The sequence below is a fragment of the Novosphingobium cyanobacteriorum genome (genome assembly GCF_029436685.1).
Classification (GTDB): domain Bacteria; phylum Pseudomonadota; class Alphaproteobacteria; order Sphingomonadales; family Sphingomonadaceae; genus Novosphingobium; species Novosphingobium cyanobacteriorum.
The window spans coordinates 1-57,671 of the sequence record NZ_JAROCY010000021.1 but is presented as its reverse complement, the minus strand read 5'-3'; the positions used below and the strand labels follow the sequence as shown (position 1 = coordinate 57,671).

Genomic DNA, 57,671 nt, shown 5'->3' with positions numbered 1-57,671 from the left:
CGGTCCACACGCGCGAGAGCGAGGAGGCGGCACCGGGGCTGTAGGCCTTGCCCAGCGCCTCGCGCACCGAATCCAGCACTTCGACCGAAGCGACCTGTTCAAGCAGGCCGAGGCCCATGGTGGTGACCGGATCGGAATCGTCGGTGGTGGGCCAGACCATGCGGACGATGGCCTGATCGGCCTCGCCCTTGTGCCGCAGCACCACAAGGCGGCGGTCGGCGGTGAAGCTGCGCCGGCGCTCGGCGACATAGGGGCGGAAATCGCTTTCGCGCAGGGGCAGTGCGCCGAAGGTCCTGGCGACGAGGGCAATGGCGGCGTCCTCGTCAAGATCGCCGACCATGGCGATTTCAAGCGCACCACGGGCAAGGCGATCGGCCAGATCGGCGCGCAGCCTGGCGAAGGTGAGCTTCTGGTAATCACCCGCAGGTTGCAGGGTGAAGCGCGGATCATTGTCTGACAGCACGCCCGGCTGGCCATTGGCCAGCGCCGATTGCGGGGTGGCGGTGAGACGCGCGAAGTAGTTGGTCATGTTCGCGCGAAAGGGCACCTCGGCTTCGGGCCGGTAGCCGGGATCGCTGATCGTGGCGGCGAGCAGATCGAGCTGCAGTTCAAGATCGCGCGGGGTGGTGGTGACTGTGCCGGTGAACAGATCACCGCTGGGGGCGAAGGGGTTGGAGACCGAGCGGCCCGCGAGGAGCGTCTGCAGATCGTCCTGCGAATGCTTGCCCAGCCCCCCGGCGGGCAGGGTGGAGGCCATCTCCATGGCCAGCGGATTTTCACGCGTATCGAGCATCTCCCCGCCATCGAGCGAATAGCGGATGGAAATGCGGTCCTTGTCGAGATCGGTGTGCTTGAGATTCAGCCGCACGCCATTGGCGAAGCGGACCATGCGGATGCCGAAGGCGGGCTCGCGGCTGTCAGCCACCACGGCGCCGGGCGGGCCGAAATCGGTGTAGGCAAAGGGGCCCTTCACCGGGGTGAAGCGGGTGGCGGTGGTGCGCGCGGCGGCGTTCCATGCCTTGCGCAGCGCGGCGGCGCCGCCTTCGGGCGCGGAGCGGCCCTGGAAGCGCAGCAGCGGGTCCTTGAGCGGCAGCGCCTCGGTCTTCAGCGCGGCGAGCACGCCCTGCGGGGTGATCTGCGCGGCAAAGGCGTTGAAGCGGGCAAGCCCGCTGGCGGGCGTGGTCGGCACCTGATCATCACGCACCAAAGCCAGCGCGGCGGCGACGAGCGCGCCGTTGCTGCGCGTGTCCTGTCCGGCGGCGGCGTTTTCCAGCGCGGTGCGCGTGTTCGCCACCTGCTCGGCGATCTCTTCCGCGGTGAAGCCATCGCGCAACGCCTGGCGCAGCGTGGCGGCGGCGGCGATCAGGCCATTGCGCCAGCCCTTGTCCTCCACATCGACCACAAGGTTGGTGGTGCGGCCGATGCGGAACACGTCACCCGTGCCGAAGCCGGCGCCGCGGAACGGCGGGGCCAACTGGCGGCTGATACGCTGGAAGCGGCGGTTGACCGCGCCATAGCCGATCTGGCGCAGCAGGTTAAGGCGGCGCTGGGCGATCGTGTCGGGCTCATGCAGCCAAGGGCCATGGCGCGAGGCGACGACGCGTTCGGACAGCGCGGGATCGATCCAGATGTCCACCTGCCCTTTAAGGCCCGGTTTCACCACGCCTTCATCGGGGCGCGGGCTTTCGGCGCGGGGCTGCCAGCCTGCGAACTTCGCGCGGATTGCGGCCTCGACGGTATCGGGATCGAAATCGCCGACGACCACCAGAGTCGCCTTTGCCGGCACGTATTCGCGCGCCCAGAACGCGCGAAGCGAGGCCGCGGTGGCGGCGTTGAGGCTTTCCACCGTGCCGATGGGCAGGCGGCGGGGATAGGTGGCATGGGGATAGAGGAAGGCGATCTGGTCCTTCAGGTTGTTGAGGTCCAGCCCCTGCCGGTCGCGCAGTTCCGACAGCACGACGCCGCGTTCGCGCGCCACGGCTTCGGGCGTGAAGCTGAGCTCGCCCGCGGTTTCGCGCATCAGCATCAGCGCGGTATCGAGCAGGGCGGGATCGTTGCGTGGCAGGTCCAGCTGGTAAAGCGTCTGTTCGAACGAAGTCTGCGCGTTGGTGTCAGCCCCGAAGGCAAGGCCGTTGCGTTCAAGCAGCCTGACCATCTCGCCTTCGGGAACATGGGTGCTGCCGTTGAAGGCCATGTGCTCCACGAAATGGGCATAGCCGCGCTCGGCCTCGGTCTCGTTCAGCGATCCGGCGGCGATGTCCATGCGCACCTGCGCGGTGCCCGCCGGCGTGGCGTTGCGCCGGATGATGAAGCGCATGCCGTTGTCCAGCTTGCCAAAGCGGAAGGCGGGATCGGGTGCGAGATCGCTGCGCTGGAAGGCCCAGTCGACGGCAGGAGGAGCGGATGCGCGCGGCGGCTGCACGTGGGCGGTGCAGGCGGCAAGAGACAGGGCGGCGATGAAGGGCAGGATACGGCGCATGGTCAGCCGCCTTGTGCCCGCGCGCGCTGCAGGGCGCAACGGCCCTGCCTGCCATTGACCGGATCGGTTCGAAGATCGCTTGCCCGGCTGTCCATCATGGCTATGGTTTGCGGCAATGGATCGCTGCCGAAAGAGGCGGCAGGGGGCGGAGTTTGCCGGGATGGGCGATTTTTCGGGCGGTGCGGGCAATGAAAGCTATACCGGCACGGCAGATCAGGACTTCATCTCCGGCGGGGCTGGCGCCGACACGCTGAAGGGCCTGGCAGGCGACGACTACATTGCTTCGGATGACCGGGCGCCCAACTTCGGCGTCTATTATGGCCGGGCCATCTCGATCGATACCGGAGCCGAGCAGGACACGATCCAGGCGGGCGACGGCGACGACCACATCTATGCCGGATATGGCGACAACGTGGATGGGGGTGGCAACACCGTTTATGGCGATTACCTGTCGATCAGCTTCATGGGCGCCAGTGCGGGCATCACGGTTGATTTTTCGCTGGCGTCGCAAGTCATCGGTGGCGGCACGATCAAGGGCATCGAGAACCTGACCTGGGTGCAGGGCAGCAACTTTGCCGACACGATCTATGCCCGCGACAACGGCACCGGCTATGCCGAATTCAACAAGGTCTATGGCATGGGCGGCAATGACCGCCTCTATGCCGGGTACTACACCAGCGTGATCGACGGGGGTGACGGCGACGATTACATCGACGCGACGGCGAGCCAGTATCTGAGCGAAGTGCATGGCGGCGCGGGCAAGGACACGATCCTGCTGAACAGCGGACAGGGCTGGCCCGTGTTTGGCGAGGATGGCGACGACACGATCACCGCCGGAGGCGAGATCCACGGCGGCAACGGCAACGACACCATCCACGTGAACACCAGCAACTACCCCGGATATGTCTTTGGGGATGCGGGCGACGACGTGATCGAGGCGAGCGAAGCCTCGGTCTCCTATATCTATGGCGGCGACGGCAAGGACACGATCACGGGCGGTGCCTATCGCGATCTGCTCGCCACCGGGAATGGGCCGGCCTGGATCCAGAAGGAAATCTACGACGATACCGACGCGGACAAGGACACGGTGGATGGGGCCGGCGGCAACGATCTGATCGCGGCGGGCATCGGCGACGATGTGGATGGCGGCACGGGCGATGATACCCTGCGCCTGTCGCTGGCCGGGTCTGCCGTGGGCGTGACGGTGACCACCAGTGACATCCTGTCCGGCGTCGGCACGGTGCTGGGCGGGACGATCCGCAATGTGGAGCACCTCCAGTGGCTGGGCGGCTCCAACTATGCCGACAGCTTCGTGGTGCGTGGCACCAACCTGCCCACCACGATCGATGGCGGCGCGGGGGCAGACAGGTTTTCCAGCAACGGGCTTGAAGTGATCCTGCTGGGCGGGGAGGGCAACGACAGGCTTTCCAGCACCGCGGCAGGCGGTTTCTTCGATGGCGGGGCGGGCAAGGATTCGGCGGATTTCAGCCGGGCCAAGGCGGGCGTCACCGTGACCATGGTGGATGGCTATGGCGGGGGCTTCATCGGCGGCAACGCACAGTTGCAGAACGTGGAGAAGGTCACCGGATCGGCCTTTGCCGATACGATGCAGGGTGACAGCCTGGCCAACACCCTGCTGGGCGGAGGCGGCGATGACCAGCTGAACGGCGGAGACGGCAAGGATACCCTTGATGGCGGAGCCGGGGCCGACACCCTGACCGGAGGCCTGGGCAACGACACCTATGTGGTGACCGATGCCCTTGACACGATCGTGGAGGCGGCGGGCGAGGGTGCCGATCTGGTGAAGGCTTCGGTGTCCTATACACTGGCGGCCAATGTCGAGAACCTGACCCTGACCAGCATGGCCGCGATCGATGGTACGGGCAATGCCCAGCGCAACGTGCTGATCGGCAATGGCGCGGCCAACACGCTGTTGGGCTTGGGCGGCAATGACGTGCTGGTGGGCGGCGGCGGGGCCGACCATCTCGACGGCGGGGATGGCAGCGACGTCTATGTGGTGGCGAGCGCGGCGGAATTTGCCGGCGCGGTGATTGCCGACACGGGCGCAGGCGGGATCGACGAACTGCGCTATGCCGCCAGGACGGCTGGCACTTTCACCCTCGTGGCGGGCGGTTCCGGGATCGATGCGGTGGTGATCGGCACGGGCAGCGGTGCAGTGGCCGACCGCACCGGCACTGCGGCCATCAACGTGGACGCATCGGGCTTTGGCAAGGCGATCCGGCTTTATGGCAATGCCGGGGCCAACGTGCTGACCGGCACCGACCTGGCGGACATCATCGACGGCGGCGCGGGCGCCGACGCCATGAAGGGCGGCGCGGGCAGCGACAGCTATAGCGTGGATAACGCGGGAGATGTGGTGACCGAGCTTTCCGGCGGGGGCACCGACACCGTTTTGGCCACGATCGATTACACGCTGGGCGACAACGTGGAGAATCTGACGCTCGATGGATTGGCGCTGAAGGGCACCGGAAACGGCCTGGCCAACACGATCACCGGCAATGGCCTGGCCAATCTGCTGGATGGCGGCGATGGCAACGACACGCTGCTGGGTGGCGACGGAGCCGACAGGCTGACCGGGGGCGCCGGGGCCGACCGCATGGAAGGCGGCAATGGCGATGACACCTATATCACCGCCGGAACGGGCGACACGCTGGTGGAAAACGCCGCCGCCGGCTTTGATCGCGCCTTCGGCGGGGACAGCTTCACGCTGGGCGACAATATCGAAGTCGGATCGCTGACCGGAGCCAATGCGGCCTCGCTCACCGGATCAGGCACCGACAATGTTTTGGGCGGCAACAGCGCGAACAACACCATCAGCGGCGGCGGCGGGGCAGACAGCCTGCTTGGCCATGCCGGCGCGGACACGCTGAACGGCGGAGACGGCGACGATTTCCTGTTCGGCGGGCAGGGGATCGACACGATGACCGGGGGCGCGGGCAAGGACCAGTTCGTGATCTCCACGGGGTTCGGCCAGAACGCGGACAAGATCACCGACTTCGTTTCCGGCACCGACAAGATCATGGTGGTGAACGACTATGTCTCCGGATACCTGCTGGCGGGGGGGCTTGCCTTCGGCACCAGCGCCAGGGACGAGGACGATATCGCCATCTATGACAGGGGCAGCGGCCAGCTGTGGGTGGATTACGACGCCAACGGGCCGCAGGCGAAGGTGCTGCTGGCCACGTTCACCCCGGGCACGAACATCGTGGCGAGCGATTTCCTGCTGATCGATACGCCTTCGTTCAACTACCAGATCGCGCAGTTGGAGAACGTGCTGGTGCTCTGAATCCAAAGTCAGATCATGTAACTAACTGACGTAAATAGAACTTCGCCAATGCAGCCGGTGGCGGGGCAGGCTGCCGATTAACCGAAGCCTAAACGCCATTTCGCGCATGTGCCTATGTGCACGGTAGGACAGCTAGAGGCAGTACGCTGCTATCGACACCCTTGCCGGGGATTATGTCCGGTGTGTCAAGAGGGTCGACACCGATGCTTTCGTGGTATGAAAAAGAACTGCCAATAAGGCAGAAACTGTTTGCCGTATTCGGCTTCATGGCCGCGCTTACCTGCCTGTGCCTGGCCACGGTGATCGGCCAGCATTTCTATATCGAATCCGCCATGGGGGCCGGAGTGGACCAGTCGACGCGCGATGCGGTCGATACTGCGCTCAACTGGTCGATTGGCGTCTATGTGGCTTGTTCCGGCGCGGGCCTGTTTGCCGCCTATTTGTGTTCGCGCTCCATCGCCGATCCCTATGTCGAGACGGTGGTGCGCATGGAAGCGCTGGCGGACGGCGATCTCGACAGCCCGGTGCGGTTCACCGACTACAAGGATTGCGTGGGCCGGATGACCAAGGCCATGGCGGTGTTTGCCGAGAACGCCAAGCGGGTGGAAACCTCGACCAAGGCCGAGCAGGAAGTTGTGGGCGCGCTGCGAGCCGCACTGGGCCGGCTGGCGGAAAACGATCTGAGCCAGGATATCAGCCAGCCGTTTCCGCCCGAATACGAACAGCTGCGCAGCGACTTCAACCGTGCGATCGGGGGACTGCGCGTCGCCATCGCGCAGGTGGTGGAAACCGCGATGCAGATCCGCGTGAGCGCCGACGAGATTCGCCATGCGAGCGAGGACCTGGCCGGGCGCACCGAGCAGCAGGCGGGCTCGATCGAGCAGTCGACCGTCGCGCTGGGCCGGGTGAACACCGGCGTGCACGAGAATGCGGGCAGCGCCAAGGACGCCAGCGAAACCGTGCGCCGCGTGCATGGCGAGGCCAGCGAAGGCGGCGCGGTGGTGAAGCGTGCGGTCGAGGCGATGAGCGCGATCCATCAGTCTTCGCAGGAAATCTCGCAGATCGTCGGCGTGATCGACGGCATCGCCTTCCAGACCAACCTGCTGGCGCTGAACGCCGGGGTTGAGGCTGCCCGCGCGGGCGAGGCGGGCAAGGGCTTTGCCGTGGTGGCCACCGAAGTGCGCGCGCTGGCGCAGCGCAGCGCCGATGCCGCACAGGAAATCAAGACTCTGATCAGCACCAGCACCGGGCAGGTGGACGCCGGCGTGGAACTGGTGGCCAAGACGGGCGAGGCGCTGAAGCATATCGTGGACCGCATCGCCACGGTGGAAACCAGCGTGCTCGACATTTCGACCAAGGCAAGCCAGCAGGCGGAAAACCTGCAGGATGTGAACGCCGCGATCGGATCGATCGAACGCAACACCCAGCAGAACGCCGCGATGGTGGAAGAAACTGCCGCTTCCGCACACGGTCTTTCCGAACAGGGGCAGCGGCTGGCGGAGCTGGTTCAGGTGTTCAGGACCGGGCACAATCCGGGGAACATGCAGGCACCGGCAAGGTCGGTTGCAGCGAACGCCGCGTCCACGCCTGCGCCGATCGCCACGCGCAGCGCGCCGCGCACCGGACATGTTCCGGCCAAGGCTTCCCCGGCGATGCCTGCCGTTTCAGGCAACCTGGCCCTGGCTGTGGACGACTGGTCGGAGTTCTGAACAGAAGCTCAGGCCCTGGTGGCCATTCCCATGCAAGAAGGGCCCGGAAGCGATGCGCTTCCGGGCCCTTTTCTTTGGCAGACGAGGCTGCTTACTTCTTGCTGCGCAGCTTGCGGTGCGCGCCGAGGTCCAGCACTTCGGAAGGACCGCCGTCGTTTTCCAGCAGGCCGAGGCGACGGGCCACTTCCTGATAGGCCTCTTCCTCGCCACCCAGATCGCGGCGGAAGCGGTCCTTGTCGAGCTTTTCGCCGGTGACCATGTCCCACAGGCGGCAGCCATCGGGGCTGATCTCGTCGGCCAGGATCACCCGGCTGTAGTCGCCATCCCAGATGCGGCCGAATTCCAGCTTGAAGTCCACCAGGCGGATGTTGATCGCGGCGAACATGCCGACCATGAAGTCGTTGACGCGGATCGCCATGCTGGAGATGTCCTGCATCTCCTCGTTGGTGGCCCAGCCGAAGCAGGCGATGTGCTCTTCGGCGATCATCGGATCACCCAGCGCATCGTCCTTGTAGTAATATTCGATCAGCGTGTGCGGCAGCGGCTCGCCCTCTGGGATGCCGAGGCGCTTGCTGATCGAGCCGGCGGCCACGTTGCGCACCACCACCTCGATCGGGATGATCTCCACCTGGCGCACCAGCTGTTCGCGCATGTTCAGGCGGCGGATGAAGTGCGTGGGGATGCCGATGTGGGCGAGACGCGTGAACACGTACTCGCTGATGCGGTTGTTGATCACGCCCTTGCCGTTGATCGTGCCGCGCTTCTGCGCGTTGAAGGCGGTCGCGTCATCCTTGAAGTACTGGATGAGCGTGCCGGGCTCGGGGCCCTCGTAGAGGATCTTGGCCTTGCCTTCATAGATTTGGCGGCGACGGGACATGGGCGATTCTTCCTGTGCGGCTCCGCGTGCACGATAAGCGCCTCGCGGCAAATCAAAAACCCCGGCGGGACGAGGCGGGACAGAAGTCTGCCGCATCGCGGATGCCGGGGCTGCGGGGCCTGCCCATAAGCGAAATTGCCCGGGAGTGCAATTGCAGCATGACTTTTCGACAAAGTGGAACGTTCCGGACGATCTTATCCCTCTGATCAGAAATGTGGCAACAGGGGTACAAGGCCTTCATTGCCGCACACGAAGCGAAAGGATGATCCCACGATGAGCAAGGTCCTCGTTCTCTATTACTCGAGCTATGGCCATGTCGAAACCATGGCCCACGCCATTGCCGAAGGCGCACGCAGCGCCGGCGCGCAGGTGGACGTGAAGCGCGTGCCCGAAACCGCCCCGCTGGAAGTGGCGCAGAACGCGCACTTCAAGCTGGACCAGTCCGCCCCGGTCGCCACCGTGGCCGAGCTGGAAAACTATGACGCGATCATCGTCGGCACCGGCACCCGCTTTGGCCGGATGAGCAGCCAGATGGCCGCGTTCCTCGACCAGGCCGGCGGGCTGTGGGCGCGCGGTGCGCTGAACGGCAAGGTGGGCGCCGCCTTCACCAGCACCGCCACCCAGCACGGCGGGCAGGAAGTGACGCTGTTTTCGATCATCACCAACCTGCTGCACTTCGGCATGACGATCGTCGGGCTGGACTATGGCCACGCCGGGCAGATGCGCAATGACGAGGTTGTCGGCGGATCGCCCTATGGCGCCACCACAATCGCCAATGGCGACGGCAGCCGCCAGCCGAGCGAGACCGAGCTGGAAGGCGCGCGCTATCTGGGCAAGCGCGTGGCGGACACGGCCAGCAAGCTGTTCGGGTGACCGGTCTGTAAAAGGCATCGCGCCATGCGCATGGAGCGTGTGGCGCGGGCCATCCGGCTCGGCTAAGAGGCGCTCTCCGATCCCTGAGGAGACGCCGATGAGCCGGGCCGCGACGATTGCACTGCTGGAAGCCTATTACGCCGCGTTCAACGCGGGCGACTGGCAGGGCATGCTCGATTGCCTGGCCGACGACGTGGCGCACGACGTGAACCAGGGCGAGCGCGTGACCGGCAAGGCGAAATTCGCCGAGTTTCTCGGTCACATGGAGCGCTGCTACAAGGAGCGGCTGGAAGACATCGTGATCATGGCCAACGACGAAGGCACGCGCGCGGCGGCCGAATTCGTGGTCCACGGCGCCTACCTTGCCACCGATGAAGGCCTGCCCGAAGCCAACGGACAGACCTATGTGCTGCCGGCGGGCGCGTTCATCGCGGTGGACGGCGGCAAGATCACCCGGCTGACCATGTACTACAACCTGGCCGACTGGACGGCCCAAGTGGTCGGGTGAGAATCACCGTCCGGCCCTTGACCGGAGACGAGATTGCCGGCGCGCTGGACGATCTGGCGGCGCTGCGCATCGCGGTGTTCGCCGCGTTTCCCTATCTCTATGATGGCGATCCGGCCTACGAGGCCGAATACCTGACCGAATATGCCGCCGCGGCGGATGCGGTGCTGGTCGCCGCGTTCGATGGGCCAAGGATTGTCGGCGCCGCCACCGCCGCGCCGATGATGCACCAGAAGGCGGAATTCCGCGCGCCCTTCGAAGCGCGCGGGCTGGACACGGCGCGGCTGTTCTACTTTGGCGAAAGCGTGCTGCTGCCCGATTATCGCGGGCATGGCATCGGCCACGCCTTTTTTGATCATCGCGAGGCGCAGGCACGGGCCTGTGATGCCAATGCCGCCTGTTTTGCGGCGGTGGTGCGGCCTGCCGATCATCCCGCTCGGCCCGAAGGATACACGCCGCTGGATGCGTTCTGGACGCGCAGGGGCTATGCGCCGATTCCCGGCCTGCTGACCGAGCTGGCGTGGAAGGAATGGGGCGAGGCACAGGAGAGCCCGAAGCCGATGCAGTACTGGTTGAAGCAATGGTGAGCTTTCGCGTCGCGGCGGCGCAGTATCCGATCGAGCGGCTGGAAAGCTGGGACGCCTATGTTGCCAAGCTGACGCGCTGGGTGGGTGAAGCGGCCGATGCGGGCGCGAAGCTGGCGGTCTTTCCCGAATATGGCGCAATGGAGCTGGCCAGCCTTGATCCGGCAACGATGGGCGATCTGCAGGGCTCGATCGAGACGGTTTCGGCGCTGCTGCCGCAGGTGGATGCGCTCCATGCCGATCTGGCCGCGCGGACCGGGATGCACATCCTGGCCGCCAGCGCGCCGTGCAGGGCAGCGGATGGCCGCTTTCACAACGCCGCCCGCCTGTTTGCGCCAAATGGCAAGGCGGCCACACAGGACAAGCTGGTGATGACCCGGTTCGAGCGCGAGCAGTGGCATATCGCCGGCGGGGCCGGGCTGAAACTGTTCGAGACGGCGCTGGGCAAGCTCTCCATCGTCACCTGCTATGACAGCGAATTCCCCCTGCTGGCCCGCGCGGCGGTTGAGGCGGGGGCGGAAGTGCTGCTGGTGCCGAGCTGCACCGATACGCTGCACGGATACTGGCGGGTGCGCATCGGCGCGCAGGCGCGCGCGCTGGAAGGGCAATGCTATGCCGTGCATTCGCCCACCGTGGGCACGGCCGAATGGTCGCCAGCCGTGGACGAGAACCGCGGTGCGGCAGGGGTTTACGGGCCGCCCGACGCTCCAAGGAATGGGAGTTGGGGGATGCCGGAGGATGGCGTGCTGGCCGTGGGCGTGGAAGGGCAGGCCCAATGGGTCCTTGCCGAGATCGACACTGCCCACGTTGCGGCCCTGCGCGCCGATGGTGGCGTGCTGAATGCCGCGCACTGGGTTGAACAGCCCGGCGCGTTGCCGCTGCCGCCGGTCGAAGTGGTGGACCTGGGATGAAGCTTGACCCGTTCCTGCTGATCATGCTGGCCACCGTGGCGCTGGCCAGCGTGCTTCCCGCCAGCGGCGCGGGCGCGGTGGCGGTCGATTGGGTGACCACCCTGGCGATCACGCTGCTGTTCTTCCTCCACGGCGTGCGGCTGAAGCGCGAAACGCTGATCGCCGCGGCCAGTGACTGGAAGATCCACCTGCTGATCATGGCCTTCACCTTTGCCCTGTTCCCGCTGCTGGGGCTGGGCATGAAGGCGGCGGTGCCGGGGGCGCTGCCGCCCGCGCTGTGGATCGGCGTGATGTACCTGTGCGCGCTGCCTTCCACGGTGCAGAGCTCGATCGCCTTCACCTCGATCGCGCGGGGCAACGTGGCGGTGGCGGTCTGTGCTGCGGCGTTCTCCAACCTTGCCGGGGTGTTCGTCACGCCGTTCCTGTCCAGCGCATTGCTGGGCACGGCGGGGGGCGTTTCGACCGACCAGGTGGTGAAGATCGCCAGCCAGCTGCTGCTGCCCTTCGTGGTCGGCCACCTGATGCGTCCGCTGCTGGGTGCCTGGGCCGAACGGAACCGCAAGCTGTTGATGTTCACCGATCGCGGCACGGTGGTGCTGGCGGTCTATGCCTCGTTCAGCGCGGCTATCGTCGAAGGGCTTTGGCACAAGGTCGCACCGGGGCAGCTGGCTGTGCTGCTGGCGCTGTGCCTGCTGCTGCTGGCGCTGGTGCTGGGGATTACGATGGGCGTTGCCCGCGCGCTGGGTTATGCCCGGCCCGAGGAGATCGCCATCATGTTCGTGGGATCGAAGAAATCGCTGGCGAGCGGGGTGCCGATGGCCAAGATCATCTTCCCCCCGGCGGTGGCGGGCGCGGTGATCCTGCCGATCATGATCTTCCACCAGGCGCAGCTGATGGCCTGCGCCTCGATCGCGCGGCGCTATGCCGCCAGGGACGGGGATTGAAATGACCACGCGGCGGGCGGTTCTGGCAGGGGGCATGGCGATGGCGGCGATGGGTCTGGCTGGCGGCAGGGCGCGCGCGGCGGGGGCGGCGCGGCCGGTGAAGCCGCTGGTGCTGGGCCATCGCGGCTGCAGCGCGCTGCGCCCCGAACACACGCTGGCCAGCTATGCCAAGGCGATTGCCGACGGGGCCGATTTCATCGAGCCGGACCTCGTCGTCAGCAAGGACGGCGTGCTGGTGGTGCGGCACGAACCCAACATCGCCGAAACCACCGACGTGGCCGACCACAAGCAGTTCGCCGGGCGCAGGACGAAGAAGACCGTCGATGGCGAGGAGCAGGAAGGCTGGTTTGCCGAAGACTTCACCCTGGCCGAACTGAAGACGCTGCGGGCGAAGGAGCGGCTTGGCCCGCTGCGCCCGGAATCGGCCGGTTATGACGGGCAGTTCCAGCTGGTGACGTTCGAGGAAGTGGCCGACTTCGTTGCCGCCGAAGCCGCCGCGTGCGGGCGCACGATTGGCGTGATTCCCGAGATCAAGCATTCCACCTATTTCGCCGCCGCCGGCTTCAACATGGAGAAGCTGTTTGTCGAACGCGTGATGGCCAGCCCCTATCTGCGCCGTGCGCCGTTGGTGGTGCAGTCGTTCGAGATTTCCAACCTCAAGCTGCTGCGTGGCCTGCTGGGTGACTTGCCCAACCTGCAGCTGATGCAGCTGATCGACGAGGATCTGAAGGTTCCGGCGGACGAGGCCAAGGCCGGCGGCAAGACCCCCTATGCCGCGATGCTGACCGAAGAGGGCCTTGCCGGCATCGCCACCTATGCCGATTGGGTGGCGCCGTGGACTCGCCAGATCATCCCGCTGGGCGAGGATGGCAGGCTGGGCGCGGCGACCAGCGTGGTGGCCGATGCGCACCGTGCCGGGCTGCTGGTCGGCTGCTATACCTTCCGCCCCGAAAACCACTTCCTGCCCGCCGATTTTCGCAATGAAGCCGGGGACGCCGCGCGCAACCCCGATGGCAGCGTGGCCGAGATCCGGCGCTACCTTTCCGAAGGGCTGGACGGATTCTTCACCGACGATCCCGCGCTGGGCCGCCGCGCGGTGGATGGGGATGCGCCTGCCTGAGCGCAGGGTGTGGCGTTCCGCAAGCGGTTCCGCTAGGCACCGTGTGATTGCAACGGAAACCGGATTGCCGCCCCCATGGATGCTGCCGAGCAGGTACACCGCAAGTTCCTGGACGCCTTGGACAAGGGCACGCTGCGGCGGCGGAGCAACCTGGGGCTGAAGGACGTGGGCCTTGCGCCCGAACGCGCCGCCGCGCTGCTCCATTCGCAGATGCTCAGCCGCCAGCTCGACCGGCTGAGCCGCAAGCTGCAGGCGCGCGGCGAAGGCTTCTACACCATCGGGTCGAGCGGGCACGAAGGGAACGCCGTGCTGGCCGAGGCGCTGCGGACCGACGACATCGCCTTCCTCCACTATCGCGACGCCGCCTTCCAAATCCACCGCGCCGGCCGCGTGCCGGGCGAGACCCCGGCGTGGGACATGCTGTTGAGCTTTACCGCCAGCGCCGAGGACCCGATCAGTGGCGGCCGGCACAAGGTGCTGGGATCGAAGCGGCTGATGATCCCGCCACAGACCAGCACCATCGCCAGCCATGTGCCCAAGGCGGTGGGCGCGGCCTTTGCCATCGGCATCGCGCGGCGCATGGGCTGGGCAGAAACCACGCTGGCCAGGGACGGCGTGGTGCTGTGCAGCTTTGGCGATGCCAGCGCCAACCATTCCACCGCCGTGGGCGCGATCAACACCGCCTGCTGGGCGGCGTTCCAGGGCACGCCCATGCCCATCGTGTTCCTGTGCGAGGACAACGGCATCGGCATTTCCACCAGCACCCCGCCCGGCTGGATCGAGGCGAATTGGCAGGGCCGCGCCGGCCTGACCTACATCGCCTGCGACGGCAGCGACCTCGTCGAGAGCTACCGCGCCGCGCGTGAGGCGGAGGCCATCGCCCGCCGCCAGCGCAAGCCCGTGTTCCTGCACATGAAGACGGTGCGCCTCTATGGCCATGCCGGCAACGACATCCAGCTCGCCTATCTGCCCAAGGCGCGCATCGAAGCGGACGAGGCGCGCGATCCGCTGCTGGCCAGCGCGGCGCTGCTGATCGAGGAAGGGGTGATGACCGCCGCCGACGTGCGCGCGCAGTACGATGCGATCGAGGCCGGCCTGATGGCCCAGGTGGAACTCGCCATCGCCCGGCCCAAGCTGCCCGATGCCGCGGCGGTGATGGCCAGCATCGTGCCGCCCCGGCGTGAAGGCGCGGAACGCCCCGTGCCCGATGCCCCGGCGCGCGCCGCGCTCTTTGCCGACGATGCCGATGCGATGCAGAAGCCGCAGCACATGGCCAAGCTGATCAGCTGGGCGCTGGCAGACCTGCTGCTGCAATATCCCAACGCCATCGTCTGTGGCGAGGACGTGGGGCCCAAGGGCGGCGTCTATGCCGCCACGCAGAAGCTGCACGCGCGGTTCGGTTCGGCACGGGTGATCAACACGCTGCTGGATGAACAGGCGATCCTCGGCCTCGCCATCGGCGCGGCGCACAACAACCTGCTGCCGATCCCGGAAATCCAGTTCCTCGCCTATGTCCACAATGCCGAGGACCAGATCCGGGGCGAGGCGGCGACGCTCAGCTTCTTTTCCAACGGCCAGTTCACCAACCCGATGGTGGTGCGTATCGCCGGGCTGCCCTATCAGAAGGGGTTCGGCGGGCACTTCCACAATGACAACTCGCTCGCCGTCTTCCGCGATATTCCCGGCGTGGTGCTGGCGGTGCCGAGCAATGGCCGCGATGCGGTTGCCATGCTGCGCGAATGCGTGCGGCTGGCGCACGAGGAACAGCGCGTGGTGGTGTTCGTGGAACCCATCGCGCTTTACATGACGCGAGACCTGCATGAGCCGGGCGACGGCCTGTGGGCCAGCGTCTATCAGCCCCCCGGAACCGGCGAGATCCGTCTGGGCGAGATCGGCGTGGCGGGGGAGGGGACGGACCTTGCCATCGTCACCTATGGAAACGGCTTCCACCTCAGCCTGCAGGCGCAGAAGCTGCTGGCGGAGCAGGGCGTGGCGGTGCGGGTGATCGACCTGCGCTGGCTCGGCCCGGTAAACGACGATGCGGTGATCGCCGCCGTCGCCCCGTGCGCCCGCGTGCTGGTGGTGGACGAATGCCGCATCACCGGCGGCCAGAACGAGGCGCTGATGGCGCTGCTGGCCGAACGCGCGCCCGGCAAGGGTATCGCCCGCATGGCCGCGACCGACAGCTTCATTCCGCTGGCCCGCGCCGCCACCCACACCCTGCCCAGCCGCGACGGCATCGTGGCCAAGGTGCTGGAGATGGTGCGGTGACCCGCGAACGCATCGTCGTCGTCTGCCCCGGGCGCGGCACTTACAATGCGCCCGAGCTTGGCTATCTGGCGCGCCACCATGGCGGGTCCGAATGGCTGGCCCGGTTCGATGCCCTGCGCGCTGTCGGGGGCAAGCCTGCGCTGACCGCACTCGATGGCGCGGCGAAGTTCGACCCCGGGCTGCACCTGCGCGGCGATGTGGCCGCACCGCTGATCCACGCCTGTGCCTACCTCGATTTCCTCGCCATTGACCAGGACCGGTTCGAGATCGTGGCCGTCACCGGCAATTCGATGGGCTGGTACACCGCGCTCGCCTGCGCCGGGGCGGTCAGCGGCGAACACGGCTTTGCCATCGCCGATGCCATGGGCGTCAATTCGCAGGGGCATGAACCTGGCGGACAGGCGGTGCTGGTGCTGGCGGGGGAGGACTGGACCGTCGATCCCGCGCTTGAACGCGCCGTCCATGCCGCCATGGCGCGCCACGGCGTGCTGCCATCGATCCGCCTTGGCGGGATGCTGGTGGTTGCCGGGGCGGAAGCGGCGCTCGATGCGCTGGAGGCGGACCTGCCGCCATTGGCCCGCGCACCGTTGCGCCTTGCCGGGAATGGCCCGTTCCACACCCCGCTGATGCAGCAGAGCGCCGATGCCGCGCGGGCGCAATTGCCGGTGGACTGGTTCGCCCGCCCGCAGGTTCCGCTGATCGACGGGCGCGGGCAGGTGTGGCGGCGTTTCGAGACCGATCCCGCACAGCTGTGGGACTACACCTTCGGCCACCAGATCCTGCAACCCTATGATTTCACTGCCGCCATCCGCGTGGCCCTGCGCGAATTCGCGCCGGACCGGGTTGTGCTGCTGGGGCCGGGTGAGACGCTGGGCGGGGCCATTGCCCAAGTTGTCATCGCCACCAAATGGCTGGACATTTCGTCGCGTAACGACTTCACTGCAAGGCAGGGAGAGGATCCGTACCTGATCGGCATGGGCAGGCCCGTGCAAAGGGAAATCGTGATCCGATGAGTCAGAAGTCCGTGCTGTTCGTGTGCCTGGGGAACATCTGTCGTTCCCCGCTGGCAGAGGCTGCCCTGCGTGCCCAGGCGGTGGCCGCCGGGCTTGCGCTCACCATCGATTCCGCCGGCACCGGCAGCTGGCATGCAGGCAATCCGCCCGATCCGCGCGCCGTGGCCGAGGCGGCACGCCACGGCATCGACATCTCGTCCTACCGTGCGCGGCAGGTGCGCGAAGAGGATTTCACCAGGTTCGGCCAGATCTGGGCACTCGATCAGCAGAACCTGCGCGATCTGCGCAGCATGGCGCCGCGCCGCGTGCTGGCGCAGGTGGGCCTGCTGATGGACCTTGTTCCCGGACGCGAAGGGACTGCGGTGATCGATCCCTACTATGGCGACGAGGAGGATTTCGCCGCCGTGTGGGACGACGTGGACCAGGCCGCGCGATTGCTGGTGGACCGCCTGCAAAGGTGACGCACCTCCGCCATGGCGGAATCAATAGTTTTCAATTACGCGCGGCCTCGCAACAGAACGTGAGAGATTCGCGCGCAGGATCGCGCGCGTGGCATTCAGGAGGGGTTTGAATGACGATCAGCAGCGAAGCGCTGGACATGGCGGCACGGGTGGAGGCATTCGTGCGGGAAACGGTGTTTCCCTATGAAGGCGATCCGCGCCGCGACCACCACGGCGCGCCGACCGATGAACTCGTCATGGAACTGCGCGCGCTTGCGCGTGAGGCCGGGGTGCTCACCCCGCACATCCGCGCCGATGGCAGCCACTTCAACCAGCGCGAAACCGCGGTGATCCTGATCAAGTCGGGCCTGACCCCGCTGGGCATGCTGGCCTGCAACACCCAGGCGCCTGACGAAGGCAACATGTACCTGATCGGCCATGTCGGCAGCCCGGAACTCAAGGAGCGCTTCCTGAAGCCGCTCGTCTCGGGCGAGGCGCGTTCGGCCTTCTTCATGACCGAGCCGGCCGAACTCAATGGTGCGGGCGCCGACCCTTCGATGATGATCACCACCTGCCGCCGCGATGGCAACCACTGGGTGGTCAACGGCAAGAAGTGCTTCATCACCGGGGCCGAGGGCGCCAAGGTGGGCATCATCATGGCCAAGTCGGAAGACCCGGATACGCGGGGCGGCGCCTGCATGTTCCTGGTGGACCTGCCCGATCCGGCGATCACCATCACCGGCGTGCCCAACACGATCGACAGCTCGATGCCCGGCAGCCATGCCGAAATCAGCATCGACAACCTGCGCATTCCCGCAGACCAGATGCTGGGCGATGCCGGCGAAGGCTTCAAGTATGCGCAGATCCGCCTTTCCCCGGCGCGGTTGTCACACTGCATGCGCTGGCTGGGCGGCTGCATCCGTGCGCAGGAAATCGCCAGCGACTATGCCTGCAAGCGCATGGCCTTCGGCAAGCCGCTGATCGACCACGAGGGCGTCGGCTTCATGCTGGCGGAGAACCTGATTGACCTGAAGCAGGCCGAACTGATGATCGATTGGTGCGCTTCGGTTCTCGATACCGGCTCATTGGGCACGGTGGAGAGCAGCATGACCAAGGTCGCCGTGTCCGAAGCGCTGATGCGGGTGGCGGACAAGTGCGTGCAGGTGATGGGCGGCACGGGGGTGACCGACAAGACCATCGTTGAAACCATGTTCCGCGAAATCCGCGCCTTCCGCATCTATGACGGTCCGACCGAGGTCCACAAGTGGAGCCTTGCCAAGAAGATCCGCCGCGACTGGAGGCACGCCAATGCCTGAGACTGCAAAGGTGGACATTGCCGAAGCCAACAAGGGTGCGGGCAAGGTCCGCGTCGCCTTTGACGAGGCGGCGCTGGCCGGGTGGATGGCCGCGAACGTCGAAGGCTTTGCCGGGCCGCTCACCGTCGACCAGTTCAACGGCGGGCAATCCAACCCGACCTATCGCCTGAGCACGCCGGGCCAGCGCTATGTGCTGCGGCGCAAGCCGCCGGGGCAGCTGGTGAAGGGCGCGCACGACGTGCTGCGCGAAGCCCGCGTACAGCAGGGCCTGGCCGGCAGTGCCGTCCCCGTGGCGCGGATCTTTGCGGTGTGCGAGGACGAAGGGGTGATCGGCAGTCCGTTCTATGTAATGGACATGGTCGAAGGCCGGATCATCTGGGACGCGGCCTTTACCGAAGTGCCCAAGGCTGAGCGCGCCGCATATTTCGACGAGATGAACCGCGTGATCGCGGCGCTGCATTCGGTCGATCATGTCGCTGCGGGCCTCGGCGATTATGGCAAGCCGGGCAATTACTTCGCGCGCCAGATCGGCCGCTGGAGCCGCCAGTATCTGGAAGACGAGCTGGCGGGCCGGCTGCCCGACATGGACGCGCTGGTGGAATGGCTGCCCACCGCGATCCCCGAGGGTGACGAGACCACGATCGTCCACGGCGATTTCCGCTGCGACAACATGATCTTCCACCCCACCGAGCCGCGCGTGCTGGCGGTGCTGGACTGGGAGCTATCCACGCTGGGCCACCCGCTGGCGGACTTTGCCTATCACGCGATGATGTATCGCATGCCGGCCGATATCGTGGCGGGGCTGGGCGGGGCGGACCCGGTGCCGCTCGGCCTGCCGACCGAGGCAGAGTACATCGCCGCCTACTGCGCCCGCACGGGGCGGGACGGCATCCCCAACTGGGATTTCTACCTCGCGTTCAACTTCTTCCGCCTCGCAGCCATTTTCCATGGCATCAAGGGGCGTGTCGAGCGCGGCACGGCCACCAATGCGCAGGCCAGGGAACGTGCCCAGGCACTGCCCCGTATCGTTGCACTCGCGCGGGAAGCGATGGAGAAATGCCGATGACCAATGTCCTGCTCGCGATCGACAATGGCGTCGCCACGATCACGCTCAATCGCCCGGAACAGGGCAACGGCATCGACATGCCATTGGCCGAAGAACTGCTGGCTGCGAGCGAGGCGGTTTCGGCCGACCCCACGGTGCGTTGCGTGGTGCTGACCGGCGCGGGCCGGATGTTCTGCGTGGGGGGTGACATCGCCGCGTTCTCGGCCGCGGGCGATCAGGCGGGACAGTTCCTGAAGGCGCTGGCGGACAAGCTGCACGAATCCGTGCTGGTGCTGGCCGCCATGGCCAAGCCCTTGATAGTCGTGGTGAATGGCCCCGCCGCCGGTGCGGGCCTGAGCCTTGCCGCAGCGGGCGACGTCGTGCTGGCGAGCGAGGCGGCGCACTTCACCGCCGCCTATACCGCGATCGGCCTGACGCCCGACGGCGGCATGAGCTGGACCCTGCCGCGGCTGGTGGGAATGCGGGTGGCGCAGGAGATGATCCTGACCAACCGGCGGGTTTCCGCTGCCGAGGCGGTGACGCTCGGCCTCATCACCCGCGCGGTTGCGGCCGAAAGTCTGGCGGCGGAAGCTGCGGCGCTGGCGGCGAAGCTGTCCGATGCGCCCATGCGCGCACTGGGCGCCGCACGCTGGCTGCTGGCGGAAGGGCAGACGCACAGCCTGGCGGTGCATCTTGACCTGGAAAGCCAGACGATCGCCAGTGCGGGGGCCGGGCCTGAGGGCAAGGAAGGCGTGGCTGCGTTCCTGGGCAAGCGCAAGCCCGACTTCAGGGGCGTTTGAGGCGGTCTCAACCGCTCTCAAGGCGTTTCAGCCCCCTCTCAGTCGGTCTCAACTTACGCCGATTCCCGCTCTACCAGCGTAGGCGGGAACTGGACCGACTGCGTCTCCTCGCCCGCGATGCGGCGCATCAGCAGATCGACCAGCGCCCTTGCGCCGGCTTCGATATCCTGCCGCACGGTGGTGAGCGGCGGCGTGGCGATCCGCGCCAGCAGGATATCGTCGAAGCCGATCAGCGAAAGGTCACGCGGCACGGAAATGCCGTGTTCCGCAGCGGCGGCGGCGACGTTCATCGCCACGATATCGGACGCGGCAAAGGCCCCGTCCGGCCGGTTGCCGGCGGCGAAATAGGCGCTTGCGGCTTCGAAGGCGGGATCGGGGGTCAGCGGGATCGGGACGATCGAGGTGTTGCGGCGCACCTCGTCAGGCAGGGCGGAGAGAAAACCCGCCTGGCGCGCGGCAAATTCAGGGGCTTCGGGATTTCCGAACCATACCAGATGCCGCCGCCCCCGGGACAGCAGGTGCTGCGCCGCCAGAACGCCACCGGCGGCGTTGTCCGTCCCCACGCTGGTATAGGCATTGGTGGCATCGAAGGCGCCCCACACCACCATCGGGCGGTATCCGGCGGCAGTACGGTTGAGCACCGCGCCCTGATCGGACTGACCAATCACGATCACGCCGTCGGTACGGCCCGAACGGACGAAGTTTTCCAGCCAGTCCTCTCCACTGGGCAGTACGCGGCTGAGCAGCAGGTCATAGCCGCGGTCAGCCAGCATATCCGCCAGATAGCCCAGCATGGCGCTGAAAAAGGGATCCGACAGATGCTGGCCGCGTTCGTGGCCCAGTGGCAGCAGGACGGCGATGGCGCCGGTGCGGCCCAGCCGCAGGTTCTGCGCTGCCACGTTCAGCTTGAAATCGTATTGATCGGCCAGCGCGCGGATTCGATCCCGCGTCGACTGGTTCAGGGTGCCCTTGCCGGTCAACGCGCGCGACACGGTGGAAACCGAAACCCCCGCCATGCGCGCCAGGTCCGCAATGCTGCGCACCGTGGTCTTTTGCCCCTCCATCACCCCTGCAACCCTCTGCCTTTGCCCTATCCTGGCGTCGCCTTCTTCCCTGCAAGGCTTTGCGCTTTTGCGGGTGACGGATTGCCAATCAAAATGGACGTAACACGAAAATTGGTTGATGCACCAACAGGATGAACGAAAGCGGTTTTTATCGCAATCGGGTTCGGATCAAATGGCCATCCCGGCGCGGCCCGCCAGCTCATTGACGTATTGCCAGGCGACCCGGCCAGACCGCCCGCCGCGCCGCTTGGACCATTCCAGCGCATCGCCTTCATCGAAGGTCAGTCCGAAGTGCGTGGCATAGCCGGCGATGATCGCCAGGTAATCATCCTGCGAGCAGTTGTGGAAGCCGATCGACAGGCCAAAGCGATCGGCCAGCGCCAGCCGATCATCCACCGCATCGCGCGGGTTGATCGGATCATCCTGTTCCGCGGCGTGCCGTTCAACGATGGCGCGGCGATTGGAGGTAACGGCAAGGCGCACGTTGGCGGGCCGCGCCTCAACCCCGCCTTCCAGCCATGAGCGCAGCGCACGGGCGGCGGCGGCATCACCAGCGTCGAAGCCGAGATCATCGAGGAAGACGAGGAAACGCCGGTCGACCTGCCCGAGATCATGAAACAGATCGGCCAGCGCGGCATCGGGCGAGGCCTGTACCAGCGCGATCGAGCCGGGCCGTTCGGCCTGCGCCGCGCGCACCGCGGCGCGCAGCAGCGCCGATTTGCCCATGCCGCGCGATCCCCACAGCAGCATGTCATGCGCCGCGGCCCCGCGAGCCAGGCGGGCGACATTTTCAACCACCAGCGCCTTCTGCGCATCGATCCCCTGCATCAGGGGCAGCGCCGGCGCATCGAGCCGCGCGATTCCTCGCACCCGGCCGCCGGAAACGACATAGGCGGGATGCGCGCCCCAGTCTGCTTCGGCAGCGGCAGGCGGAGCGAGCCGTTCAAGCGCGGCGGCAAGGCGGGCGAGCGGATCAGTCTGGTCGGTCATGCGCCGGGCTGCAGCATGCGGGGCGGGGTGGTGTCAAGGAACGGGGCGCGGGATAGCCCTCTGGCCCGCCCTGCGGGCGATCCACGGCCCCGTTCGTGCTTTGCGAAAACGGGCAGGAACCGGCCCGCACAAACGTTTGCAAGAGGCCTGTTGTGGGGTATTAGGACGAACAACGGCGGCGATGTTGGACATCGTGCGTTGAAGCCTGGAACGCAGGCCGGAGGATGCGAGGACGTATGACGCAGGGGCGGTTGATCGGGGCGGTGGAGGCCGGGGGCACCAAGTTCGTGCTGGCGCTGGCGCGTGAGGACGGGACGATCCTGATGCGCGAGCGCATTGCCACCGAGACGCCGGCAACCTGTTTTCCGGCGATGGCTGCGTTCTTTGACGCGGCGCAGGACGCGCACGGGCGCATCGATGCGTTCGGCGTGGCGAGCTTTGGCCCGATCGACATCGATCCGGCATCGCCCGCCTATGGCACCTTTACCACCACGCCCAAGCCGGGCTGGGCCGGGGCGCGGTTTCATGACGTGCTGGGCCGCTTTGGCGCGCCGATCGTGGTGGACACCGATGTGAACGGCGCTGCGATGGGCGAATGGATGGCGGGGGCGGGGCAGGGGTGCGATACCGTGGCCTATACCACGGTGGGTACCGGCATCGGTACCGGCGTGGTCAACCGGGGCCGTTCGCTGCTGGGCTTTTCCCATTACGAGAGCGGGCACATCCTGCCGCCGCATGACCGCGCCGCCGATCCATTTGGGGGGGCGTGTCCCTACCACGGGGATTGCTTGGAAGGGCTGGCCTGCGGGCCTGCCATTGAGAAGCGCTGGGGCAGGAGCCTGGACCAGCTGGGCACGGCGGAAGTGGAACTGGTGGCGGGCTATATCGCGCATCTGGCGGCCACGCTGGTGCTGCTGCACATGCCCGACCGGCTGATCTTCGGCGGCGGGGTGATGAAGGCGCCGGGCCTGATCGAGGCGGTGCGGCGGCAGACCGAGGCGAAGCTGGGAGGGTATGTAAAACACCCGCGGCTCGATGCCGGGCTGGAGCGCTACATCGTGCTGCCGGGGTTGGGCGACGATGCCGGGATCACCGGGGCGATTGCGCTGGGCCAGAAGATCTTGGGGATCGGCGCGCTGCGGCAGGGATGACATCGAAGGCGATGGTCATGCGTTCGCCGTCCGCGAATGGGGCGGTGCCGTGCCACATGGTGGAAGGGAACAGCGCCAGCGTGCCGGGCGCAGGCTCCACCGCGCCATAGGATGACAGCGCCAGGCCGAGTTCGGGCGGGGGCGTGCCGAACTGCAGATGCCCGGCGGGCGCGGGGCCGCGCTGCCGCTCTGGCGGCACGGTGACGTAGAGCGCGGAGCTGATCCAGCCCATCGGATGGGTATGCGCGGCGTGAAAGCCGTTCGGGCGCAGCCGCACCGACCAGCTGCCCGCAAACAGGAACTGTTCGCGCGGGGCGGCGAGCAGGGGATGCTGCGGATCGGGCGGGGGCAGCGCGGCGATGTAGCGGTTCGCGACCGCTTCGATGGCTATGCGGGTCTTGCGGATCACCGGGTCCAGGCGGAGGAGCAGCGGGCGTTCGGTCTGGGTGCCGCCGCGCACCGACTGTTCATGCCACGGCGCCTGCGCGGTGTGGAGCGTGCGCAGCAGGGTGGCAAGGTCGGCGAGGTCGGCAGCGGTGAGGCCGACGTCATAGGCGCACACGAAGGCCATGTCGCGATCCAGCCAGTGTGCCTGTGCATCGCCGAGCAGCCGCCATGCCAGCGAGAGGTAGGGCCAGAACACGCCCATTGTCGGCTGCCCGCGATGGCGCAGCGCCACGTCGCGTGCGCGTTGCACCTGCCCGCCGCGCAGGAAATGCCGCACGCGGGCAAGATCGAGGCCGGTGTCCTGCTCGTCCTCAAGCAGATCGAACAGGGCAGGGTCGTTTGCGCCTTCGCCGGATTCGCTGCGCCAATAGGCACGGGCAAGGCGGGTGGCGCGGCTTTCGCCAAGATCATGCTCTGCCTGATCCAGCACCTGCCGCGCCTCATCCCAGCGGCGCGCGGTGCAGAGGGTGTGGAACCAGGCATGGCGCAGGCCGGGCTGGCCGGGATGCGCGGCTGCGGCACGGGCGAGGCTGCGGGCGAAATCGGGCTGGCCTGCGGCGGTGCGCAGGTTGGCGAGCGCGCGATGGCCATCGAGCCAGAGCGGGTTGGCCGTCACCACCGCGTCCAGCAATGCTTCGCCGCCAGCGGCATCACCTTCTGCCGCCATGGCCAGGGCAAGGCTGCGCTGAACCTCTGGCCGATCCGGCGCGAGTGCGGCGGCGCGCTGGAAAAGGACGGTGGCGGGGAGCCCCGCCTCGAAGCGCAATTGCGCATGGCCCAGCGCCACCTGCGCATCGGTGGGAGCGAGTGCGGCGGCCCTGCCGATGGCCTCGAGCGCGCTTTCCATCTCCTGCATCTGCCGCGCTGCGATGGCGCGGGCGAGCCAGACGGAAGCGTCCTCAGGCACGCTCCCTCAGCCCCTGGACCCGATGGCCTGGGTGATGAAATCCTCGTGGGTTGGCAGGCGGGCGGCTTCTGCCTGCATCGCGGCGCGCAGCTTGCCCAGCCATTCGCGCCCGTCCACGCCGCGATAGTCGATCAGCGGATCGTTGCCCCGGGGTGTGTTGAACTGGCCGATGTGGACGGCAAGCCAGCTGGGCGGGCCGAACAGATCGGCATCGCGCTGGATCAGGCGGCCGTTGCGGCGGAAATGCTCGATCTTGGTGGCGAGCGTGTCGGGAATGTCCATGGCCGCGCAATAGCGCCACAGCTCGCTGTCGCTGCGCTCGGTCAGCTTGTAGTGCAGGATCAGGAAATCGCGGATGCGCTCGAACTCGTTCACCGCGATGCGGTTGTATTCCTCGATCACCAAGGGATCGAAGCTGCGATCGGGGAACAGGGCGATCAGCTTGGCGATGCCGGCCTGGATCAGGTGGATCGAGGTGGATTCGAGCGGTTCCATGAACCCGCTGGACAGGCCGATGGCGACGACGTTCTTGGTCCAGAAGCTGTTGCGGCGGCCGGTGACGAAGCGCAGCGGGCGCGGATCACCCAAGGCCTTGCCATCGAGGCGCTGGCTCAGCCTGGTCGCCGCGTCGTCATCAGACAGGAACTGGCTGCAATAGACATAGCCATTGCCGGTGCGGTGCTGCAGCGGGATGCGCCATTGCCAGCCGGCTTCCTGCGCGGTGCTGCGGGTATATGGGGTGAGGGGGCCAGCGTTTTCGCAGGACATGGCCGCGGCGCGGTCACAGGGCAGCCAGTGGGTCCAGTCCTGATACCCGGCCTTCAGCGCGCCTTCGATCAGCAGCCCACGAAAGCCCGAGCAATCGACGAACAGGTCGGCATCGAGATCGCGCCCGTCTTCGAGCGTCACCCCGGTGACGAAGCCGGTTTCCCAATGCTGGCGCACGGCCGCCACCTTGCCCTCAACGCGCAAAACGCCGCGCGCTTCGGCATAACTGCGCAGGAAGCGGGCATAGAGCCCGGCATCGAAGTGATAGGCATAGTCGAAGGTGGACAGCACGCTGCGCGGATCGGGCGAGGGCGGGGCGAAGCGGTTCTGCCTGGCCATGGCCCAGGCCATGGAATGATCGCACAGCGGCGCGGTTTCACCCTGTTCGCGCGCGCGCAGCCAATAATGATGCAGGCCCACGGTATCGAACGCGCGGCCATAGGGGCCGAAAGGGTGGAAATAGCGGTGGCCCTGCCGCCCCCAGTTTACGAACTCGATGCCCAGCTTGAACGAGCCCTTGGTCTCGCGCAGGAAATCGCGCTCGTCGATGCCCAGCGTCTGGTTGAAGGCGCGGATCGGCGGGATCGTCGCCTCGCCCACGCCGACGGTGCCGATCTCTTCGGATTCGACCAGGGTGATGGTGCAGCCCTGGCGCAGCGTGTTGGCGAGCGCCGCAGCCGTCATCCACCCGGCAGTGCCGCCGCCGACGATCAGGATGGAACGGATGGCGTGGGGCGACTGGTCCATGGCGTTACCGATAAGCAGGAGAACGGAAGTTTGGAACAGCAAAGGCGGGAACGGCGCCGTGCCGATCCCGCCTTTGCCTTGCGACCCCATGACAGGGCTGGTTTTTCCGGAACGGAGCCCGGGCGGAGGAGGGATCCGCCGGGCTCCGTCGCGGATGGCCGGTCAGAAGCGATAGCGGACCGATGCCGTCATCGTACGACCGAGCATCGCGCTGTTGTCGAGGATCGCCTGGTTCGCGGCCAAGCCGGCGCTGGGACCGACCAGCGCGAGGCTGCCGTTGTTGGCGCGATAGCCAAGGGTGTTGAACAGGTTGTTCACGTTGAACGCCAGTTCCAGCGCATCGGTGGGGCGTACCTTCACATAGCCGTTGACGAAGGTGCGGCCCGGCGCGGTGTAGCCGCCGGAGATCTTGAAGTTCGACTGGCCGCTGGCGGAAAGGCCCAAGGCGGCCTTGCCCATGTCATAGCTGGGCGAGACCAGCCAGGTCCACTGCGGCATGGCCACCGGGGTGGCGCCGGTCTTGGCGTTTTCGGCGTGGGTATAGACCACATAGCCGTTCAGGCCGAAATCGCCGACGTTGACGCTGCCGGAGGCTTCCACGCCATAGGAATGGAAGATCGCGTCGATGAACGGGCTTTCATTGCGGGCCGGCGCGGTGAAGTCGTAGTTGCTCTCCTTCACCTGCGCGCGATAGACGGTCACTTCGGCGCGATAACGCCCGTTGCCGCCGATGCTGCCGCGCTGCTTGAGGCCGACTTCCTGCTGCGTGACATAGTTCACCGACAGATAGCGGCCACCCGTGGTGAGCTGGCCATCGGCGGTGAAGTTGTTGTTGTTGTACAGCATGCGATCGGCATTGAAGCGGCCGCCGCGGCTGACGCGGAGGAACACGCTGGTGTTGCCCGAGACTTCATAGAGTGCGCCGAACGACCAGCTGGCGTAGCTGCGGGTGTAGTTCAGCACGTTCACCGGGGTGGAACCGGTGTTAGAGGTGGGCAGGGTGGCGGTGCCGAGGCCGTCGGTGACGGTGATGGTGCCGCCGGTGACCGGGGCATAGGCGTTGCCTTCGGCCTTCACGCTGTCAAAACGCACGCTGCCATCAAGGTTCAGGCCGCCGAACTGGCCTTCCAGCTGCAGGTAGGGCGCGTTGTCGGTGTAGGTCACGTCATAGGACCGGCCGCCGCAGCATCCGCCCCACTGGTTGTTGAAGCCGGTCAGGCCGTTGGCGGAAAGCTGGTTGCCATCGGCATCGAACAGGTCGAGCGGCACGGGGTTGCCCGACGATTCCAGCGACTGCGTGACGTTGTTGATGCGCCAGTCCATCGAGATGTTCTGCCGCATGAAGAACCAGCCGGCATGGGCGGTGATCTTCGCGCCATCGCCCACGGCGAACTTGCCGTTGAAGGTCAGGTCGTTGGCGAAGGAGCCCACATCGCGCATGGTGGTATAGGCCTGCGCGCTGTTGCTGATGAACGGCGAGGTGTAGAGCTGGCCGGCCTTGGGCCCGGCGGCATAGCGGATCTGCGCGATAGTGCGGCCATCGGCCTGCGTGCCGAAGGCGGCGCCGACGGTCTTGCCGATCAGCGAGGCGGTGTCGAGCTCGCCGGTCCACTGGTTGGCGAACACGCCGCTCATGTCGGTCCAGCGCGCCTTGTTGGTTACGTTGAAGCTGTCGTTGAATTCGTAATGGAACTCACCGCCGATCGAGGTGGCGACAGGGTGGATGCCCTCCATCTTCACCGTGCGCAGGCTGCCATCGGCGTCGAGGATCTGGAAGGTCTGGTTGTAGATCCCGGACGAGGCGTATTTGCGCGCGTCGACACCGTTGAACGTGCTGTAGCCGGTGATCTTGTTGCCCGAGAGGGTGACCAGCGCAGGCATCGAGGTGAAGGTCGGCTCGCGATCGTCCAGCCGCTTGAAGTTCAGGCGGATGTAGCCCTTGCCGTCGGCCAGATCCTTGGTGATGTTGCCCTTGATCTGATAGCCCTTCTGGGCGGTGTAGGGCAGGTGCGTGGGGCCGTTGCCGGTAACGGCGAAGCCACCGACATGGAAGCGCACGGTGTCGCTCAGCTTGCCGCCGTAATCGAAATCGAGGCGGGTCTCGCGATAGTTGAGCGCGGTGGAAATGCCGACTTCGCCGCCTTCCTTCTCACCGGTCTTCGACACGTAGTTTATCACCGCGCCGGGGGCCTGGCTGGAGAAGGTGGAGGCCGAACCGCCGCGCACCGCTTCGACGCGGTCCACGTTGTTGTCAAAGCGCACCCAGTAGTCGTTGTTGCCGAACTGGATGTCGCCGAACAGGGTAACGGGCAGGCCGTCTTCCTGCAGGCCGACATATTCCGAACCGCCGGTGGACACAGGGATGCCGCGCACGCCGATGTTGGCGTTGCCGCCCGGGCCGGCGGTATCCTGCACGTTCAGGCCTGGGATGGTGCGCAGCACTTCGGCCTGCGAACGCGGGGTGAAGTTGGTGACCGCTTCCTGCGAGATCTGCGAAACCGAGATCGAGGACAGGCGGGCCGACTTGTCACCCGCAGCGGCGGTCACGACGATTTCGGAATTGTCGGTGGCGGCACCATCGGCTGCCGCATCCTGCGCCAGCGCCGGGCTGGCCAGCAGCGCGCCGGACAGCGCGAAAACGGAAACGGACGCAGCGAAGGCTGGAAACCTCATAGAACACTCCCCCATGGAACCCGCCCCTTACAATGGGCTTGGTGACGTCCTCTATAGGCTGCTCCACAAACGTTTGCAAACACAAATTGCAAAGGTTTGCTTGGGGCGTCAACCATGCTGAAAGCGGCAGATTCCGGGCCATCTCAAGCGGAATGAAAGGAATGGTCGCCGATAAAGGTTGCAATCGTCTGCTTGCGCCGCTCCGTACGATTCGTAAGGTGGTCTAATGAACGCCGATCCACTGACATCCGAGACAGCGGGAACACCGCGCCGGATTCGCAACATCATTGAACTGGCCGAACTGGCCGGGGTCTCCCCCGGAACGGTTTCACGCGCGCTGACCGGGAAGGGCGCGCTGAGCGAGGCGACGCGTGAGCGGATCAAGGCGCTGGCCAGCGAACACGGCTTTCGCCTGAACCAGATGGCCAGCCGGCTGCGCACGCAGCGTACCGGACTGATCGGGGTGGTGATTCCGCTGGGTCATGCCAGCCGCCAGCACGTGTCCGACCCGTTCTTCATGACGATGTTCGGCGCGCTGGCCGACGAACTGACCGAAACCGGGCACGACATCATGCTGAAGCGCGTGGTGCCCGATGATGCGGACTGGCTGGAGCGGATCGTCGATTCGGGCATGCTCGACGGCACCATCGTGGTTGGTCAGTCCAACCAGCTGGAAGCGATCGACCGCGTGGCGCGGCGGCACCTGCCAGTGGTGGTGTGGGGCAAGGCGGGTTATGCGCACTGCACCGTGGGCGCGGACAACGTGCTTGGCGGAGAACTGGCGGTGCGGCGACTGATCGATACGGGCCGGCGCAGGCTGGCGTTCCTGGGCGATGTGCGCGCGCCGGAGATCGCGGACCGCCTGGTGGGCGCGCTGGCCACCAGCGGCGCAGTGGCGGGAGTGTCGCTGCAGCCTTACGAGGTCTCGCTGTCACAGGACGAGATGCCCGCACAGATCGCCGAGTTCGTTGCGCGGCATGGGCGCGAAGTGGATGGCGTGTTCTGTTCGTCAGACGTGATGGCGATGGTCTGCATCCGCATCCTGCGCGACGCGGGCCTGCGCGTGCCAGAGGACGTGGCCGTGGTCGGCTTCGACAATCTGGCCATCGCCACGCAGACCTCGCCACCGCTGACCACCGTCAACCAGAAGGTGGCCGAAGGCGCGCACCTGATCGTGAAGGCGCTGATGGCGCGGATCGAGGGCGAGGCTGCCCCTTCGCAGGTATTGAAACCCGAGCTTGTGATCCGCGAAAGCGCCTGATCCCATAGCTACCTGTACGGTTGCCGACCCATGACGATGACCGGCAGCACCCCTTCGGTATGCTCCTTGCCGGGAACCGCCAGAACGCCGCCATCGCAGGGCAGGAATCCTGCGGGTTTGGATCAGGCGATCGCGGTCACGCGGTCTCCATCATAGACGAGGCGGAAGGCGGGGGCCACCGTGCCGCCGAAGCGGCCGCGCAGCAGCGCGGGATCGCTGGCAGGATCGCGTCCTTCCAGCCCCCAGTAGTCGATGAAGCTCCACACTTCGTCCTCGCCCGTCACCCACCAGCTGTAGGTCTGGCGCGGTTCGGACGCCGGGTTGGCCACGACGAGGCCATTGCCGTTGACCGGGCGCCATGGCCCGCGCAGCGCATCCGCCACCGCACCATAGATGCCGTTGGGCCCGGCGGGCGATCTGGGCGAGAAGGTGTGGCGCTGGGTTGACCAAAACAGGTAATAGCGCCCGCCACGATGGACGACGACCGGCCGTTCCAGTTCGTTGTTCACGCCCACCGCATCGATCAGCGGGTCTTCAAGCTGCCAGCGGCCATCGGTGAAGGTGGCGAGGCCGACCACGCCATTGTGCGGGTCATCGCTCCACGCCGCGCTGCCTGTGAACAGGATATGCGCGGTGCCGGTTGCGGGATCGCGGAACCACGCCGGATCGCGGAAGCCCTTGATCGTGCCGGGGGCGCCATCGGGGTTTTCCTGCCGATCGAGAATGTAGCGGATGTTGTCTGCCGCCACGATTTCCTCGGGCGCCTGCCAGTTGCCCGGTCCTTCCGCACCGAGCACGCCGTTGCACACGAACAGGCGCTGCTCGACCGAGTAGGGCCCTTCGCGGCGGCCGGCGACGGTGTAGAACAGGTGGACGGTCTGGCCGTCGTCGCGCAGCACGGCGCTGCCCGCCCATTCGCGTGTGCCGGGGTTGAGGCCATCGGGCAGGGCATTGCCATGATCGCGCCAGCCATCATCCCCGCGCGAGATCAGACGGATGCGCGCCTGGACGTGGCGGTCAACCGGATCGGGAAACTGCGGCGCGCTGAGGAAGAACCACCACTGCCGGCGGTGGTGATCAACGGTTCGGCCATCTTCGTGCATCAGCGGCCAGCAATCCCACACGTCGAGCGCGGGCACGAGGGGATGCACGTCTGCCGCGGTGATCAGCGGCAGTTCGGGACGATGGTCGAACGCGGTCGGCCGCCAGCGACTGATACGCGCGGGATCAAAGGCGGGCAGGCTGGGCGCAGGTGTTTGGACGGTCATCGGAACCTTCGTGGCCGCATGCGCGGCGCGGGATCGGAAAGGGAGTTCAGGCGGCTGCTTCGGCCAGGCGCACGGCGCTGGCGCGACCTTCGCGCACCCAGATCACTGCGGCGGCGGCGCAGATCAGGCACAGGCCGCACAGGGTGATCATGTTGCGCGGATCGTTGCCCAGCACACGTTCGTAGACGCCGAGGCCGAGCGAGACGAAGCCGAGGTCAAGCCGGCTCATGACCACCGCGAACAGCAGCATCGGGATGACGATGAACATGTTGAAGATGCCCATGTAGACCCCGGTGCGCGCCGGCGGGATGGCGTTGGAAAGGATGGCGTAGGGGTTGCCCATGATGCTGCCCCAGGCGAGGCCGATGCCGATGGCGGGCAGGAACAGCAGCGCCTTGGTGGAAATGAAGGGCAGCGCGATCATGCCCACGCCGCCGGCCAGCAGGCACAGCGCATGCAGCGGCCCCGGCCCGATCCGCCGGACCAGCGGTACCATGGCGAAGGCGGCGACGAAGGCGATGCCATTGTAGAACGCGGCCACTTCGCCATTGGTCAGCACGGCGCTGTGGAACTCGGGGCTTACCGCATCGGTGCTGCCATAGACGGTGCGTGCGATCGAATAGACCGCATAGGTCCAGTAGCCCGCCATGCCGAACCACTGGAACAGGCTCATCAGGGCAAGCTTGCGCATGGCCAAGGGCATGTCGCGGATCGCTTGCGCGATCTCGGCCAGCGCCGCGCCGAAGCCGCGCGGGGCGGCGGCGATATGGGCGCGCTCATCAACCGTAAGCGGCAGTTCCGGCACGCGCAGCACCGACCACAGGATGGTGGTGAGCGAAAGCACCGCGCCGAGCATGAAGACGACATGGACGGTGTAGGGAATGTTGTGCGCGTCGACCGCGTCCTTGTTCATGCCGAACCCGACGAGGATCGAAGGCGTGAGGAACGCCAGCATCTGGGCGAGGCCGGTGAAGGCGCTCTGCGAGAGGAACCCGGCCTGCCGCTGTGACGGGTTCAGCCGGTCGGAGACATAGGCGCGATAGGGCTCCATGGTGATGTTGTTGCCCGCATCGAGCAGCCACAGCAGCGAGGCGGCCATGAGCAGCGAGGCCGAGAACGGCATGGCCAGCAGGCCCAGCGTGCACAGAATGGCACCGGCGATGAAATAGGGCGTGCGGCGGCCCCAGCGGCTGTCGGTCCGGTCGCTCATCGCGCCGATCAGCGGCTGGATCAGCAGGCCGGTGACCGGCCCTGCCAGGCTGAGCAGCGGCAGCTGCGCCTCGTTCGCGCCAAGGTAGCTGTAGATCGGCCCCATGTTTCCCTGCTGCAGCCCGAAGCTGAACTGCAGGCCCAGGAAGCCGAGATTCATTTCCAGAATGCGCGACAGCGAAAGCTGCGGACGGACCTGCTGCACGTGGCTCTCCCCTTGGCGCTGGGCCTTATGGCCAAGGCTATGGCACATCCGCAACCAGGTTTCAACAAACGATTGCGTTAAAGGGCCAGGATGCGTCCAGGTGTGCAGCGAGGGGGAGACCAGACGGCTTTTCCGGTCGCATAGACAGCGGACCTGCCGGATCGCGGCAATGCAAGTCCATCGACGCGCAGCCGTTGCGCGTCGGTGTCAGTGCAGCTAATCAGAACCTTGATACCAAAACAGCCGGAGAACAAATCGATGCGCCTTGCCACCCTGCGCGATGGAACGCCCGACGGCCGTCTCGTCGTCGTTTCGCCAGATGGCGCGTCCTGTGCACCTGCGCCGGTTCGCACCCTGCAGGAAGCGATCGAGCGCTGGGGCGAGGTGACGCCGCAACTGGCCGCTGTTGCCGCTTTTCCCGACCCGATCGAGCCGATGCAGGTCCTCGCGCCGCTGCCGCGTGCATGGCAGTGGCTGGATGGGTCCGCCTTCCAGAGCCACGGAGACCTGATGGATGCCGTGCTCGGCATTACCAAGCCCAAGACCGATCTGCCCCTGATGTACCAGGGCACTTCGGACCGTTTCTATCCCCCGATCAGCGAGGTCAAGTTTCCCAGCGAGGCGCTCGGCATCGATTTCGAGGGCGAATTCGGCGTGATCGTGGACGAAGTGCCGATGGGCACCAGCGCGGACGATGCCTTGCAGCACATCAAGCTGATCGTGCAGATCAATGACTGGTCGCTGCGCACGCTGGCCGGCCCCGAAATGAAGACCGGGTTCGGGTGGGTGCAGGCCAAGCCCCCGTGCGGCATGGCGCCATTCGCGGTCAGTCCGGACGAACTGGGCGGAGCCTGGCGCAACGGGCGCGTGTGCCTCGATCTCCTCGTGGATTGGAACGGAAAGCGCTTTGGCGCGGCAAATGGCGAACCGATGGGCTTTGGCTTCCATGAACTGATCGCCCATGCCGCACGCACGCGTGATCTGGTCGCCGGGACCATCATCGGTTCGGGCACGGTGTCCAATGCCAACTTTCGCGAGATCGGCTCATCGTGCATCGCCGAGCGCCGGGGCATCGAAGTGCTCGATCTGGGCGAGGCGAAAACCGAGTTCATGCGCTTTGGCGATACCGTGCGCATGGAGGCGGTAGATGCGGCCGGCCGGGCTCCATTCGGCGTGCTCCATCAGACGGTTGTCCGTGGTTGAGGGTGCGCCACCCGCACGCCTTCCACCAGGGCCGTCAATCCAGATATCGATGCGGTGAATGGTTTTTCAGTTGATCAATTCATGCCCATGATTTGCGTTCGATCAACAAATCCATCCCGCATCGCCAGCATTGTGCACCCATGTTTTCGGGAGACAGTGCATGGCGATCATCGGCATCAGGCGGCTGACATGGATGGTGGACGACGTGCCCGCCTGTGTACGCTTCTTCGCGGACTTTGGCCTCACCCTTGTTGAACAAGATAGCACATCCGCCTTGTTCGAGGCGGCTGACGGATCGCAATCGCTGTTCCTGGCCAAGGGCCACCCGCGCCTGCCAAGGCATAGCGCGCAGACCACGCGCGGGGTGCACGAATGCGTCTGGGCGGTGGACAGCGACGAGGGCATGCGCCGGCTGAAGGCCCGGCTTGAACCTGTGGTGACGCTGACCACCGACGACGAGGGCGTGGTCCACTTCACCACGCCGTTCGGGCAGGCCATCGGACTGCAGGTGTGGCAGCCGCGCGCCGTGTTCGGCGCGCCCACGCCGCAGAACACGGTGGGCCACATCTCCCGGCTCAACCAGCCGCGCAAGTGGATCGACCGCGCCGTGCCCAAGCGCACCCATCACTGCGTGTGGACGTTCCCCGACGTGCAGCAGGCGGTGGACTTCTATCGCGACGTGCTGGGTTTCCGCATCACCGACATGCAGAAGGGCTTCGGCGTCTACATGCGCGCCGACGGGGCCTATGAACACCACAACGTGTTCCTGGCCGATGCGCACGCGCCGATGCCGGGCTTCAACGGCACGCTGAAGTTCCACCACGCCAACTGGGAGGTGGAGGACATCGATGAGCTGATGGTCGCCAAGAACTACCTTGACCGGCGGGGATACAGTTATGGTGACTGGAACTGGGGCTTTGGCCGCCACCGGCTGACCTCTGCAGCGTTCTTCTACATTCCCTGCCCGGCCGGCGGCGAGGCGGAATACGGCGCGGACTGCGACTGCGTGGATGACAGCTGGCGCCCGCGCATCTGGGACGGCGCATTCGGCACGGCGATCTACATGACCAACCTGCCCGACTTCATGCGGGGCGAGCCCAATTGGGACGTTGCCTATGCCCGGCCTGACCAGCTTCGATACCATCCCGCAGATCCGATCGCGATGGCCGAAGCCGCCGAATAGCGGGGATCAACCAAACGGAATCAGGTAGAATTCGGTCTCGATCATTTGGTCATGCTCAATGAGCGGAACTCGCTCGGGCTCAGCTTGGCGTGGGCCTTGAACTTGCGGCTGAAGTGGGCGGCATTGCCGAATCCCCACCTGAGGCCGATTTCGAAAACGCTCGATCCGGCGAAAGCCGGGTTGGCCAGATCGCGCTTGCATCCGGCGAGGCGCTCCGTCGAAATGAACTGCCATGCCGTCTGGCCGCTGCCTTCGAACAGCCAGTGCAGGTAACGCAACGAGATGCGATTGGCCACGGCGATGGCTTCAAGCGTCAGATCGGGATCCTGCAGGCGTTGCCGGATCTTGGCCTTGACCGTATCGAGTTGGGCACCCTTGTGACTGATCTGCTCCGGGGTGCCCGACTGGGACGCCACGATCATGGCCACGGCTGCATCCACGAGGGCGTCGTATCGCATGGGATTGTTGGAGTGGTCGATCCTGACCAGGCTTCGCACATAGCCGGCCAGCAAGTCTGAACCGGGCTCGCCCGATTTGATGCAGCGTGGCAGGTTGCGCCACGATTGTGGCAGCCAGTCCTTCAGGCGATTGAGTGGCAGGGCGACCGACACCTTGCTCAGCCGCTCTAGCACGGTGAATTGCATGGTCTGGGTGTTGTCCCAGATGAATATGTCGCCCGGGTGCAGGATCGCCTCCTGTGCGCCCAGCTTCATGTGTTCCTGCCCGGCTTCGACCAGTTGAATGATCAACCGCTCCTGGGGATCGGTCTCCCGCACGATGTCACCGCCTTTGCGCTCTCCCCCGCATGGGTCGCACTGGCAGGAAATGACGTTGAGGCTGCCGAGGCTGCGGGCCCTGATCGTCGCGTCGAAATCCCCGGCGGGCGTTTGCGAAGCCCGCCAATAGCCGAAGGTGGAATTGAGCTGGTCCACCCACGCATCATACCGCCCACGCGGATTGACGTCCTGCGATGACCACGCGTGCACGGCCGCACCATTGTCCATCGGCATTCTCCCTTGCAGGCGCTTCTCAACGGAGCACCCATTTTATCGGGAGAGTGTAACCTCAGTTCCCTGCATCTGGCCAACCCAAACTCATGAATGCGCAAGCGCGCACGTCGCTCTGCACGAATTGCAAAGGCGGGCGTCCTTTTCAGGTCCAGTTCTTGCCACGCGATGTCTGTCCGATGCCCGGATTCAGCGTGTTGGTGGGGTCCAGGGCGCGATAGAACGCCACCACATTCTCTGGCGCGGGGTAGTGATGGCCAAAACTATGTTCGGCCGGGCACATGATGCCTTCTGCGCTGAGCAGGGCGAGCAGCGCCGCTTCGAAGGCGGCTGCATCACTGCCGGGGCGAAGGATGAAGTCGAGGTGGAAGACATGGCAGAGGAAATGCCCGTAGTCCGCGCGGGCCAGCACTTGGCGGGCAAGATCATCGGGTAAGGCGATCTGCCAGTTGGCGCGGTTGCGAGGCAAGGCGCAATCGATCGCGATCAACGCTCCGGCAGCCCTCTCTACTGCAGCGAAGCGGATCGTTGCGCCTGCCGTGGCGAAGCGCAGCCGCTGCAGCGCTGCGGCTTCCTTTGCGGTGCAGGTGTGGATAGCGATGGATTTGCCCCGATCACGGCTGAGGCGCCTGCGTGCTTCGGCAATGCCGTCGTCTGCAACGCTCAACAGCAGAAGGTGTTCGTGCCCGTCCACGATCCGGCGAAGGGCAGCCGGCAGGGGATGGGGAGCCAACCGGCCAACGGCTTGGAACAGCCGGTCTGTCAGTGCCGATCCGAACCGGCGGAGAACCCTGTCGGCCGCAAGCTTCATTGCGAGCAGAAACGGCATGCGCCTTGCCCCCAGGTACTGCACTGCAAGGCAGATATCGTTGCCGTGACTTGCCGCGAGCGTGGCGGCGTTGCGATGCATGTACTCCGCTGTAGTGGGCAAGTGCTGGAACCCGCCGAGTATGTGCCGACGAACTGCGGCGAAGTCGTTCGGGTCATTGGTCGCCAACAGAATGGTTTCGGTTTGGCGCGCGGCGGGGAATGTCTCTGTCCGCACCGCAAAGACGACAACCTTGCCGGCGCTTCCTGATGCGCCGAAATGGCGGCGGCTGTCGGCATTGAAGCGCGCCGGGGTGGGGCGATCGATGTCGCGCACTTCGTGTTCATAGGCACTGCAGCCATCCGCCCGATCCGTTCTGGCGACGAGATCGGGCGGGATGGTGCCCCCATCCAGCAACGCCAGTGCTGCTTCAGGATCATCCGGTAACAGCACGCCCAAACGGTTGACGAGTTCCAGCCGACCGTTTTCATCGACCCGGGCATAGAGTGCATGTCGAGTAAAGGCAGGCCCGCGGCTGACCAGCGCGCCACCTGAATTGTTGCAGATGCCGCCAACGACCGACGCGCCCAGACAAGTCGAGCCGATGACCGAGTGCGGCACCCTGCCATAAGGGGCAAGACGGTCTTCGAGCATGGTCAAGGTGGCCCCAGCCAGGCAAATGGCCTCCTGCCCGTCCAGGATCGGGATGATCCCGTCGATCCGCAACGTGCTGATCAGAACGACGGGCCGGTCATAGCCGCCTGCGGGTGTCGATCCCCCGGTCAGCCCCGTGTTGGCAGCCTGGACGATGATGATGCACCCGGCCGTGACACAGGCCCTTGCGCAATGCCACATTTCGACCAGGCTGCCGGGCCTCACCACCGCAAGGACCGTTCCGCTGCCAGTCCGGTATCCATTGGTGAACGCGCGGGTTGCCGACGGCGCCGTGATGACGTGACCGCGCCCCACAATCGCCCGCAGATGTGCCAGAAGCGCGCGGCCCTGCATGGTCCGGTCCGGTCAACCCTGCGCAGCGAGCCATGCGGATTCAGCGCCGTCCCACGTGACGAGAGCCCTGGTCGGGCCGCCCGGCTCGTCAACGAACTGCAGCGGGCCAAGGAAGGTCATGTAGAACTCGCTATCGACCGGAAAGTTGGTCTTGCCGTGGAAGGCGCTGGTCGCCTCATAGCCATAGGCCGGGGCGTTCACTGTCTCGCCGCCCTCTGCCTCTCCGCCGCGAATCTCCATCCGTCCACGGGTGAGATAGTACTCGCCCGGGCCGATGTGGTGGTGGCTGGCAAATGACGATCCCGCCGGGCAATCGAAGATCGCGGCCCATGAACCCAGTTCGGGCGCCACATTGAGCAGTTTCCATCGGATGCCACCGGTGCTGAGCGCGGCCGGAAAGTCTACCCAAGGCAGGCTCCGGAGTTCCACTGCGCGGCAATTGATCGGGGTAGTCGCGTTCATCGGCTTGTCCTCCACCATGTTGTTCATTGTCGCCACGTCGCTCAAACGGCGCTGGCAAGGCCTTCGGGATTCAGGATCTCGATCCAGTAGCCATCCGGGTCGGCGATGAAGGCGAGGCCCTTCATCCGCCCCTCGTCCGGGCGCTTGACGAAGGTGACGCCCAGTTCACCGAAGCGGCGGCAGGCGTCTTCCACATCGGGAACGGCAATGCCGATATGCCCGAACCCGCGCGGCTCGCTGTTGCCGTCGTGATAGACGGGCGCAGGCTGGCGCTCGGTGCCGTGGTTGTGCGTCAGTTCGAGCACTGCCTTTTGGCGAAAGGCGTAGGCGGTGCGCGCGATCCGTTCTTGAGGAAGGGGCTCATCGTCAGGTCGGACGTAGCCGAGGAAATAGAGCGAGAATGCCGCATCGGGAAAGTCGAGCTGCTGGATCAGGGTCATGCCCAGAACCTGGGTATAGAATTCCAGCGAAGCTTCGGGATCACGGATGCGGAGCATCGTCTGGTTGAAAATGAAGTCGCGGGTCTCAACCGGTGGTGCATTCTGCACGGACAACTCCTGACGAAGCAGCGGGCATGGCCGGATGGCCAGCGTTCGATGCATCAGCACTATCACGCCGTGCCAACACCGCTTTTCCGTGAGTGCCAGAAGCCATGACAGATCATGCAGCATCCATCCCGCCCGGGAGGTTGCACGGAATGCCAATCCTGTTGGCGCTCACGCAAAAGCCCCTGCCTCCGTGCTTCGCTAACCAAGACGGTGAAGCAGAACGCACATCACGACGAGGGGAGAGGCTATGATCGGAGTTATTGGAGGACGACGCAGCGCATTGATGGCCTGTACGGCAATGTCGGTACTGGCAGCGCCATCCCTGGTGGCGGCGCAGACCGTCCAGCCGGCCGAGGACAAGGCCGACGGCGCATATCATGCGGGCGAGATCCTGGTGACCGCACGCAAGCGTTCGGAGACGACGCGCGAGATCCCGGAAACCATCTCGGTGATCGGTGCCGACCAGCTGGAGCGGCAGGAGATAAACAATATCGACAAGGTCGGCCTGCGGGTCACCAACCTGAACCTCAGCACCCGGGCGGACGGCAACCCCAATGTGACCATCCGCGGCGTCGGATCATTCGGCAACACCCAAGGGGTCGGGTTCTTCATCGACGGCGTGCATATCCTGACCGATGCTTCGGCCGAATTTGGCGAGATCGAACGGCTGGAAGTGCTGAAAGGCCCGCAGGGCACACTCTATGGCGGGTCGAACATCGGCGGCGCGATCCGCTTCATCACCAAGCGGCCCCAGCTTGGGGAGTTTTCAGGAAGCACAAAGGCCAGGATCGGCGAGCAGAACATGCGCAACCTGTCGGCCAGCCTGAACGTTCCACTGGGATCTGTGGCTGCCCTGCGCCTGTTCGGCTATCGCAACGAGGATGACGGATTTGTCTATGACAACAACCCCGTCCGCCTGAATGGGCGTTCCAACATTACCGACAGCTACATCTGGCCGGTGCCACTGGTCGGGCCCGGGGTGAACTTCGTGCCCGATTCCGGCAATTCGGCCGAACGCTGGCGCAAGCATCCGAACGAAAAGACAGAATGGGGCGTGCGCGGGGCTCTCTACATCGAACCTTCGGACCGCATGAACATCCTGATCTCGGCGCGCTACAACAAGATCGACACAGGCAATAACAACTGGCGCGCCGACGATCCGGATCTGCTGACCTATTCGCCCGAGCGGCACCTCACGTTCGCGGGGCGTCTGCGTCGCCACACCTTCGGCATAAGTGGCGAGATCAACTACGACCTGGGTGGGGTGAAGCTCAATGCGCTGGTCAGCTATACCGACGCCTTTAGAAAGGACACCACCGATCTCGACGTGTCTTCCGAGGTCGGGTTTGATCTCGTGCGGCCGGAGCCGACCAAGTACTACACCAACGAACTGCGCCTTACCTCGGACACTGATGGGCCGTTCGAATGGATCGTCGGCGGGTACTACTCGGTTTGGAAGAACGACTGGTCCAGCTACGCCAATTTTTATGGAACGACAGACGTCCTTTCCGCAGTGATCCCGCCCTCCGACACGCTCAACATTCTTGACAATATTGTCGGCAATCCGGTCAGTCCCCCCACGTTCGACGAGGAAACCACGGTTCGGGTGCCGTTCCCCTTTGAGAACCGCAAACGCGAGAAGACCCATCTGGCCGGGTTCGGTACTGCCAGCTACAAGTTCGGCCAGTTTGAATTGGGCCTGGGCCTGCGCATCGACAAGTGGACCTATGACACACTGGACCGCAATGCAGGTCTTTACGCAACCGGCATTCCCTATCTCAAGCAGGGTGGCACGGAAGTGATGCCCAAAGCGTCGTTGTCCTATTTCACCAAGGGTGGCACCCATATCTACGCGAACTATGCCAAGGGCTACGAACCTGGCGGCTTCAATCTTTACGACGCGGCAGGCACGCCGAAGCTGAACGCGTTCCGCAAGGAGACCGCAGACAACTATGAAGTCGGATTCAAGACCCAGGCGCTTGACCGGCGGCTCAATTTCAATGCTGCCGTCTATTACATCAAATACAAGGATCGGCAGTTCGAATTGCAACAGCAGATCGCCATCGGCGGCGTGGTCGAGAACATTCTCAACGCGGGCAGTTCTGAACAGTATGGGTTCGAGTTTGACGCAAACTTTCGAGCCAATGACATTCTGACCCTCAGCGCCGGATTCGGCCGGGTCTGGGCCGAGTTCGGGCCGGGCAGTCTGGTAAACGACGTGAACAGCCAGCCCAGCGATGTCAGTGGCAAGACCCCGCCATGGATCTCGGACTACAGCTTCAACCTGGCTGCCGACGTGCGCGTCCCGCTGGGCGGCGACTATGAACTGACCGGTACGGTCGAATACATCGGCAAAGGACCCTACTGGTTCAATCAGGAGAATACAGCGCGGCATCCGGGGTACGAACTCACCAACCTTTCGGTCGGTGTCGAGACCAAGGGTTGGAGCCTGCGCCTGAACGTCGAGAACATGTTCGACACGGGATATTATACGGATGGGTCCATCTGGCCGGGGGACGCCGTTCCAGGCGCCAAGCGCGATGTTGTCATCGGGACATTGGGGCAACCGCGGCTCGTGACGCTGACAGGAACGGTCCGGTTCTGACCTTGCCTCGACTGGGGGGCGTCCCGTGTGAACGCTCCCGGGAGCCGGGGGCAGGATCGTCGGGCTGGGGAGGGGCGACCTGTGAACAAGTCGGCTGCTGCCGCGCCCGCAGGCCAACGTGGATGTGCCTGGACAACAGCGTCTCACGATTGGGCATCTTGCCCGTGCCCCGGCCGCCGACATTCGATCCCTGCTCACGTCAAGACCATGGGATCGGGCCGGCCCCATCATCGATGATCAAGTGGGTGTGATACGCCCAATCCTTCACCGCTCGCTGCACGCCCGCAGGCGCCGGATAGGAAGGCGCAGCCTGATCTGCATTGCGGGAAATGCTCCATTCCGCCCAATCGGAGATCCGAAAGGGGGCAGGGCCCCATGTGCACATGTTCAAGCCTGTCGTTTGGCTCATTCAGTCGCGTTATGGGACTGAAATCAGGTTTGGCCCGTTATCCTTGATCTGAAGTCTGGGGGTAATGCCCGTGAACTGCCCTGCGACGTCGATGGCGGTCAGCGTGTGCTGGCTGGGCTTCACAAGCGTGAACGCACCTCCGCCAGCGAGCACAAACGGCAGGATCAACTGGTCCTGCAGGAACGGCCCGGCGAATGCATTGCCGGCTGCGTAGCCGCTGAGGCGCGAACAGGTCTGCTGCGCGATCCGTTCCGAAGGCACGCCGAGCCTGCCGAAGCCGCTGACGATTTCGGTTACGTTGGCATAGGCGGCTTCGGCCAGCAGGATCACGCCCGGTCCCTGATCCGCCGGCAATTCGCGAAAGGAGAAGGCTTCCTCGGGCCAGTCGGCAAGAGCCTTGCGCGCCTTGTTCACCATGCGCTCGGCCACATCGAAGGGCAGGCCGGTGAAGGCGACTTGCAGGCGACGGTCGAGCAGCGGACCGCGATCGACGCATTCGATCGCAGCCAGCGGCGCGGGTTCGATCTCCACCTCGATCCGCCCGCCGCCGCGCGGGTAGAAGCCGTGGCGGACAAGGTTTGCCGCAATGCGCGGTCCCATGCGGTTGACGATCGGCAGGAAGCAGCGCTCGATGAAATCGAACGGCGGCGCCATCATGTTGTGCGTGCCGCCCTCGATCACCAACCGCGAAGGCGCGGAGGCCAGCGCCAGCGGCATGAGGATCGTCTGCAGGACCAGCCCTGTGCTGCCGGCCGTGCCTACGGCGAAGTGGTATTCACCGGGCACGACCGATCCAGGGCGGAAGGTCAGTTCCGACGATCCAACCATCAGCCCCTCACAGGTGCTGTTCGAAATGGCGCAGGCGGCCTCGACCGCCGTGACGTGCTGGCGCATCAGCCCCGGCCTGGAGCGGCGGGCGCGAATATTGGAGATGCGGAAGGGCTGGCCAGTGACGAGCGACAGCGCGCAGGAATTGCGCACCATCTGCCCTCCGCCTTCGCCTTCCGATCCATCGATATGCAACATTGTCTGAACTCTTATTGGCCGGGGGCCTGCGCAAAGGGATCACCCCTTCACGCAGACCACCTGCTTCAAGGTATGGACGATCTCGACCAGGTCGGCCTGCGCCGCCATGACGGCCTCGATCGGCTTGTAGGCGCGGGGCGTCTCGTCGATCACCCCGGCATCCTTGCGGCATTCCACACCTGCCGTATCAGCGATGTGCTCGTCGAGCGAAACACGGCGCTTTGCCTCGTTGCGGCTCATCACGCGTCCGGCGCCGTGGCTGCAGCTGTGGAAGCTTTCGGCATTGCCCAGCCCGCGCACGATGAAGCTTCTGGCGCCCATCGAGCCGGGGATGATCCCGAGCGTTCCCTTGGCCGCACGCACTGCGCCCTTGCGGGTGACCAGCACGTTTTCGCCGAAGTGGTTCTCGCGCGTCACATAGTTATGATGGCAGTTCACCGCCTCAAGCTCGGCATCGAAGGGCTTGGCGATCACGCCGCGCAGCGCCGCGACGACGTTGGTCATCATCGTGCGCCGGTTCAGTGCGGCGAAATCCTGCGCCCAGCCCACCGCCTCGACGTAATCGTCGAAGTGGTCGGTCCCCTCGGGGAAGTAGGCGAGATCCTCGTCCGGCAGGTTGATGTGCCACTTGCGCATGTCCTGCTTGGCCAGTTCGATGAAGAACGAGCCGATGGCATTGCCCACGCCGCGCGACCCCGAATGGAGCATCACCCAGACCCGCGCTTCCTGATCGAGGCAGAGCTCGATGAAGTGGTTGCCGGTGCCCAGGGTACCCATGTGCACCAGGTTGTTGGTGTTCTTCAGCCGCGGATGCTTGTCGCACAGTTGCTCGAACCGCGCCGCAAGCGTGGCCCAGGCGCTTACGATGCCGGGCGGGGGCGAACCCCAGGACCCGCGATCACGCTGCCCGCGGCCCACCGACCGGCCATGCGGCACGGCCTGTTCGATCGCGAGGCGAATGCCCTCGAGGTTGTCGGGCAGGTCATGCGCCATCAGCGAGGTGCGCGCCGCCATCATGCCGCAGCCGATGTCCACGCCCACGGCCGCGGGGATGACCGCGCCCTTGGTGGGGATCACCGAGCCGACCGTGGCGCCGATGCCGACATGAACATCGGGCATCGCGGCCACATGCCTGAAGACGAACGGCATCTTCGCCGCACGGGCCAATTGCTCGTGCGCCTTGTCGTCCACAGGGACCCCGCGGGTCCACATCTTGATGGGCACTCCGCCCTCGACGTGCCGGAACTCGAAACTGGTGTCGGCCATGGTGGCCCCCTTCCTTTGCAATCATGGTGCCGGCGACGAAGTTTGGCGAGACCTCCTGCACACGCCTGTCGGAGTGTGCTGTGAGATCATCGAACCACCTGGTCCTGACACGGAAACCGATCCGGGTGTGGGGGCGGCCGGCCCATTCCGGCCGCCCCGCTTTCCGGCTGCTTGGTGTCGCGCTGTTCGACCGACGCGACGTGAATGTAATTGCAGGAGGTGTGCCAAAGCTGGCGGCAGTGGCAAAAAACTAAGCGTCGCTCTGATTTTATGTCGATTATTTCTCGCTGCGCCTGGGGCCGGCTGACTGACGGTGAGCAGCGTCTCTATCGACAGGGATAGAAACTTATAATAATGGATAAGAATGAAGCCTGCGGTCGTCATTGGATTCCTCGGCTCCACGCTGGATGCCAGCAAGTTCGGCCCCTCGCGCTGGCTGAAGTGGCGACCAACGGTCAGCCTGGTGATGCATGAGGATCTGCGGGTGGACCGGCTTGTGCTGCTGCACGGCAGGCGCCACCAGCGCTTGGCCGACTATGTAATCACCGACATTGCGGACGTTTCACCCGAAACGCTGGTCGAGCCCCATCTGGTCGAGTTCGACGACGCCTGGGATTTCGAGGAGGTCTACGGCAAGCTGCTCGATTTCGCGCGGGCCTATCCCTTCGACCCGGAGGTGGAGGACTATCTGGTCCACATCACCACCGGCACGCACGTGGCGCAGATCTGCCTGTTCCTACTGACCGAGGCGAATTACCTGCCGGGGAGGCTGCTGCAGACCCAGCCTTCACGCGGGACGGGCGACCCGGTGCCGGGAAGCTGGAACGTGATTGACCTCGATCTGTCACGCTACGATTCCATCGCCACACGGTTCGCTGCAGAGAGTGCCGAGAGCGCATCGTTCCTCAAATCCGGCATCGAGACGCGCAACGAAGCCTTCAACCGCATGATCGACGAGATCGAGCAGGTAGCGGGCCGCAGCCGTGCGCCGATCCTGTTGATGGGGCCGACAGGAGCAGGCAAGAGCCAGTTGGCGCGGCGCATCCATGAACTGAAGAAGCTGAAGCGGCAGGTTGCCGGACCCTTCGTGGAGGTGAACTGCGCAACCCTGCGGGGCGACAGCGCCATGTCGGCGCTGTTTGGCCACCGCAAGGGCGCCTTCACCGGGGCGGCGGCAGATCGGCCCGGTTTGTTGCGCAGCGCCGACGGCGGCGCGCTGTTCCTCGACGAGATCGGCGAACTGGGCCTCGATGAGCAGGCGATGATCCTGCGCGCGGTGGAGGACAAGCGCTTTCTTCCGGTGGGGTCTGACAAGGAAGTAGCCAGCGACTTCCAATTGATCGCCGGGACCAATCGCGACCTCGGGCACGCAGTGCGCGAAGGCACCTTTCGCGATGACCTCTATGCCCGGCTCAACCTGTGGACTTTCACTCTGCCAGGCCTTGCAGAACGGCGCGAGGACATCGAGCCCAACCTCGACTACGAACTGGACCGCCACGCCGAGCGGGAAGGTGAACGCGTGACCTTCAACAGGGAGGCGCGCGAATGCTACATCGCTTTTGCCACGTCGGGTGAGGCGCGATGGAGCGGCAACTTCCGCGATCTGGCGGCCAGCGTAACCCGCATGGCGACTTTCGCGCCCAAGGGCCGGATCGATGCAGCCACTGTATCGGCGGAGATCGAACGGCTGCGTCGGCTGTGGTCGGGCGCGAGCGAAGGCGACGACGGGCTGGCAACCGTGCTGGCGCCGGATGTGCTCGCGGCGATCGACCCGTTCGACCGGGTGCAGCTTTCCTTCGTGGTGACGACCTGCCGACAGAGCGCGTCGCTTTCGCAGGCGGGCCGGACGCTGTTCGCCGCCTCACGTGCGAGGAAGGCATCGAGCAACGATGCGGACCGGCTGCGCAAGTATCTTGCCAGGTTCGGCCTCGATTTTGAGGCGGTTGCCCGATGAAAAGCGGGAGGATGGACCAATTCGACAAGCCCCATACTGCAGACGTCTGCCGCCGCAGGGGCGTTGCCGGTGGCACGCTTTGCTGTAGGATGCCGGGGCAGCCGAGCGGCAGGTGACCATGTTCGATTTCCTGAAGAAGCAGTTCGTCGACATCATCGAGTGGCAGGAGGAACCCGGCCAGCTGGCGTGGCGCGTGCCCTTCGCGGATCAGGAGATCCAGCATGGCGCGCAACTGACTGTGCGTGAGGGGCAGATTGCCGTTTTCGTGAATGAAGGCCGGATCGCGGACTACTTCGGCCCGGGCCTGCACACGCTGGAAACGGCGAACCTGCCGCTGCTTTCCGACCTGATGAACTGGGACAAGGGCTTTCGTTCGCCCTTCAAGTCCGACGTCGTGTTCCTATCGCTGAAAGAGCAGCAGGGGCTGAAATGGGGCACCGCGCAGCCCATCACCGTTCGCGATGCCGAGTTCGGCGCGCTGCGGTTGCGCGCCTTCGGTTCCTATTCCTTCCGCCTGCACGAAGTGGCGCCGTTCGTATCGCGTGTGCTGGGCACCATGGCGGGCGTGACCGTGGTATCGCTGGAACCGCAACTGCGCGCGGCGATCCAGACTGCCATCGCCACCGCGCTTGGGGGAAGCGGCATTGCCTTCCTCGACCTGGCGGCCAACCAGCAGGCCTTGTCCGACAGGATCAAGGTGGAGGTGGACAAGGCATTTGCGCAGTGGGGCCTCACCTGCCTGTCGTTCTACGTCGAAAGCGTCTCGCTGCCAGACGAGGTGCAGGCCCACCTCGACAAAGGCAGTTCGATGCGCGTGCTGGGCGATCTTGGCAGTTACACGCGCTTTCAGGCGGCCGAAGCGATCGAGCAGGCGGCGGGCAATGACGCCGGAATTGCCGGCATCGGCGCGGGCATGGCCGCTGCAACCGCGCTGGGCGGCGCCATGGCCCAGGGTCTTGGCATAACCCCGGCGGCCCAGCCCGGCGCCCCGGCAGAAGACCCGCTGGCGACGATCGAGAAGCTGCATCGGCTGGTGACCATCGGAGCCTTGAGCCAGCAGGAGTTCGAAGCCAAGAAGGCCGAACTGCTCAGCCGGATCCGCTGAGCATAACCGGGGCGGGGGTATGGAGAGCGTGAATTGTCCCTCGTGCGGGGCCCTGCTTGCCCTGCGTGATCCGGGATTGCCCTATTCGACCTGCGGTTACTGCCAGAGCCTGATCCGGCGCAGCAACGGCACGGCCGAAGCCGTGGGAACGGTGGCGAGCCTGCCGCTGGACGTCTCCCCGATCCAGATCGGCACGATGTTCACGATCGAGGGGAGCAGCGCTATCGCGGTCGGCCGGGTGCGCTGGGGCTGGTCGGACGGTTCGTGGAACGAATGGTTCCTGCGCGTCGACGATGGCCGCCACTATTGGCTGGGCGAAGCAATGGGGATGTACATGCTGACCAGCGAGTATCCCGCCGCGCTTGAAGTGCCCGCCATCAGGAACTTTGCGGGAGGCAACCCGATGGCTGTGGCCGCCACCGTGAAGGCAGGGGGCAAATGGTTCCATGCCGTTGATGTCAAGGAAGCGGCATGCCTTGGCAGCGAGGGCGACCTGCCATTTCCGACCTTTGCCGGCAGAACGATGACCAACGCCGATTTCCGCAACGCCGATGGCGATGCCCTTTCGGTTCAGCGGGACGATGACGGCACGACTGTTTGGCTCGGCCATTGGAGCGACCTGGCCGCGCTGCAGCCAAGGAACCTGCGCCGCATAGAAGGCTGGACCGTGCCGGGAGAGCTGGCGTGACGGTGGCCCGGGCGGTCACCTGCCCATCGTGCGGCGGATCGATCGAGATTCGGGCGGCTGGCTATACCGTCACCCTTGCCTGCCGCCATTGCGGGTCCGTGCTCGACGTGGCGCATGAAGACGTCCGGCTGATCACGGCCTACAAGCGTGCGAGCGCAAACTTCGCCATCGAGCTTGGCAGCCGAGGCACCCTGTTGGACATCGAGTGGGAAGCGATCGGCGCGCTGGAGCGTCGCAGCCCCGGCGCGATCTGGCAGGAATACCTGCTGTTCAACCCTTACGCCGGATACCGCTGGCTGGTGCTGGCCGATGGCGAATGGCAGTTCGGCACGCTGCTGCTCGATCGGCCGGAGGGCAGCCTGTCTTCGGTCAAATGGCGCGGGCAGACCTACACGCTCGACGACAGTTCAGAGATCGAGACCACGATCGTCCTTGGCGAATTCTACTGGCGGGTGGCCCGCGGCGACAGCGTGCAATGCAAGACCTTCGCGCGCGGCAGCAGCTACCTTTCCAGCGAGGCCAGCGGAACCGAAGTGACCTGGACCCAACTGGTTCCGATCGACCGGCGCGACGTGGAAGGGCCATTCGTGGTCCGCCAGCGCTACAAGCCGCGGCCGGACCTGCGGGCGATAAGGGAGGGCTACTCAACAGCCCCCGGCATGGACGAGAACGACCTGCCGATGATGTTCCTGGTGGCGTTGGGGGCGCTGTTCATCATCGGGATTCTCCAGAACCTGCTGAGTGGCCCGAGCCAGTGCGTGAGCAACCGCTTCGATGTGGTGGTCGGCGCGGCTGATACGACCCACAAGATCGGCACGATCGACGTGAAGCGACCATGGCAATTCGTCACCATCAAGGCGGACACAGACAAGTTCGACAACCGCTGGGTGGATCTGGACTACAGCCTTGTCGATCGCCGCACGCAGCAGTCGATCGATGCCTATGGCATCGTGGAATACTACGCCGGCACCGACAGCGACGGCCCGTGGACCGAGGGCAGCCATCATGGCGAGACGCTGTTCGCAAGGGTGCCGCGCGGCAGCTACGATGTCTATGTCGATGCCGGATCACACGGTTGGCCGAGTGATCCACGACCAGACACGCTGGACCCCAAGAACCCGTGGAGCGCACCTTCGACCGTATCCGTCTGGCTGGCCGCCTGCACCGGGGGCTACTCCTGGGGCATGTTCTGGACCTTTGCGGTCCTGCTGTTCGGCGTGCCCTGCCTGATCCTGTGGTGGAGGCACCAGGACTGAGATGAGCAAGCGCCTGATCCTGTTCTCCCTCTGGTCCCTTTTCCTGATCGCGATCTCCGGCATCGCGACATGGTATGCCTGGTCACCTTTTGCCGATGACGAACGCCCGACATCGTCCGCCTTTCGCGGTCCCACCCACAAATGATCCCCTTTCGCACGATGGAGTTGTGCCCATGCTGACCCTCGACATCTTTCTCGCCACGGTGCTCTACGCGGGCCTCGGCATCGTGATCTTCATCGTCAGCTTCGTGCTGGTCGACAAGTTGACGCCCGGCGAACTCTGGCGTGAAATCATCGAGCGCAAGAACATGGCGGTGGCGCTGCTGGCCGGGGCAGTCGCCATAGGGATCTCCAACATCATCGCCGCAGCCGTGCATGGGTGATCCTGTTCGGGGGGATGAAGACGGGGCTGAACCGGGCGCACCTGCATCCCTTGCCGTTATCCTGCTGGTTTCGGTGCTGGTGGTCGCCACCTGCGGCCTGATCTACGAATTGCTTGCCGGAACGTTGGCCAGCTACCTGCTGGGTGACAGCGTCACGCAGTTTTCCACCGTGATCGGCAGCTACCTCTTCGCCATGGGCATTGGCAGTTATCTGTCTCGCCATGTCCGGCACAACGAGATCGGCGTGTTCGTGCGCGTCGAGATCCTGATCGCCGCGCTGGGCGGATGGTCGGCGGCGGGGCTGTTCCTGCTGTTCCCGATCGTCGAGGATTTCCGGGTGGCGCTCTATGCGCTGGTGCTGGCGATCGGCATCCTGGTGGGGCTCGAAATCCCGCTGCTGATCCGCATACTGCGCCATCGGTTTGCCTTTCGCGACCTTGTTTCGAACGTCCTGACCTATGATTACATCGGGGCGCTTATAGCTTCATTGCTGTTCCCGCTGGTGCTGGTGCCGTGGCTGGGCATGATCCGCACGGGCTTTGTGTTTGGCCTGGCCAACGTCGGTGTTGCGGTTGCGCTGCTGCTCGCCCTGCGCGGACGCCAGAGCGTTGGCCGCGATCTTGCGGCGGCGCTGATCGTGCTGGCGTCGCTGATCGCAGGCCTCCTTGCCGCAGACCGCATCCAGCGCTGGTCTGAAGTCGCCTTCTATGCCGAACCCGTCGTCTATGCCCGCTCGACGCCCTACCAGCGCATCGTGATCACGCGGCGGGGCGAGGACCTGCGCCTCTACCTCAACGGCAACCTCCAGTTCTCGACGCGCGACGAATACCGCTATCACGAAGCGCTGGTCTGGCCGGTGCTGGGCCGCATTGCCAACCCGAAGCAGGTGCTGATCCTGGGGGGCGGCGATGGCCTTGCCGCGCGCGAAGTGCTGCGTGATCCCCGCGTGTCGAAGGTGACGCTGGTGGATCTCGATCCCGAGATGACGCACCTGTTTCGCGATGTGCCGCAACTGGCGCAGTTGAACCGCCATTCGCTGTCTTCACCAAGGATGCAGGTGATCAATGGCGATGCCTTTCGCTGGGTGAGGGAGGCGAGCGGCCCCTACGATGCGATCCTGATCGACTTTCCCGATCCGACGGAGTTCTCGCTGGGCAAGCTCTATACGGAAAGCTTCTACCGCGAAGTGGCACGCCTGCTTGCCCCTGCAGGCGTTATGACGGTCCAGAGCACTTCGCCTCTCATCGCGCCGCGCTCCTATTGGACGGTGGCGAGCACGCTCGAAGCCGCCGGGCTCTCCGCGCGGGGCTATCACGCCTATGTCCCCAGCTTCGGGGAATGGGGCTTCACCATGGCAGCCCACGCGCCACCCGGCGATACCGTCATCCTTCCCGCAGGGCTTCGCTTCCTGACGCAGGCGAGCGAGCGGGCGATGTTCGATTTTCCGCCGGACATGGCGCGCCGCCCCACGCCGGTGAACCGGCTGGACAACCAGGCGCTGGTGCGCAGCTTTGCCGAGGAATGGGGCCACTACGATGGCTGAGCCCACCCGGCGCGATGCCCTCAAGGCCGGCGCCGTCGGAGCAGGCGCGCTCGCGCTGGGCAGCTGTGCCAAGCCGGCAATGGCCGGAACGCTTGATGGGGCAGACTGGCGGCGAGGCCACATGATCCGTGACGGCAAGTTTCCTGCACCGAACGGCGCCGAGCCGCGTGTCGGCATCCTGATCGCCGGCGGTGGCGTGGCCGGTCTGGCGGCGGCCTGGCGGATGAAGGCTGCGGGCTTCGACGACTTCGTGGTGCTGGAACTTGAGGACAGGGTTGGTGGCAATGCGCGGTCCGGCCGCAACCCGGTGAGTGCCTATCCGCTGGGTGCGCACTATCTGCCCGTCCCCAACAAGGAGGCGGTGGCGCTGCGACGCATGCTGCAGGAGTTCGGCATGATCGTGGGCGAAGAGGGCGGCGCACCAATCTTCGATCCCTACCAGCTCTGCGCCGATCTCGAAGAGCGCCTGTTGTGGCGCGGTGGCTGGCAGGAGGGGCTGTATCCAGCCAGCGGACTGAGCCGCGAGGACGAGATCCAGCGCGATCGCTTCACCCAGGCAATGGCGCAGTTGCGCAATGCAGTTGGCGCGGATGGACGCCCGGCATTTGCGATCCCGCGCGTCTATTCGAGTGCAGATCCGGCCTATACCGCGCTCGACAAAGTCTCGTTTGCGGCATGGCTGGATGATCACGGTTACAGCTCGCCCGTTTTGCGGGCCTATCTCCGTTATTGCTGCCGCGATGACTACGGCACCGAACCGGACGATGTATCGGCCTGGGCCGGGCTGCACTATTTCGCCGCGCGCAGGGGCTGGGCCGCTCGGGGCGATGGTGACCGCGAACTGACCTGGCCCGAAGGGAACGGGCGCCTGGTGTCGCTCCTGCTGGAACAGACCGCTGATCACGTTCGGCCTGCCCACAGCGTGTTCGCCATCGCGCAGCAGGGGGATGAGGCTGTGGTCGATTCCTTCGACCACAAGGCAGGGTCAAGCACCCGCTGGCATGCCTCCTGCGTCATCGTCGCCATGCCGCACTTCGTTGCCGCGCGCGTGGCCCCTGCGCACACCGGCAAGGGCCGGTTTCGATATGCCCCCTGGGTCGTTGCGAATGTCACGGTAAACCGGCACCCGAAGGGGCGCGGCGTCGGCCTTGCATGGGACAACGTTTCGACGGGCAGCGACAGCCTGGGTTATGTGGTGGCCACCCACCAGTCAGCCAGCGGCGGCGATGGCCCCACGGTCCTTACCTGGTATCTACCCCTGTCAAAAGCGTCACCGCCAGAAGCGCGCAAGCTGATGATGACGCGCACGCTCGCCGCGTGGCAGAGGATCATCGAGGACGACCTGCTGACAATGAACCCGGATCTGGCAGGCGCAATCGATCGGATCGACGTCTGGCGCTGGGGCCATGCCATGATCAGCCCGACACCCGGTTTCCTGACCGACCCGGTCCGCACGGCCGCAATCGAGGCCCGGCCACCTGTGCTCTTTGCGCATTCTGACCTTTCGGGCCTTTCGCTGTTTGAAGAAGCGCACTACCGCGGCGTGGTTGCGGCGGAGACCGCCCTTGCTCACCTCGGCCATTCGTTCGAAAGCCTGATCTGACATGGCGCACCTGCCGGGAACCAGCATCCATCTCCTTGCCGACCTTGGCGAAGGCAAAGGCCTCAGCAATGTAGCATTGGTGGAGGCCACCTTGTGGGAGGCAGCAGAGGCAGCGGGCGCGCACGTCCTCAGCGTCCACGTTCATCCCTTCGGGGCCGGCATGGGTGTGACGGGTGTCGCCCTGCTGGCCGAATCCCACATCTCGATCCACACTTGGCCCGAGACAGGCGTGGCCGCAGTCGACCTGTTCGTCTGCGGGAAAGACGCCGATGCAGCGGCAGGGCTCGCCGTAATAGCGAGGAACCTGCGGGCGGTGGTGCTGCGAGAAAAAGTGGTTGAGCGACTGCTAGACCAAGCCGTAGATCGTCAGGCAACCCGATGATTTTCCACCTCGGCGGATAGGCGGCACCGACCCCAAGATCACCCTTGGCGAAGAGAGGGCGAGGGGCTTGGAGAGCGTCGGCGACTTGGGCGGCGATGGCTTGTGGCACATCACCCTTTCGTGGAGTTCCAAGGCTGAAGCTTATCCTGCGCGGGTGCTGGGCACCCGCCCTCGGTCGTCGCTACCGGGTTTGAAGTGTCATCGTTGGTTCTGGCAACAGACTGTGCTGCGAGCCCTCACTTCTTTCCAGCTAGCGGGCCTACCCTGCCAACAAGTCGTCACCTGCAGAATATGCGCTCGAACGCGCTCGCAATTGGTGCCACGTGGGGGCCGAGGACCGATGTCAGACCAAGTGCCCCCTGCCTTGGTCAAAAGGCGATCGAGGCGCTGGCCTTGAAGGTGCGAGGCTGGCCCTGCAGCAAGGCGGCCGAGAACACGTCGAATGCCGATGCCCAATACCGCTTGTTGGCGACGTTATCGACGCCGAAGCGAAGGGTGACAGGCTTGTCTGCCGCAACCAGCACATAGCGTGCGCCGAGGTCAAAGCGTGTCCACTTCGGCAGTTCCAGCGTGTTGGCGACGTTCACGGCCTGCTTGCCCGTATGGACGATGCGGCCGGTCAGCGTCAGGCCAGTGGTTGCGACATCCCATTCGGCACCCGCATTGGCGGTCCATTCGGGCACGCCAACGGCCCGGTTGCCCTGATTTACCCCGCCGCTGGTCTTGCGCAGCTTTGCATCGACCACCGAAGCACCGCCGATCAGGCGCAGGCCTTTCACCGGCTCGCCATTCACGGTGAACTCTATGCCTTTGTTGCGCTGCTCGCCAAACAGGCCGAAGCGCTTGAGGCCGTTGCCTGCATCCACCGAATAGCCGACCGGCAGATCGATGCGGAACAGCGAGAGACCGATGTCGAAGCCACCGGCGCGCAGCTTACCACCCACCTCGTATTGGGTGGACTTGATCGGGCCGAAGACCTGGCCCGAATTGATGACCGTCGCGTCGATCGGTGCGGTCGGCCCCTGCTGCAGCGCCTCGATCCGGTTGGCAAAAAGGGAAACGCCGGCAACCGGCTTGACCACCAACCCGACCACTGGGGTCAGGGCAGACTTTTTGTAGACGCCGTCAAGCTGGCCGCCGTTGTAGTAGTTGTAGCTCTTCACCCGGATGTCCTGCAGTCGCAGGCCGCCGGTGATGAGGATTCGATCCTCCCACAAACCCACCGTGTCCGACGCGAAAGCCGAAAGCAGGCGCGTGCGGCTGACTGGGAACGGGTGGGCGAGATCGCCGCCCACGAAGGCCGAAGCGAGAATGTCAACGACCGGCGCGTCATAGATGTTCGTCGCAAAGCCGGCGAAGCCCGGGCCATAGAGGAAATCGAAGGCGTTGCGGTTGACCTGCCAAACCGCGCTGCCGCCAAAGTTGAACTCCTGCGTCACCGCCTTGCCCAGCTTGACCCTCAGGCCTGCCTGCAGCGCCTCGTTATTGTCGGTGCGCGGCACGTAGAGCGCATTGCCGTTGGCCGCGCCGGAGGCAGCGTCCAGCACCGTGATGCCGCCATAGATGCCTTGTTCGCTCCCATCGCGCGCGCCGCCGGTCACATAGAGCATGGCATCGGCGCCAAGGTCCTGTTCGAACCGGACAGCGCCGAACAGGTCGCGCAAGGTGGTGTAGGTCCAGGGCTGCGCATGGTTGGCGCTGGCGGAGGGCACCGCGGGGATGGTCGGCGTGCTGATGGTCACCTTGGGCCGCAGCCCCTTCACTTCCACCTTCTGGTAGCCGAGATCCAGGAACAGGCGGGTGTTGTCGTCATGCCAGTCAAGGGCGGCGCCAAGCGTCATCGTGCGGCGGAACTCGCCATCGACCGCAACATCGCCACTGCGGAACGCACCGTTGACGCGCACGCCAAACTCACCGTCAGCGCCGAAGCGGCGCGAAAGGTCCACGCTCCCGCCGAAGTGACTGTCGGACGTATAGCCCGCAGTCACGCGGTTGAGCGGCGCATCGTGCGCACGCTTGAGCTGCAGGTTCACGCTGCCGCCGATCGACGAGCCACCGGGCGCGGCGCCATTGAGAAAGGCGGAGGCGCCATTCAGCACCTGCACGCTTTCGAACAGTTCGGGCGCGATCAACTGACGCGGCGCGATGCCATAAAGCCCGTTCAGCCCCACATCGTCGCCATAGAGCGCGAATCCACGGATCACGAACTGTTCGGATGCATTGCCGAAGCCATAGCTGGTGCGCAAGGTCGGATCGTTATCCAGCACCTGGCCCAGCGTCTGCGGCTGCTGGTTGAGGATCAGCGCCTCGTTATAGCTGCGCACCGTGAAGGGAACGTCTTCGGCCATCTTGTTGCCGAGTGCGCCGAGATCGCCTTGGCCAGTCACCGCAGTGGCGTTGGTCCGCTGGGCAGAGACCACGATCTGATCTGGCGCGTCCTGTGCCTGAGCGGCAACCGGCAGGGCGAGCATCGTGGTGGCAAAAAGAAGGGGCGAAAGCTTCAAGGTCTGTCTTTCTGGTTGGAACGGCTGGGGGGCGTGCCCCGGCGCAGGAAGTGAAACAGGAAAAGGGCCAGCGGCAGGGCCAGCGCGCCGGAGCAAAGTGCATCGCGCCAGCCATCACCGGTCAGTCCGATCACCAGCCCGCCGATGGAAAGGAGTGCCAACGCCAAAGGCATGGAGAGGACGGTCGCTGGAACGCGCGCTGCATGCCGGTTCATGCAGGCGCTCCCACCGCGCGGCGCGGTCGCTTGCCCCACCACAGCACCAGGCCTGACCAGAGGACCCGGATCGTTGCGAGGTCAAGCAGTCCCCACACGATCTTGAGCGCCAGCCCGCCGTAGTCCCCGAAGTGCAGCGGCCGCGACAACATCAGCGCCTGCATGGACAGCGGCATGGGCCGGATGTCTGTAAGCGTGCCGGTGTCGGCATCGACGAGTGCCGGGGTCAGCAAGTGGCTGGTCAGCGGCGTGTCGCCCTGGAAGAAGATGGCGTAGTGATGCGGGCTGCTCCAGGCGCCACCGGGAAAACCGATGAACTGCGGTGTCAGTCCGCCCTGCGCCGCTTGCGCCGCGGCCACCGCCTTGTCGACCGAGCCATAGCCTGCCGGATCGAGCGGCTGCTCTGCTGCACGGCCGACCACCATCGATGCAAGCTCACGCTGTCGCCAAGCGGCGGTCAGCGGATCGGCGAAGGCATTGATCGCGCCGGTAAGGCCGATCGCCAGCGCCCAGCCCAGAGTGACGATCCCCAGCAGGTTGTGTTCGTCGAGCAGCCCGAGCCGGCGCGAACGCCCCTGCCGCAGCGTCCCGAACGGCAGTCGGCGCATGAACGGTGCATAGAGCACCACGCCCGATACCAGTGAAACCATGAACAGCAGGCCCATTACGCCGAGGAAGAGCATGCCCGGCAGGCCAAGCAGCAGATCGGTGTGCACCTTCAGCAGCAACGTCATGATCCCGTCGCCGCGCACCTCACCCAAAGCGTGGCCGGTCGAGCGATCATAGGAGAACAACCGCATTTCCGCCGCCGCTGCATCGGCCCGAGGCCCCACCGTCACCGTGATCTGCGGATCATCGGCGCTGAACCCGACGAACAGCGGGACACCGCTCCTGCCTCCGCCCGTGCGATAGTCGGACAGGGCCTTCGAGACGATCTTATCCAGCGGCTCGCCCCCGCGCGCGGACGCCACGCCGACCGGAATCGGATGACCGGACAGCGCATCGATCTCGTCATGGAAAATCAGTGGCAGGCCCGTGAGGCAGAGCACGAACAGGAAGAGCGTGCAGACGAGGCTGCTCCACCTGTGGGCCCACTCCCACCACCTGATCGTTCCGGCCTTCATCCCCCACCGGCTACAAGGGCTGTCAGTGGTCGTCAATGCGAATTATTCTCATTAGCATCAGTGCGAATGGTTGTGGCTTGGGGAAGCAGTAAAGGCGATGGGACCTCGTCACTTCCCCGCAGTTACCGCACCTCTCTTCCTGGCCTCTCCCAACACCAGCTATGCATGGCGCCGAAGCCGTTTTCCGTGGCTTACCTCCAGCCTTTGCTGGTCACAGACTCCATACGTAAGCTGCTCGCGCTGTGGGTCCGGCCTTAACCTTGCGCGCGCCTCAGCGCCCACAGCAAAAGCGCCACAACACCGCCCCCATGTTCATAGACCTGCTTGCTTTGGAGCAGGCGTTGGTCAGTTCCAAGCTGTCCTAGACCGCTGCATGCCGGAATGCGCGGCGACAACTACGATGGCCGGTTGAGCGGCGACTATGATGGCCGGTAGGATCGGTTGTCTGGTCTGATCGTAGGGAGGGGCGCAGCCCCGACCGGAGAGCGGACCAGACAACCGGTGG

At 65.3% G+C, this 57,671-nt stretch carries 46 protein-coding genes (1 of these 46 running past the window's edge); 28 read left to right on the top strand and 18 right to left on the bottom strand.

Annotated features, from left to right (window positions below; all coding sequences use genetic code 11):
* Positions 1–2,479 carry the 5' portion of a M16 family metallopeptidase gene (locus POM99_RS18200; RefSeq protein WP_277279994.1) on the bottom strand. It extends 362 nt beyond the left edge of the window, so 2,479 of the gene's 2,841 nt are visible here — the first part of the coding sequence; the start codon lies at positions 2,477–2,479; the stop codon falls past the left edge of the window.
* 115 nt (positions 2,480–2,594) lie between these two features.
* Between POM99_RS18200 and POM99_RS18195 the strand changes: the two genes are divergently transcribed.
* Both POM99_RS18195 and POM99_RS18190 read left to right on the top strand, forming a co-directional pair.
* A complete protein-coding gene (locus POM99_RS18195; protein ID WP_277279992.1) occupies positions 2,595–5,786 on the top strand; it encodes a beta strand repeat-containing protein in 3,192 nt (1,063 codons plus the stop codon).
* A gap of 266 nt (positions 5,787–6,052) precedes the next feature.
* Positions 6,053–7,495 carry a methyl-accepting chemotaxis protein gene (locus tag POM99_RS18190; protein ID WP_277279990.1) on the top strand — a complete coding sequence of 481 codons (1,443 nt, stop codon included), beginning with the start codon at positions 6,053–6,055 and terminating at the stop codon, positions 7,493–7,495.
* Between the two features lie 91 nt (positions 7,496–7,586).
* Here POM99_RS18190 and purC read toward each other — a convergent pair whose 3' ends face one another.
* On the bottom strand, positions 7,587–8,372 hold the full coding sequence (gene purC, locus POM99_RS18185) for a phosphoribosylaminoimidazolesuccinocarboxamide synthase (protein WP_277279988.1): 786 nt from the start codon (positions 8,370–8,372) through the stop codon (positions 7,587–7,589).
* A gap of 273 nt (positions 8,373–8,645) precedes the next feature.
* Here purC and wrbA point away from each other — a divergent pair, with 273 nt between their 5' ends.
* From wrbA to POM99_RS18125, 12 genes are all read left to right on the top strand, one after another.
* Positions 8,646–9,245 carry an NAD(P)H:quinone oxidoreductase gene (gene wrbA, locus POM99_RS18180; RefSeq protein ID WP_277279986.1) on the top strand — a complete coding sequence of 200 codons (600 nt, stop codon included), beginning with the start codon at positions 8,646–8,648 and terminating at the stop codon, positions 9,243–9,245.
* A 97-nt stretch (positions 9,246–9,342) separates the two neighbouring features.
* Complete coding sequence (locus tag POM99_RS18175; RefSeq protein ID WP_277279984.1) at positions 9,343–9,753, top strand: ketosteroid isomerase-related protein; 411 nt, start codon at positions 9,343–9,345, stop codon at positions 9,751–9,753.
* Entirely contained in the window at positions 9,750–10,337 is a 588-nt protein-coding gene (locus POM99_RS18170) for a GNAT family N-acetyltransferase (RefSeq protein ID WP_277279982.1), read from the top strand. The genes POM99_RS18175 and POM99_RS18170 overlap by 4 nt, the downstream gene beginning before the upstream one ends.
* A complete protein-coding gene (locus POM99_RS18165; protein WP_277279980.1) occupies positions 10,331–11,245 on the top strand; it encodes a carbon-nitrogen hydrolase family protein in 915 nt (304 codons plus the stop codon). The genes POM99_RS18170 and POM99_RS18165 overlap by 7 nt, the downstream gene beginning before the upstream one ends.
* Positions 11,242–12,189 carry a bile acid:sodium symporter family protein gene (locus tag POM99_RS18160; protein ID WP_277279979.1) on the top strand — a complete coding sequence of 316 codons (948 nt, stop codon included), beginning with the start codon at positions 11,242–11,244 and terminating at the stop codon, positions 12,187–12,189. Before POM99_RS18165 ends, POM99_RS18160 begins: the two co-directional genes overlap by 4 nt.
* Before the next feature lies 1 nt (position 12,190).
* Positions 12,191–13,309 (top strand): glycerophosphodiester phosphodiesterase family protein, encoded by a 1,119-nt coding sequence (locus tag POM99_RS18155; protein ID WP_277279977.1) that lies wholly within the window; start codon positions 12,191–12,193, stop codon positions 13,307–13,309.
* A gap of 75 nt (positions 13,310–13,384) precedes the next feature.
* Entirely contained in the window at positions 13,385–15,580 is a 2,196-nt protein-coding gene (locus POM99_RS18150; protein WP_277279976.1) for a thiamine pyrophosphate-dependent enzyme, read from the top strand.
* On the top strand, positions 15,577–16,593 hold the full coding sequence (locus POM99_RS18145) for an ACP S-malonyltransferase (RefSeq protein WP_277279975.1): 1,017 nt from the start codon (positions 15,577–15,579) through the stop codon (positions 16,591–16,593). Before POM99_RS18150 ends, POM99_RS18145 begins: the two co-directional genes overlap by 4 nt.
* On the top strand, positions 16,590–17,054 hold the full coding sequence (locus POM99_RS18140; protein WP_277279973.1) for a low molecular weight protein-tyrosine-phosphatase: 465 nt from the start codon (positions 16,590–16,592) through the stop codon (positions 17,052–17,054). The genes POM99_RS18145 and POM99_RS18140 overlap by 4 nt, the downstream gene beginning before the upstream one ends.
* 110 nt (positions 17,055–17,164) lie before the next feature.
* Positions 17,165–18,349 carry an acyl-CoA dehydrogenase family protein gene (locus POM99_RS18135; protein ID WP_277279970.1) on the top strand — a complete coding sequence of 395 codons (1,185 nt, stop codon included), beginning with the start codon at positions 17,165–17,167 and terminating at the stop codon, positions 18,347–18,349.
* Positions 18,342–19,415 carry a phosphotransferase family protein gene (locus tag POM99_RS18130; RefSeq protein ID WP_277279969.1) on the top strand — a complete coding sequence of 358 codons (1,074 nt, stop codon included), beginning with the start codon at positions 18,342–18,344 and terminating at the stop codon, positions 19,413–19,415. The genes POM99_RS18135 and POM99_RS18130 overlap by 8 nt, the downstream gene beginning before the upstream one ends.
* Positions 19,412–20,194, top strand: coding sequence for an enoyl-CoA hydratase/isomerase family protein (locus tag POM99_RS18125; protein WP_277279968.1), 783 nt, complete (start codon positions 19,412–19,414; stop codon positions 20,192–20,194). The genes POM99_RS18130 and POM99_RS18125 overlap by 4 nt, the downstream gene beginning before the upstream one ends.
* Before the next feature lie 53 nt (positions 20,195–20,247).
* On the opposite strand, the gene POM99_RS18120 is transcribed toward POM99_RS18125, so the two are convergent.
* Together POM99_RS18120 and POM99_RS18115 are read right to left on the bottom strand one after the other, a co-directional pair.
* Positions 20,248–21,258 carry a LacI family DNA-binding transcriptional regulator gene (locus POM99_RS18120; RefSeq protein WP_277279967.1) on the bottom strand — a complete coding sequence of 337 codons (1,011 nt, stop codon included), beginning with the start codon at positions 21,256–21,258 and terminating at the stop codon, positions 20,248–20,250.
* A 168-nt stretch (positions 21,259–21,426) separates the two neighbouring features.
* Positions 21,427–22,248: a DUF815 domain-containing protein gene (locus tag POM99_RS18115; RefSeq protein ID WP_277279966.1), complete on the bottom strand. Its 822-nt coding sequence runs from the start codon at positions 22,246–22,248 to the stop codon at positions 21,427–21,429.
* 236 nt (positions 22,249–22,484) lie between these two features.
* Here POM99_RS18115 and POM99_RS18110 point away from each other — a divergent pair, with 236 nt between their 5' ends.
* Positions 22,485–23,399 (top strand): ROK family protein, encoded by a 915-nt coding sequence (locus POM99_RS18110; protein WP_277279964.1) that lies wholly within the window; start codon positions 22,485–22,487, stop codon positions 23,397–23,399.
* On the opposite strand, the gene POM99_RS22430 is transcribed toward POM99_RS18110, so the two are convergent.
* From POM99_RS22430 to POM99_RS18095, 3 genes are all read right to left on the bottom strand, one after another.
* On the bottom strand, positions 23,338–24,753 hold the full coding sequence (locus POM99_RS22430) for a putative 2OG-Fe(II) oxygenase (RefSeq protein WP_277279963.1): 1,416 nt from the start codon (positions 24,751–24,753) through the stop codon (positions 23,338–23,340). The genes POM99_RS18110 and POM99_RS22430 overlap by 62 nt on opposite strands.
* A 6-nt stretch (positions 24,754–24,759) precedes the next feature.
* On the bottom strand, positions 24,760–26,268 hold the full coding sequence (locus POM99_RS18100) for a tryptophan halogenase family protein (RefSeq protein WP_277279961.1): 1,509 nt from the start codon (positions 26,266–26,268) through the stop codon (positions 24,760–24,762).
* Positions 26,269–26,430: 162 nt separating this feature from the next.
* Positions 26,431–28,941, bottom strand: coding sequence for a TonB-dependent receptor domain-containing protein (locus POM99_RS18095; protein WP_277279959.1), 2,511 nt, complete (start codon positions 28,939–28,941; stop codon positions 26,431–26,433).
* A 226-nt stretch (positions 28,942–29,167) separates the two neighbouring features.
* On the opposite strand from POM99_RS18095, the gene POM99_RS18090 reads away from it, so the two are divergent.
* Complete coding sequence (locus POM99_RS18090) at positions 29,168–30,202, top strand: LacI family DNA-binding transcriptional regulator (RefSeq protein ID WP_277279958.1); 1,035 nt, start codon at positions 29,168–29,170, stop codon at positions 30,200–30,202.
* A gap of 122 nt (positions 30,203–30,324) precedes the next feature.
* On the opposite strand, the gene POM99_RS18085 is transcribed toward POM99_RS18090, so the two are convergent.
* Both POM99_RS18085 and POM99_RS18080 read right to left on the bottom strand, forming a co-directional pair.
* The gene (locus POM99_RS18085; RefSeq protein ID WP_277279957.1) at positions 30,325–31,470 is read right to left on the bottom strand and encodes a glycoside hydrolase family 68 protein; all 1,146 of its coding nucleotides are present in this window, start codon (positions 31,468–31,470) and stop codon (positions 30,325–30,327) included.
* Between the two features lie 46 nt (positions 31,471–31,516).
* Entirely contained in the window at positions 31,517–32,839 is a 1,323-nt protein-coding gene (locus POM99_RS18080) for an MFS transporter (protein ID WP_277280027.1), read from the bottom strand.
* 303 nt (positions 32,840–33,142) lie between these two features.
* Between POM99_RS18080 and POM99_RS18075 the strand changes: the two genes are divergently transcribed.
* Positions 33,143–34,087 (top strand): fumarylacetoacetate hydrolase family protein, encoded by a 945-nt coding sequence (locus POM99_RS18075; protein ID WP_277279955.1) that lies wholly within the window; start codon positions 33,143–33,145, stop codon positions 34,085–34,087.
* Between the two features lie 160 nt (positions 34,088–34,247).
* Positions 34,248–35,270 carry a VOC family protein gene (locus tag POM99_RS18070; protein ID WP_277279954.1) on the top strand — a complete coding sequence of 341 codons (1,023 nt, stop codon included), beginning with the start codon at positions 34,248–34,250 and terminating at the stop codon, positions 35,268–35,270.
* Between the two features lie 41 nt (positions 35,271–35,311).
* Here the strand turns inward: POM99_RS18070 and POM99_RS18065 are convergent, their stop codons facing one another.
* From POM99_RS18065 to gloA, 4 genes are all read right to left on the bottom strand, one after another.
* Positions 35,312–36,274: a helix-turn-helix domain-containing protein gene (locus tag POM99_RS18065; RefSeq protein WP_277279953.1), complete on the bottom strand. Its 963-nt coding sequence runs from the start codon at positions 36,272–36,274 to the stop codon at positions 35,312–35,314.
* A gap of 148 nt (positions 36,275–36,422) precedes the next feature.
* A complete protein-coding gene (gene dld, locus POM99_RS18060) occupies positions 36,423–38,093 on the bottom strand; it encodes a D-lactate dehydrogenase (protein ID WP_277279951.1) in 1,671 nt (556 codons plus the stop codon).
* A 12-nt stretch (positions 38,094–38,105) separates the two neighbouring features.
* Positions 38,106–38,582, bottom strand: a complete 477-nt coding sequence (locus POM99_RS18055) for a cupin domain-containing protein (protein WP_277279950.1) — start codon at positions 38,580–38,582, stop codon at positions 38,106–38,108.
* Positions 38,583–38,596: 14 nt separating this feature from the next.
* Positions 38,597–39,103 carry a lactoylglutathione lyase gene (gene gloA, locus POM99_RS18050; RefSeq protein WP_277279948.1) on the bottom strand — a complete coding sequence of 169 codons (507 nt, stop codon included), beginning with the start codon at positions 39,101–39,103 and terminating at the stop codon, positions 38,597–38,599.
* A gap of 298 nt (positions 39,104–39,401) precedes the next feature.
* On the opposite strand from gloA, the gene POM99_RS18045 reads away from it, so the two are divergent.
* Complete coding sequence (locus tag POM99_RS18045) at positions 39,402–41,708, top strand: TonB-dependent receptor (protein ID WP_277279946.1); 2,307 nt, start codon at positions 39,402–39,404, stop codon at positions 41,706–41,708.
* A gap of 418 nt (positions 41,709–42,126) precedes the next feature.
* On the opposite strand, the gene rtcA is transcribed toward POM99_RS18045, so the two are convergent.
* Both rtcA and POM99_RS18035 read right to left on the bottom strand, forming a co-directional pair.
* Complete coding sequence (rtcA, locus tag POM99_RS18040) at positions 42,127–43,143, bottom strand: RNA 3'-terminal phosphate cyclase (protein ID WP_277279945.1); 1,017 nt, start codon at positions 43,141–43,143, stop codon at positions 42,127–42,129.
* Positions 43,144–43,182: 39 nt separating this feature from the next.
* On the bottom strand, positions 43,183–44,409 hold the full coding sequence (locus POM99_RS18035; protein WP_277279944.1) for an RtcB family protein: 1,227 nt from the start codon (positions 44,407–44,409) through the stop codon (positions 43,183–43,185).
* 364 nt (positions 44,410–44,773) lie between these two features.
* Here POM99_RS18035 and rtcR point away from each other — a divergent pair, with 364 nt between their 5' ends.
* From rtcR to speD, 9 genes are all read left to right on the top strand, one after another.
* The gene (gene rtcR, locus POM99_RS18030) at positions 44,774–46,363 is read left to right on the top strand and encodes an RNA repair transcriptional activator RtcR (protein ID WP_277279943.1); all 1,590 of its coding nucleotides are present in this window, start codon (positions 44,774–44,776) and stop codon (positions 46,361–46,363) included.
* 118 nt (positions 46,364–46,481) lie between these two features.
* Positions 46,482–47,468: an SPFH domain-containing protein gene (locus tag POM99_RS18025; RefSeq protein WP_277279941.1), complete on the top strand. Its 987-nt coding sequence runs from the start codon at positions 46,482–46,484 to the stop codon at positions 47,466–47,468.
* A 28-nt stretch (positions 47,469–47,496) separates the two neighbouring features.
* Positions 47,497–48,156: a DUF4178 domain-containing protein gene (locus tag POM99_RS18020; protein WP_277279939.1), complete on the top strand. Its 660-nt coding sequence runs from the start codon at positions 47,497–47,499 to the stop codon at positions 48,154–48,156.
* Positions 48,153–49,412 carry a DUF4178 domain-containing protein gene (locus POM99_RS18015; protein ID WP_277279937.1) on the top strand — a complete coding sequence of 420 codons (1,260 nt, stop codon included), beginning with the start codon at positions 48,153–48,155 and terminating at the stop codon, positions 49,410–49,412. The genes POM99_RS18020 and POM99_RS18015 overlap by 4 nt, the downstream gene beginning before the upstream one ends.
* 1 nt (position 49,413) lies before the next feature.
* Complete coding sequence (locus POM99_RS18010; RefSeq protein ID WP_277279936.1) at positions 49,414–49,557, top strand: hypothetical protein; 144 nt, start codon at positions 49,414–49,416, stop codon at positions 49,555–49,557.
* A 28-nt stretch (positions 49,558–49,585) separates the two neighbouring features.
* Positions 49,586–49,795: a DUF350 domain-containing protein gene (locus POM99_RS18005; RefSeq protein ID WP_277279934.1), complete on the top strand. Its 210-nt coding sequence runs from the start codon at positions 49,586–49,588 to the stop codon at positions 49,793–49,795.
* Positions 49,788–51,338, top strand: a complete 1,551-nt coding sequence (locus POM99_RS18000; protein WP_277279933.1) for a polyamine aminopropyltransferase — start codon at positions 49,788–49,790, stop codon at positions 51,336–51,338. The genes POM99_RS18005 and POM99_RS18000 overlap by 8 nt, the downstream gene beginning before the upstream one ends.
* Positions 51,331–52,941 (top strand): FAD-dependent oxidoreductase, encoded by a 1,611-nt coding sequence (locus POM99_RS17995; protein WP_277279931.1) that lies wholly within the window; start codon positions 51,331–51,333, stop codon positions 52,939–52,941. The genes POM99_RS18000 and POM99_RS17995 overlap by 8 nt, the downstream gene beginning before the upstream one ends.
* A 1-nt stretch (position 52,942) precedes the next feature.
* The gene (speD, locus tag POM99_RS17990) at positions 52,943–53,323 is read left to right on the top strand and encodes an adenosylmethionine decarboxylase (RefSeq protein WP_277279929.1); all 381 of its coding nucleotides are present in this window, start codon (positions 52,943–52,945) and stop codon (positions 53,321–53,323) included.
* Between the two features lie 368 nt (positions 53,324–53,691).
* Here the strand turns inward: speD and POM99_RS17985 are convergent, their stop codons facing one another.
* The 3 genes from POM99_RS17985 to POM99_RS17975 are packed head-to-tail and all read right to left on the bottom strand — an operon-like array spanning position 53,692 to position 57,166.
* Positions 53,692–55,827: a TonB-dependent receptor gene (locus tag POM99_RS17985; RefSeq protein WP_313792150.1), complete on the bottom strand. Its 2,136-nt coding sequence runs from the start codon at positions 55,825–55,827 to the stop codon at positions 53,692–53,694.
* Positions 55,824–56,042, bottom strand: a complete 219-nt coding sequence (locus POM99_RS17980) for a hypothetical protein (protein WP_277279927.1) — start codon at positions 56,040–56,042, stop codon at positions 55,824–55,826. Before POM99_RS17980 ends, POM99_RS17985 begins: the two co-directional genes overlap by 4 nt.
* The gene (locus POM99_RS17975; RefSeq protein WP_277279926.1) at positions 56,039–57,166 is read right to left on the bottom strand and encodes a PepSY-associated TM helix domain-containing protein; all 1,128 of its coding nucleotides are present in this window, start codon (positions 57,164–57,166) and stop codon (positions 56,039–56,041) included. The genes POM99_RS17980 and POM99_RS17975 overlap by 4 nt, the downstream gene beginning before the upstream one ends.
* Between the last annotated feature and the right edge of the window lie 505 nt (positions 57,167–57,671).

What these genes read in the sequence shown, in the direction of transcription:
- POM99_RS18010 (WP_277279936.1), top strand. Translation starts at nt 49,414, where the DNA reads ATGAGCAAGCGCCTGATCCTGTTCTCCCTCTGGTCCCTTTTCCTGATC.
- rtcR (WP_277279943.1), top strand. Translation starts at nt 44,774, where the DNA reads ATGAAGCCTGCGGTCGTCATTGGATTCCTCGGCTCCACGCTGGATGCC.
- purC (WP_277279988.1), bottom strand. Translation starts at nt 8,372, where the DNA reads ATGTCCCGTCGCCGCCAAATCTATGAAGGCAAGGCCAAGATCCTCTAC.
- POM99_RS18135 (WP_277279970.1), top strand. Translation starts at nt 17,165, where the DNA reads ATGACGATCAGCAGCGAAGCGCTGGACATGGCGGCACGGGTGGAGGCA.
- POM99_RS18080 (WP_277280027.1), bottom strand. Translation starts at nt 32,839, where the DNA reads ATGAATCTCGGCTTCCTGGGCCTGCAGTTCAGCTTCGGGCTGCAGCAG.
- POM99_RS18120 (WP_277279967.1), bottom strand. Translation starts at nt 21,258, where the DNA reads ATGGAGGGGCAAAAGACCACGGTGCGCAGCATTGCGGACCTGGCGCGC.
- POM99_RS18155 (WP_277279977.1), top strand. Translation starts at nt 12,191, where the DNA reads ATGACCACGCGGCGGGCGGTTCTGGCAGGGGGCATGGCGATGGCGGCG.
- POM99_RS18150 (WP_277279976.1), top strand. Translation starts at nt 13,385, where the DNA reads ATGGATGCTGCCGAGCAGGTACACCGCAAGTTCCTGGACGCCTTGGAC.
- POM99_RS18075 (WP_277279955.1), top strand. Translation starts at nt 33,143, where the DNA reads ATGCGCCTTGCCACCCTGCGCGATGGAACGCCCGACGGCCGTCTCGTC.
- POM99_RS17995 (WP_277279931.1), top strand. Translation starts at nt 51,331, where the DNA reads ATGGCTGAGCCCACCCGGCGCGATGCCCTCAAGGCCGGCGCCGTCGGA.
- POM99_RS18140 (WP_277279973.1), top strand. Translation starts at nt 16,590, where the DNA reads ATGAGTCAGAAGTCCGTGCTGTTCGTGTGCCTGGGGAACATCTGTCGT.
- POM99_RS18000 (WP_277279933.1), top strand. Translation starts at nt 49,788, where the DNA reads ATGGGTGATCCTGTTCGGGGGGATGAAGACGGGGCTGAACCGGGCGCA.
- POM99_RS18025 (WP_277279941.1), top strand. Translation starts at nt 46,482, where the DNA reads ATGTTCGATTTCCTGAAGAAGCAGTTCGTCGACATCATCGAGTGGCAG.
- POM99_RS18090 (WP_277279958.1), top strand. Translation starts at nt 29,168, where the DNA reads ATGAACGCCGATCCACTGACATCCGAGACAGCGGGAACACCGCGCCGG.
- POM99_RS18160 (WP_277279979.1), top strand. Translation starts at nt 11,242, where the DNA reads ATGAAGCTTGACCCGTTCCTGCTGATCATGCTGGCCACCGTGGCGCTG.
- speD (WP_277279929.1), top strand. Translation starts at nt 52,943, where the DNA reads ATGGCGCACCTGCCGGGAACCAGCATCCATCTCCTTGCCGACCTTGGC.
- POM99_RS18045 (WP_277279946.1), top strand. Translation starts at nt 39,402, where the DNA reads ATGTCGGTACTGGCAGCGCCATCCCTGGTGGCGGCGCAGACCGTCCAG.
- POM99_RS18095 (WP_277279959.1), bottom strand. Translation starts at nt 28,941, where the DNA reads ATGAGGTTTCCAGCCTTCGCTGCGTCCGTTTCCGTTTTCGCGCTGTCC.
- POM99_RS18100 (WP_277279961.1), bottom strand. Translation starts at nt 26,268, where the DNA reads ATGGACCAGTCGCCCCACGCCATCCGTTCCATCCTGATCGTCGGCGGC.
- POM99_RS17980 (WP_277279927.1), bottom strand. Translation starts at nt 56,042, where the DNA reads ATGAACCGGCATGCAGCGCGCGTTCCAGCGACCGTCCTCTCCATGCCT.
- POM99_RS18005 (WP_277279934.1), top strand. Translation starts at nt 49,586, where the DNA reads ATGCTGACCCTCGACATCTTTCTCGCCACGGTGCTCTACGCGGGCCTC.
- POM99_RS18085 (WP_277279957.1), bottom strand. Translation starts at nt 31,470, where the DNA reads ATGACCGTCCAAACACCTGCGCCCAGCCTGCCCGCCTTTGATCCCGCG.
- POM99_RS18110 (WP_277279964.1), top strand. Translation starts at nt 22,485, where the DNA reads ATGACGCAGGGGCGGTTGATCGGGGCGGTGGAGGCCGGGGGCACCAAG.
- rtcA (WP_277279945.1), bottom strand. Translation starts at nt 43,143, where the DNA reads ATGTTGCATATCGATGGATCGGAAGGCGAAGGCGGAGGGCAGATGGTG.
- POM99_RS18065 (WP_277279953.1), bottom strand. Translation starts at nt 36,274, where the DNA reads ATGGACAATGGTGCGGCCGTGCACGCGTGGTCATCGCAGGACGTCAAT.
- wrbA (WP_277279986.1), top strand. Translation starts at nt 8,646, where the DNA reads ATGAGCAAGGTCCTCGTTCTCTATTACTCGAGCTATGGCCATGTCGAA.
- POM99_RS18055 (WP_277279950.1), bottom strand. Translation starts at nt 38,582, where the DNA reads ATGAACAACATGGTGGAGGACAAGCCGATGAACGCGACTACCCCGATC.
- POM99_RS18125 (WP_277279968.1), top strand. Translation starts at nt 19,412, where the DNA reads ATGACCAATGTCCTGCTCGCGATCGACAATGGCGTCGCCACGATCACG.
- POM99_RS18130 (WP_277279969.1), top strand. Translation starts at nt 18,342, where the DNA reads ATGCCTGAGACTGCAAAGGTGGACATTGCCGAAGCCAACAAGGGTGCG.
- POM99_RS18165 (WP_277279980.1), top strand. Translation starts at nt 10,331, where the DNA reads ATGGTGAGCTTTCGCGTCGCGGCGGCGCAGTATCCGATCGAGCGGCTG.
- POM99_RS17975 (WP_277279926.1), bottom strand. Translation starts at nt 57,166, where the DNA reads ATGAAGGCCGGAACGATCAGGTGGTGGGAGTGGGCCCACAGGTGGAGC.
- POM99_RS18190 (WP_277279990.1), top strand. Translation starts at nt 6,053, where the DNA reads ATGGCCGCGCTTACCTGCCTGTGCCTGGCCACGGTGATCGGCCAGCAT.
- POM99_RS18070 (WP_277279954.1), top strand. Translation starts at nt 34,248, where the DNA reads ATGGCGATCATCGGCATCAGGCGGCTGACATGGATGGTGGACGACGTG.
- POM99_RS18175 (WP_277279984.1), top strand. Translation starts at nt 9,343, where the DNA reads ATGAGCCGGGCCGCGACGATTGCACTGCTGGAAGCCTATTACGCCGCG.
- POM99_RS18195 (WP_277279992.1), top strand. Translation starts at nt 2,595, where the DNA reads ATGGATCGCTGCCGAAAGAGGCGGCAGGGGGCGGAGTTTGCCGGGATG.
- dld (WP_277279951.1), bottom strand. Translation starts at nt 38,093, where the DNA reads ATGCAGGGCCGCGCGCTTCTGGCACATCTGCGGGCGATTGTGGGGCGC.
- POM99_RS18115 (WP_277279966.1), bottom strand. Translation starts at nt 22,248, where the DNA reads ATGACCGACCAGACTGATCCGCTCGCCCGCCTTGCCGCCGCGCTTGAA.
- POM99_RS18035 (WP_277279944.1), bottom strand. Translation starts at nt 44,409, where the DNA reads ATGGCCGACACCAGTTTCGAGTTCCGGCACGTCGAGGGCGGAGTGCCC.